Annotated in this window: 51 protein-coding genes, 1 tRNA gene and 1 pseudogene (1 of these 53 only partly in view); 21 read left to right on the plus strand and 32 right to left on the minus strand. The window is 70.5% G+C overall.

The annotated features are described in order from the left end of the window. Positions 1-179 precede the first annotated feature (179 nt). Positions 180-1,037: an ABC transporter ATP-binding protein gene (locus tag AB0I77_RS33055; RefSeq protein WP_363286421.1), complete on the plus strand. Its 858-nt coding sequence runs from the start codon at positions 180-182 to the stop codon at positions 1,035-1,037. After that, positions 1,034-1,750 (plus strand): ABC transporter ATP-binding protein, encoded by a 717-nt coding sequence (locus AB0I77_RS33060; RefSeq protein WP_363286422.1) that lies wholly within the window; start codon positions 1,034-1,036, stop codon positions 1,748-1,750. Before AB0I77_RS33055 ends, AB0I77_RS33060 begins: the two co-directional genes overlap by 4 nt. Positions 1,751-1,827: 77 nt before the next feature. Here the strand turns inward: AB0I77_RS33060 and AB0I77_RS33065 are convergent, their stop codons facing one another. Beyond that, positions 1,828-2,484 carry a response regulator gene (locus AB0I77_RS33065; RefSeq protein WP_363286423.1) on the minus strand — a complete coding sequence of 219 codons (657 nt, stop codon included), beginning with the start codon at positions 2,482-2,484 and terminating at the stop codon, positions 1,828-1,830. 97 nt (positions 2,485-2,581) lie between these two features. Between AB0I77_RS33065 and AB0I77_RS33070 the strand changes: the two genes are divergently transcribed. Continuing rightward, positions 2,582-2,665: transfer RNA gene (locus AB0I77_RS33070), tRNA-Leu, on the plus strand. Between the two features lie 82 nt (positions 2,666-2,747). Next, positions 2,748-3,527, plus strand: a complete 780-nt coding sequence (locus AB0I77_RS33075; RefSeq protein WP_363286424.1) for a helix-turn-helix domain-containing protein — start codon at positions 2,748-2,750, stop codon at positions 3,525-3,527. A 7-nt stretch (positions 3,528-3,534) separates the two neighbouring features. On the opposite strand, the gene pyk is transcribed toward AB0I77_RS33075, so the two are convergent. Both pyk and AB0I77_RS33085 read right to left on the minus strand, forming a co-directional pair. Then, positions 3,535-4,965, minus strand: a complete 1,431-nt coding sequence (gene pyk, locus AB0I77_RS33080; RefSeq protein WP_363286425.1) for a pyruvate kinase — start codon at positions 4,963-4,965, stop codon at positions 3,535-3,537. A 144-nt stretch (positions 4,966-5,109) separates the two neighbouring features. Beyond that, positions 5,110-5,820, minus strand: a complete 711-nt coding sequence (locus tag AB0I77_RS33085) for an SIMPL domain-containing protein (RefSeq protein WP_363286426.1) — start codon at positions 5,818-5,820, stop codon at positions 5,110-5,112. A 138-nt stretch (positions 5,821-5,958) separates the two neighbouring features. Here AB0I77_RS33085 and AB0I77_RS33090 point away from each other — a divergent pair, with 138 nt between their 5' ends. Then, positions 5,959-7,761 carry a 5'-nucleotidase C-terminal domain-containing protein gene (locus tag AB0I77_RS33090; protein WP_363286427.1) on the plus strand — a complete coding sequence of 601 codons (1,803 nt, stop codon included), beginning with the start codon at positions 5,959-5,961 and terminating at the stop codon, positions 7,759-7,761. 56 nt (positions 7,762-7,817) lie between these two features. On the opposite strand, the gene AB0I77_RS33095 is transcribed toward AB0I77_RS33090, so the two are convergent. The 9 genes from AB0I77_RS33095 to AB0I77_RS33135 all read right to left on the minus strand — a co-directional run bounded on the left by AB0I77_RS33095 (position 7,818) and on the right by AB0I77_RS33135 (position 17,674). Further along, complete coding sequence (locus tag AB0I77_RS33095) at positions 7,818-8,198, minus strand: hypothetical protein (protein WP_363286428.1); 381 nt, start codon at positions 8,196-8,198, stop codon at positions 7,818-7,820. Between the two features lie 4 nt (positions 8,199-8,202). Next, positions 8,203-9,735: a hypothetical protein gene (locus AB0I77_RS33100; RefSeq protein ID WP_363286429.1), complete on the minus strand. Its 1,533-nt coding sequence runs from the start codon at positions 9,733-9,735 to the stop codon at positions 8,203-8,205. After that, the gene (locus tag AB0I77_RS33105; RefSeq protein ID WP_363286430.1) at positions 9,732-9,932 is read right to left on the minus strand and encodes a hypothetical protein; all 201 of its coding nucleotides are present in this window, start codon (positions 9,930-9,932) and stop codon (positions 9,732-9,734) included. The genes AB0I77_RS33100 and AB0I77_RS33105 overlap by 4 nt, the downstream gene beginning before the upstream one ends. Positions 9,933-10,028: 96 nt before the next feature. Beyond that, entirely contained in the window at positions 10,029-11,453 is a 1,425-nt protein-coding gene (locus tag AB0I77_RS33110) for a SidA/IucD/PvdA family monooxygenase (protein WP_363286431.1), read from the minus strand. Beyond that, a complete protein-coding gene (locus tag AB0I77_RS33115) occupies positions 11,450-12,835 on the minus strand; it encodes an aminotransferase class V-fold PLP-dependent enzyme (RefSeq protein WP_363286432.1) in 1,386 nt (461 codons plus the stop codon). Before AB0I77_RS33115 ends, AB0I77_RS33110 begins: the two co-directional genes overlap by 4 nt. A gap of 132 nt (positions 12,836-12,967) precedes the next feature. Beyond that, positions 12,968-15,475 (minus strand): aminopeptidase N, encoded by a 2,508-nt coding sequence (gene pepN / locus AB0I77_RS33120; protein WP_363286433.1) that lies wholly within the window; start codon positions 15,473-15,475, stop codon positions 12,968-12,970. A 56-nt stretch (positions 15,476-15,531) separates the two neighbouring features. Further along, positions 15,532-16,191, minus strand: coding sequence for a response regulator (locus AB0I77_RS33125; protein WP_363286434.1), 660 nt, complete (start codon positions 16,189-16,191; stop codon positions 15,532-15,534). A gap of 185 nt (positions 16,192-16,376) precedes the next feature. Further along, positions 16,377-16,727 carry a chorismate mutase gene (locus tag AB0I77_RS33130; protein ID WP_363286435.1) on the minus strand — a complete coding sequence of 117 codons (351 nt, stop codon included), beginning with the start codon at positions 16,725-16,727 and terminating at the stop codon, positions 16,377-16,379. A 62-nt stretch (positions 16,728-16,789) separates the two neighbouring features. After that, entirely contained in the window at positions 16,790-17,674 is an 885-nt protein-coding gene (locus AB0I77_RS33135; RefSeq protein ID WP_363286436.1) for an AraC family transcriptional regulator, read from the minus strand. Positions 17,675-17,772: 98 nt separating this feature from the next. On the opposite strand from AB0I77_RS33135, the gene AB0I77_RS33140 reads away from it, so the two are divergent. From AB0I77_RS33140 to AB0I77_RS33150, 3 genes and pseudogenes are all read left to right on the plus strand, one after another. Continuing rightward, a complete protein-coding gene (locus tag AB0I77_RS33140; protein WP_363286437.1) occupies positions 17,773-19,542 on the plus strand; it encodes a beta-galactosidase family protein in 1,770 nt (589 codons plus the stop codon). Positions 19,543-19,598: 56 nt separating this feature from the next. After that, positions 19,599-20,486, plus strand: a complete 888-nt coding sequence (locus AB0I77_RS33145) for a hypothetical protein (RefSeq protein WP_363286438.1) — start codon at positions 19,599-19,601, stop codon at positions 20,484-20,486. Positions 20,487-20,627: 141 nt separating this feature from the next. Further along, a pseudogene (locus AB0I77_RS33150) lies at positions 20,628-20,732 on the plus strand (DNA-binding response regulator); the annotation flags it as partial. 31 nt (positions 20,733-20,763) lie between these two features. Here the strand turns inward: AB0I77_RS33150 and AB0I77_RS33155 are convergent. Next, a complete protein-coding gene (locus AB0I77_RS33155; RefSeq protein WP_363286439.1) occupies positions 20,764-21,672 on the minus strand; it encodes an SDR family oxidoreductase in 909 nt (302 codons plus the stop codon). Between the two features lies 1 nt (position 21,673). Beyond that, positions 21,674-22,414, minus strand: a complete 741-nt coding sequence (locus tag AB0I77_RS33160) for an SDR family oxidoreductase (protein WP_363286440.1) — start codon at positions 22,412-22,414, stop codon at positions 21,674-21,676. Positions 22,415-22,468: 54 nt separating this feature from the next. Here AB0I77_RS33160 and AB0I77_RS33165 point away from each other — a divergent pair, with 54 nt between their 5' ends. Genes AB0I77_RS33165 through AB0I77_RS33180 form a run of 4 tightly spaced genes read left to right on the plus strand, consistent with a single transcriptional unit; the run spans position 22,469 to position 25,869 of the window. Beyond that, the gene (locus tag AB0I77_RS33165) at positions 22,469-23,260 is read left to right on the plus strand and encodes an enoyl-CoA hydratase family protein (protein ID WP_363286441.1); all 792 of its coding nucleotides are present in this window, start codon (positions 22,469-22,471) and stop codon (positions 23,258-23,260) included. Continuing rightward, complete coding sequence (locus AB0I77_RS33170; protein ID WP_363286442.1) at positions 23,253-24,104, plus strand: CoA-transferase; 852 nt, start codon at positions 23,253-23,255, stop codon at positions 24,102-24,104. Before AB0I77_RS33165 ends, AB0I77_RS33170 begins: the two co-directional genes overlap by 8 nt. Beyond that, the gene (locus tag AB0I77_RS33175) at positions 24,101-24,820 is read left to right on the plus strand and encodes a CoA-transferase (RefSeq protein WP_363286444.1); all 720 of its coding nucleotides are present in this window, start codon (positions 24,101-24,103) and stop codon (positions 24,818-24,820) included. Before AB0I77_RS33170 ends, AB0I77_RS33175 begins: the two co-directional genes overlap by 4 nt. Continuing rightward, complete coding sequence (locus AB0I77_RS33180) at positions 24,820-25,869, plus strand: nitronate monooxygenase (protein WP_363286445.1); 1,050 nt, start codon at positions 24,820-24,822, stop codon at positions 25,867-25,869. The genes AB0I77_RS33175 and AB0I77_RS33180 overlap by 1 nt, the downstream gene beginning before the upstream one ends. A 56-nt stretch (positions 25,870-25,925) precedes the next feature. Here AB0I77_RS33180 and AB0I77_RS33185 read toward each other — a convergent pair whose 3' ends face one another. From AB0I77_RS33185 to AB0I77_RS33195, 3 genes are read right to left on the minus strand one after another with little or no spacing between them, the layout of a single operon-like run. Continuing rightward, a complete protein-coding gene (locus tag AB0I77_RS33185; protein WP_363286446.1) occupies positions 25,926-27,083 on the minus strand; it encodes an acetyl-CoA C-acetyltransferase in 1,158 nt (385 codons plus the stop codon). 23 nt (positions 27,084-27,106) lie between these two features. Next, positions 27,107-27,718 carry a TetR/AcrR family transcriptional regulator gene (locus AB0I77_RS33190; protein WP_363286447.1) on the minus strand — a complete coding sequence of 204 codons (612 nt, stop codon included), beginning with the start codon at positions 27,716-27,718 and terminating at the stop codon, positions 27,107-27,109. Between the two features lie 15 nt (positions 27,719-27,733). Beyond that, positions 27,734-28,516, minus strand: coding sequence for an SDR family oxidoreductase (locus AB0I77_RS33195; protein ID WP_363286448.1), 783 nt, complete (start codon positions 28,514-28,516; stop codon positions 27,734-27,736). A 47-nt stretch (positions 28,517-28,563) separates the two neighbouring features. Between AB0I77_RS33195 and AB0I77_RS33200 the strand changes: the two genes are divergently transcribed. Next, positions 28,564-29,703 (plus strand): acyl-CoA dehydrogenase family protein, encoded by a 1,140-nt coding sequence (locus tag AB0I77_RS33200; RefSeq protein WP_363286449.1) that lies wholly within the window; start codon positions 28,564-28,566, stop codon positions 29,701-29,703. Continuing rightward, positions 29,703-30,659, plus strand: coding sequence for an acyl-CoA dehydrogenase family protein (locus tag AB0I77_RS33205; protein WP_363286450.1), 957 nt, complete (start codon positions 29,703-29,705; stop codon positions 30,657-30,659). Before AB0I77_RS33200 ends, AB0I77_RS33205 begins: the two co-directional genes overlap by 1 nt. On the opposite strand, the gene AB0I77_RS33210 is transcribed toward AB0I77_RS33205, so the two are convergent. Both AB0I77_RS33210 and AB0I77_RS33215 read right to left on the minus strand, forming a co-directional pair. Then, the gene (locus AB0I77_RS33210) at positions 30,637-32,289 is read right to left on the minus strand and encodes a cytochrome bc complex cytochrome b subunit (RefSeq protein WP_363286451.1); all 1,653 of its coding nucleotides are present in this window, start codon (positions 32,287-32,289) and stop codon (positions 30,637-30,639) included. The two genes, AB0I77_RS33205 and AB0I77_RS33210, sit on opposite strands and share 23 nt — an antisense overlap. Before the next feature lie 45 nt (positions 32,290-32,334). After that, on the minus strand, positions 32,335-32,682 hold the full coding sequence (locus tag AB0I77_RS33215; RefSeq protein ID WP_363286452.1) for a MerR family transcriptional regulator: 348 nt from the start codon (positions 32,680-32,682) through the stop codon (positions 32,335-32,337). Between the two features lie 84 nt (positions 32,683-32,766). Here AB0I77_RS33215 and AB0I77_RS33220 point away from each other — a divergent pair, with 84 nt between their 5' ends. Then, positions 32,767-33,633, plus strand: coding sequence for an aldo/keto reductase (locus AB0I77_RS33220; RefSeq protein WP_363286453.1), 867 nt, complete (start codon positions 32,767-32,769; stop codon positions 33,631-33,633). Between the two features lies 1 nt (position 33,634). Here AB0I77_RS33220 and AB0I77_RS33225 read toward each other — a convergent pair whose 3' ends face one another. From AB0I77_RS33225 to AB0I77_RS33240, 4 genes are all read right to left on the minus strand, one after another. After that, the gene (locus tag AB0I77_RS33225; RefSeq protein WP_363286454.1) at positions 33,635-34,357 is read right to left on the minus strand and encodes a VWA domain-containing protein; all 723 of its coding nucleotides are present in this window, start codon (positions 34,355-34,357) and stop codon (positions 33,635-33,637) included. Positions 34,358-34,590: 233 nt separating this feature from the next. Further along, complete coding sequence (locus AB0I77_RS33230; protein WP_363286455.1) at positions 34,591-36,054, minus strand: glutamate synthase subunit beta; 1,464 nt, start codon at positions 36,052-36,054, stop codon at positions 34,591-34,593. Next, positions 36,047-40,642 carry a glutamate synthase large subunit gene (gltB, locus tag AB0I77_RS33235; protein ID WP_363286577.1) on the minus strand — a complete coding sequence of 1,532 codons (4,596 nt, stop codon included), beginning with the start codon at positions 40,640-40,642 and terminating at the stop codon, positions 36,047-36,049. The genes AB0I77_RS33230 and gltB overlap by 8 nt, the downstream gene beginning before the upstream one ends. A gap of 381 nt (positions 40,643-41,023) precedes the next feature. Continuing rightward, entirely contained in the window at positions 41,024-41,755 is a 732-nt protein-coding gene (locus AB0I77_RS33240; protein ID WP_363286456.1) for a VIT1/CCC1 transporter family protein, read from the minus strand. Between the two features lie 293 nt (positions 41,756-42,048). Between AB0I77_RS33240 and AB0I77_RS33245 the strand changes: the two genes are divergently transcribed. Genes AB0I77_RS33245 through AB0I77_RS33270 form a run of 6 tightly spaced genes read left to right on the plus strand, consistent with a single transcriptional unit; the run spans position 42,049 to position 48,979 of the window. Then, entirely contained in the window at positions 42,049-43,098 is a 1,050-nt protein-coding gene (locus tag AB0I77_RS33245) for an ADP-ribosylglycohydrolase family protein (RefSeq protein ID WP_363286457.1), read from the plus strand. Then, entirely contained in the window at positions 43,095-44,393 is a 1,299-nt protein-coding gene (locus AB0I77_RS33250; protein WP_363286458.1) for an ADP-ribosylglycohydrolase family protein, read from the plus strand. The genes AB0I77_RS33245 and AB0I77_RS33250 overlap by 4 nt, the downstream gene beginning before the upstream one ends. Positions 44,394-44,401: 8 nt before the next feature. After that, positions 44,402-45,577, plus strand: coding sequence for an ADP-ribosylglycohydrolase family protein (locus tag AB0I77_RS33255; protein ID WP_363286459.1), 1,176 nt, complete (start codon positions 44,402-44,404; stop codon positions 45,575-45,577). Then, positions 45,565-46,941: an ADP-ribosylglycohydrolase family protein gene (locus AB0I77_RS33260; protein ID WP_363286460.1), complete on the plus strand. Its 1,377-nt coding sequence runs from the start codon at positions 45,565-45,567 to the stop codon at positions 46,939-46,941. The genes AB0I77_RS33255 and AB0I77_RS33260 overlap by 13 nt, the downstream gene beginning before the upstream one ends. 20 nt (positions 46,942-46,961) lie before the next feature. Continuing rightward, positions 46,962-48,152, plus strand: coding sequence for a CoA transferase (locus tag AB0I77_RS33265; RefSeq protein ID WP_363286578.1), 1,191 nt, complete (start codon positions 46,962-46,964; stop codon positions 48,150-48,152). Beyond that, positions 48,149-48,979, plus strand: coding sequence for a CoA ester lyase (locus AB0I77_RS33270; protein WP_363286461.1), 831 nt, complete (start codon positions 48,149-48,151; stop codon positions 48,977-48,979). Before AB0I77_RS33265 ends, AB0I77_RS33270 begins: the two co-directional genes overlap by 4 nt. Before the next feature lie 65 nt (positions 48,980-49,044). Here the strand turns inward: AB0I77_RS33270 and lgt are convergent, their stop codons facing one another. From lgt to AB0I77_RS33315, 9 genes are all read right to left on the minus strand, one after another. Then, the gene (gene lgt, locus AB0I77_RS33275; protein WP_363286462.1) at positions 49,045-49,986 is read right to left on the minus strand and encodes a prolipoprotein diacylglyceryl transferase; all 942 of its coding nucleotides are present in this window, start codon (positions 49,984-49,986) and stop codon (positions 49,045-49,047) included. Between the two features lie 93 nt (positions 49,987-50,079). After that, positions 50,080-50,856, minus strand: coding sequence for a thioredoxin domain-containing protein (locus AB0I77_RS33280; protein ID WP_363286463.1), 777 nt, complete (start codon positions 50,854-50,856; stop codon positions 50,080-50,082). An 86-nt stretch (positions 50,857-50,942) separates the two neighbouring features. Then, positions 50,943-51,761 (minus strand): tryptophan synthase subunit alpha, encoded by an 819-nt coding sequence (gene trpA, locus AB0I77_RS33285; protein ID WP_363286579.1) that lies wholly within the window; start codon positions 51,759-51,761, stop codon positions 50,943-50,945. Positions 51,762-51,775: 14 nt separating this feature from the next. Continuing rightward, positions 51,776-53,062, minus strand: a complete 1,287-nt coding sequence (gene trpB, locus AB0I77_RS33290; RefSeq protein ID WP_363286464.1) for a tryptophan synthase subunit beta — start codon at positions 53,060-53,062, stop codon at positions 51,776-51,778. Positions 53,063-53,365: 303 nt separating this feature from the next. Beyond that, on the minus strand, positions 53,366-54,175 hold the full coding sequence (trpC, locus tag AB0I77_RS33295; protein WP_363286465.1) for an indole-3-glycerol phosphate synthase TrpC: 810 nt from the start codon (positions 54,173-54,175) through the stop codon (positions 53,366-53,368). 165 nt (positions 54,176-54,340) lie between these two features. Beyond that, on the minus strand, positions 54,341-54,817 hold the full coding sequence (locus tag AB0I77_RS33300) for a DUF2752 domain-containing protein (protein WP_363286466.1): 477 nt from the start codon (positions 54,815-54,817) through the stop codon (positions 54,341-54,343). 93 nt (positions 54,818-54,910) lie between these two features. Then, on the minus strand, positions 54,911-55,162 hold the full coding sequence (locus AB0I77_RS33305) for an HGxxPAAW family protein (protein ID WP_363286468.1): 252 nt from the start codon (positions 55,160-55,162) through the stop codon (positions 54,911-54,913). Between the two features lie 157 nt (positions 55,163-55,319). Further along, positions 55,320-55,961 carry a TIGR02234 family membrane protein gene (locus AB0I77_RS33310; RefSeq protein WP_363286469.1) on the minus strand — a complete coding sequence of 214 codons (642 nt, stop codon included), beginning with the start codon at positions 55,959-55,961 and terminating at the stop codon, positions 55,320-55,322. An 84-nt stretch (positions 55,962-56,045) separates the two neighbouring features. Then, positions 56,046-56,685 carry the end of an anthranilate synthase component I gene (locus tag AB0I77_RS33315; RefSeq protein ID WP_363286470.1) on the minus strand. It continues 839 nt past the right edge of the window, so 640 of the gene's 1,479 nt are visible here — the last part of the coding sequence; the start codon falls outside the window, past its right edge; the stop codon is at positions 56,046-56,048.

A 56,685-nucleotide genomic window follows, 5' to 3' on the forward strand; every position in this document is an offset into this window, starting at 1 on the left:
AAGTCACTGCTTGCCTTCGGCATCGCCCTCATCCTCCTGATGCGCTTCCGCCCCGAAGGCATCATCGCCAACCGCCGCAACCAACTCGAATTCCACGAGACCGGCCAACTCGATGTACCAGAACAAACGACGCTCACCGACCAACCCGTGACCGTCACCAAGGCGGGGGCGTGACCATCATGACGACACCTGTACTCGAAGCACGCGCCGTCACCATGCGCTTCGGCGGTCTCACCGCCGTACGATCCGTCGACCTCACCGTCAACTCCGGCGAGATCGTCGGCCTCATCGGCCCCAACGGCGCCGGAAAAACCACCTTCTTCAACTGCCTCACCGGCCTGTACGTCCCCACCGAAGGCACCGTCTCCTACAAAGGCACCGTGCTGCCGGCCAAACCCCACCTCGTCACCCAGGCCGGCATCGCCCGCACCTTCCAGAACATCCGCCTCTTCGCCAACATGACCGTCCTCGAAAACGTCCTCGTAGGCCGCCACACCCGGACCAAGGAAGGCCTGTGGTCGGCGCTGCTCCGCGGCCCCGGCTTCAAAAAAGCGGAAAAGGCCAGCGAAGAACGCGCCATGGAACTCCTCGAGTTCATCGGCCTCGCCGCCAAGCGCGACCACCTCGCCCGCAACCTCCCCTACGGCGAACAACGCAAGCTGGAGATCGCGCGCGCCATGGCCAGCGAACCAGGCCTGCTCCTGCTCGACGAGCCCACCGCCGGCATGAACCCCCAAGAGACGCGAGCCACCGAAGACCTGGTCTTCGCCATCCGCGACCAGGGCATCGCCGTCCTGCTCATCGAGCACGACATGCGCTTCGTCTTCAACCTCTCCGACCGCGTCGCCGTCCTCGTCCAAGGCGAAAAACTCGTCGAAGGCACCTCCGAAGTCGTCCAGGCCGACGAACGCGTCATCGCCGCCTACCTCGGCGAACCCTTCGAGGGCGAACCCGGCGAAGCCGAAGCCGCCGACGTCGCCGCCGCCGAAGCCGCCCTCGGGACACCGAGCACCACCACCCAGGGAGACGTCAAGTGACCGCACTGCTTGAGGTCGAAGACCTCCGCGTCTCCTACGGCAAGATCGAAGCCGTCAAGGGCATCTCCTTCAGCGTCGACGCCGGCCAGGTCGTCACCCTCATCGGCACCAACGGCGCCGGCAAAACGACCACCCTGCGCACCCTCTCCGGCCTGCTCAAGCCGACCAGCGGAAAGATCACCTTCGACGGCAAACCCCTGAGCGGCGTACCCGCCCACAAGATCGTCGCCCTCGGCCTCGCCCACTCCCCCGAAGGCCGCCACATCTTCCCCCGCCTCACCATCGCCGAAAACCTCCAACTCGGCGCCTTCCTGAGAACGGACAAGGCAGGCATCGACAAGGACATCCAACGCGCCTACGACCTCTTCCCCATCCTGGGAGAACGCAGGAAACAGGCCGCGGGAACCCTCTCAGGCGGCGAACAGCAGATGCTCGCGATGGGCCGCGCACTCATGTCCCAGCCGAAACTGCTCATGCTCGACGAGCCCTCCATGGGCCTCTCCCCGATCATGATGCAGAAGATCATGGCCACCATCGCCGAACTCAAGTCCACGGGCACGACGATCCTCCTCGTCGAACAGAACGCCCAGGCAGCCCTGTCGCTCGCCGACCAGGGACACGTCATGGAAGTCGGCAACATCGTCCTCTCAGGCACCGGGAACGACCTGCTGCACGACGAATCCGTACGCAAGGCCTACCTCGGCGAGGACTAGGCCGCGTTTGGGCTGGTCACGCAACGCGGCCCGCGCCCCCTGATTCGGGGGCGCGGGCCGCGTTCGTGCTCCGGGTGTCAGCCCTTGCTGTTCTTCTTCTCGTCGGCGTCCTGGATGACCGCCTCGGCGACCTGCTGCATGGACATCCGACGGTCCATGGAGGTCTTCTGGATCCACCGGAACGCGGCCGGCTCGGTCAGGCCGTACTCGGTCTGGAGGATCGACTTCGCGCGGTCGACGAGCTTGCGGGTCTCCAGACGCTGGGAGAGGTCGGCGACCTCGCGCTCCAGCTCCTTCAGCTCCGTGAACCTCGATACGGCCATCTCGATCGCCGGAACGACGTCACTCTTGCTGAACGGCTTCACCAGGTACGCCATCGCGCCGGCGTCCCTGGCGCGCTCGACGAGGTCGCGCTGCGAGAAGGCGGTCAGCATGAGCACCGGGGCGATCCGCTCCTCGGCGATCTTCTCGGCCGCCGAGATGCCGTCGAGCTTGGGCATCTTCACGTCGAGGATCACGAGGTCCGGCTTGTGCTCACGGGCGAGCTCGACGGCCTGCTCACCGTCACCGGCCTCGCCGACGACGCTGTAGCCCTCTTCCTCCAGCATCTCTTTGAGATCGAGCCGGATCAGGGCCTCGTCCTCGGCGATGACGACACGGGTCGTCAGCGGAGGCACGTGCGACTTGTCGTCGTCGGGCGCGTCTACGGGCTGGGGCGACTCGGGGGCGGTCACGGGGGCTCCTTGTTGCGGGCCGGGCAGGTACTGCTGTCTATGCAGCCTACCTAGAGGCGGGGAGCTACGGTGACCCGGTACACTCTCGACAGTGCCAGCCGGGTTGGCGGAACAGGCTTACGCGGATGTCTCAAACACATCTGTCCGAAAGGACATACGGGTTCGAATCCCGTACCCGGCACTTCCCGAAGCGGATGCTCACGTTCTCGTGAACATCCGCTTTTTGCTGCGCGCGGTCACGATCAGTAACTCACAGTGGTCGCATGGAACAGCACAGCCCTTCGATTCGCGCCCAAGCCGTCGCACTCATGCGCCAAGGTGTCCCCAACCGTGTAGTCGCGGAGCGCCTCAACATCCCACGGGGAACCGTCGGCTGGTGGCGCAGCGAGGACCGCCGAGCACGCGGCGAGACGTACGAGCAGCCAACGGACTGCCCTCGATGTACGGGGCGCGAGTTCGACGTAGTCGCGTACGCGTACCTGCTCGGCCTCTACCTGGGCGATGGCCACATCATCTCGAAGCCCAAGCAACACCATCTGTCCATCTTCTGCAACGCGACCCAGACCGGTCTGATCGCCGCCGCCGAGGAAGCCATGCGCAAGGTGATGCCGCTCCCGAGCGTCACGCAGCGCTACAAGCCCGGCTGCATCGAGGTGAAGTCGTACACGATGCACTGGACCTGTATGTTCCCCCAGCACGGCCCCGGCAAGAAGCACGAGCGCACCATCGCCCTCGCACCCTGGCAGCAAGCCATCGTCGACGCCCACCCCTGGGAGTTCATCCGCGGCCTCATCCATTCCGACGGCTGCCGGATCACCAACTGGACCAGTCGCGTCGTAGCCGGTGAACGCAAGCGGTACGAATACCCTCGGTACTTCTTCACCAACGTCTCCGAGGACATCCGTCGGCTCTACACCGACACCCTCGACAAGCTCGGCATCGAGTGGACCCGCTGCACCCGCAACGGCAACCCGTACAACATCTCCGTCGCCCGCAAAGCCTCCGTAGCCCAAATGGACACCCACATAGGCCCCAAGCACTGAAAGGCCCCTACTTGTCGTCCTCGCCGATGTGGTGCACCCGGACCAGGTTCGTCGAGCCGGAGACCCCGGGAGGAGAGCCGGCCGTGATGACGACGATGTCGCCCTTCTCGCAGCGGCCGTACTTCAGCAGCAGTTCGTCGACCTGGTCCACCATGGCGTCGGTGGAGTTCACTTGGGGACCCAGGAAGGTCTCCACGCCCCACGTCAGGTTCAGCTGCGAGCGCGTCGCCGGTTCCGGGGTGAAGGCGAGCAGCGGGATCGGGGAGCGGTAGCGGGACAGGCGGCGGACTGTGTCGCCGGACTGGGTGAAGGCGACCAGGAATTTCGCTTCCAGGAAGTCGCCCATTTCCGCTGCCGCTCGGGCGACCGCGCCGCCTTGGGTGCGTGGCTTGTTGCGTTCGGTCAGGGGCGGGAGGCCCTTCGCGAGGATGTCTTCCTCGGCCGCTTCGACGATCCGTGCCATCGTCTGGACCGTTTCGATGGGGTACTTGCCGACGCTGGTCTCGCCGGACAGCATCACCGCGTCCGTGCCGTCGATGATCGCGTTGGCCACATCCGACGCCTCCGCCCTCGTCGGACGCGAGTTGTCGATCATCGAGTCGAGCATCTGGGTGGCGACGATGACCGGCTTGGCGTTGCGTTTGGCGAGTTTGATGGCGCGCTTCTGGACGATCGGGACCTGTTCGAGTGGCATCTCCACGCCCAGGTCCCCGCGCGCGACCATGATGCCGTCGAAGGCGGCGACGATGTCGTCGATCGCTTCCACTGCTTGGGGCTTCTCCACTTTCGCGATGACGGGGAGGCGGCGGCCTTCCTCGTCCATGATGCGGTGGACGTCCTCGATGTCGCGGCCGCTGCGGACGAAGGAGAGCGCGATGATGTCGAAGCCGTTGCGCAGGGCCCAGCGGAGGTCGGCCTCGTCCTTGTCGGAGAGGGCGGGGACGGAGACGGCGACGCCGGGGAGGTTGAGACCCTTGTGGTCGGAGATCACGCCTCCTTCGACCACTTTGGTGTGGACGCGGGGGCCGTCGACGGTGGTGACTTCGAGGCAGACCTTGCCGTCGTCGACGAGGATGTGTTCGCCGGGGGTTACGTCGGCGGCGAGGCCGGAGTAGGTGGTTCCGCAGGTCTGTCGGTCGCCTTCGGTGCCTTCTTCGACCGTGATGGTGAAGGTGTCGCCGCGTTCAAGGAGTACGGGTCCTTCGGTGAAGTGGCCGAGGCGGATCTTCGGGCCTTGAAGGTCGGCGAGCATGCCGACGCTGTGGCCGGTCTCGTCGGAGGCTTTGCGTACGCGCTGGTAGCGGTCCTCGTGTTCGCCGTAGGTGCCGTGGCTGAGGTTGAATCGGGCGACGTCCATTCCGGCTTCGACCAGTGCCTTGATCTGGTCGTACGAGTCGGTGGCGGGCCCCAGGGTGCAGACGATTTTTGCTCGGCGCATGTTTCGAGCCTATGACTTACTCACGGGTAGGGAATTGGCCACGCATGACTACTCAACAACCTTTGGGTGAAGTGCTATTGACAAGTGTTGAATTGTGCGCGGGGGTGCTCTGATGAGCATTCAAACGCGCGAATTCCTCTGGGGTCACAGCTGTGGCGGCGCCATGGTGAAGCGGGCGTTGACCTGGGCGTGGACCCGTTGGCGTTGGGGTTCGAGGTCGAGGGGGGCGGCGGCGTCTTCGGTGGCGTAGGCCATGGAGCGCATGCGGCCAGGGTTGGCCGGCGGGTAGGCCTGGGGGGTTTCCGCGCCGATGTCGGCGAGTTCCACGAGTGCCGCGAGTGTGGTGCCGAGTGCGTCGGCGTATTCCCTTGCCCGTTGTACGGCTTCTCGTACTGCCTGTTGCCGGGCTTCCTTGTGGGCGGGTGAGTCGGGGCGCAGGGCCCACCAGGGGCCGTCCACCCGCGTCAGGTCCAGGTCGGCGAGGCGGGTGGTGAGTTCGCCGAGTGCGGTGAAGTCGGTGAGTTCGGCGGTGATGTGGACGCGGCCGTGGTAGGCGTGGATGCGTTCGCCGCGGCCGTGTTCCTTGAGTTGGGGGGTGATGGAGAAGGAGCCGGTTTCCAGCCTCTCCACTGCTTCGCCGTAGGTCTTGATGAGGTCGAGGGCGGTGGTGTTGCGGCGGGTGAGGTCGTCGAGGGCGGCGCGGCGATCTTTGCCGCGGGCGGCGACGGTGATGCCGATGCGGGCGATTTCGGGGTCGACTTCGAGGCGTGCTTCGCCGCGGACGGCGATGCGGGGGGCGTCGGGGGTGCCGTAGGGCAGGGCGGGTTGGGGGTCTTGCGGGGGTGGGGTGGTCATACGTCCCACTCTGTCAGTTCTTACCTGCGGGGGGTGTCTGTCGGTCACCAGATCGAAACGTGCGGGGTCTATTGCGGTTGGGCATGGACGGGTCAGAATCTACGCGCGTTGTTGACCGTTTCCCGAGGAGATCGTGACATGCCGTTGAACCGTCGGAAGTTCCTGAAGAAGTCCGCTGTGACGGGGGCGGGGGTCGCGTTGGCCGGTGCGGCGGCTCCGGCGGCTGGGGCCGCGGAGGCGAAGAAGGGGACGAAGCCGGTGAAGCGGTACTCGCTGACGGTCATGGGCACCACCGATCTGCACGGTCATGTCTTCAACTGGGACTACTTCAAGGACGCGGAGTACGGCGACGCGCAGGGCAACGCGCAGGGTCTGGCGCGGATCTCGACGCTGGTGAACCGGGTGCGGAGTGAGAAGGGCCGCCGGAACACGCTGTTGCTGGACGCGGGCGACACGATTCAGGGCACGCCGCTGACGTACTACTACGCGAAGGTCGATCCGATCACCGCGGAGGGTGGTCCGGTGCATCCGATGGCGGCGGCGATGAATGCCATTGGGTATGACGCGGTGGCGCTTGGCAATCACGAGTTCAATTACGGCATCGAAACGCTGCGTAAGTTCGAGGAACAGTGCGACTTTCCGCTGCTGGGTGCGAACGCGCTGGACGCGAAGACGTTGAAGCCGGCTTTCCCGCCGTTCTTCATGAAGACGTTCCGGGTGCCGGGTGCGCCGCCGGTGAAGGTGGCGGTGCTCGGGTTGACGAATCCGGGTATCGCGATCTGGGACAAGGCGTATGTGCAGGGCAGGTTGACGTTCCCGGGGCTTGAGGAGCAGGCGGCGAAGTGGGTGCCGAGGCTGCGGTCGATGGGTGCGGATGTGGTGGTCGTATCGGCGCATTCGGGGTCGTCGGGGACGTCGTCGTACGGTGATCAGCTGCCGTATGTGGAGAATTCGGCGGCGTTGGTGGCGCGGCAGGTGCCGGGGATCGACGCGATTCTGGTCGGGCACGCGCATGTGGAGATCCCGGAGCTGAAGGTCGCCAACGAGGAGACGGGTCGGACGGTTGTCCTGTCGGAGCCGCTGGCGTATGCGGAGCGGTTGTCTCTTTTCGACATCGAGTTGGTCTTCGCGAAGGGGAGGTGGGGGGTCGAGTCGGTGGCGGCGTCGGTTCTCAATTCCAATGCGGTGGCGGACGATCCGGAGATCACGAAGCTGTTGAAGGATGATCACGATGTCGTCGTGGCGTATGTCAATCAGGTGGTGGGCACGGCGACGGAGACGTTGACGACGGTGGATGCCCGCTATAAGGACGCGCCGATCATCGACCTGATCACGAAGGTGCAGGAGGACGTGGTCAGGGCGGCGCTGGCGGGTACCGAGTACGCGTCGATGCCGGTGATCGCGCAGGCGTCGCCGTTCTCGCGGACGTCGGAGATTCCGGCCGGGGAGGTGACGATCCGGGATTTGTCGAGTCTGTACGTGTACGACAACACGCTGGTCGCGAAGTTGATGACGGGGGCGCAGATCCGGGCGTATCTGGAGTATTCGGCGCAGTATTTCGTGCAGACGGCGGCCGGTGCGGTGGTCGATGTGGAGAAGCTGACGAATGCCGGGGGGCGTCCGGACTACAACTACGACTATGTGTCGGGGTTGGGTTATGAGATCGACATCGCGGAGGCGGCGGGTTCGCGGATCAGGAATCTGACGTACATGGGGGCGGCGCTGGATGATGGTCAGCAGTTTGTGCTGGCGGTGAACAACTACCGTGCGAACGGGGGCGGTGCGTTTCCGCATGTGGCTTCCGCTACCGAGGTGTGGGCGGAGTCGACGGAGATCCGGACGCGGATCGCGGAGTGGGTGACCGCGAAGGGGGTGCTGGATCCGAAGGATTTCGCGTCGGTGGACTGGAGGCTTACGCGGGGCGGTACGCCTGTTTTCTAGGGGCCAGGTGTAGGTGTGTGAAGGCCGGTGGTTGTGCCGCCGGCCTTCACTTCGTGTTACAGCAGGCTGGTGACGCTGTTCTGGATGGCTGCCACGTCGCCGGCGATGGCGGCTGTGGTCTGTACGCCGGGGGCGATGAAGCCCAGCCAGCGCAGGAGGGTGTTGCGGCGTGGTTCCTCTCGGGTGAGTTCGGCTTCGACGTGTTCGGCGGCCTGGACGAGTTCGGCGCCGTCTTCGTAGTGGTGCTGGTCTCGGCGTAAGTGCTCGAGCAACAGGTGGGCGGCGGCGCGGAGTTCGGTGATGGCGGCTTCGCGGTCGGCTTCGGTGGGGGCGCCGGTGGTTGCGGTGGAGTGGTTGAGGGCGACCGCGCTGGCGTCGATGCGGATGTTGCCGCCGGCGTGGATGCCGCTGTTGTTTCCGGTGTCGGTTTCTGACATGCCGTCACTTTCCTCGGTTCGCGGGTGGTGCGGCTGGGGTGCCGGCGGGCGAGCCGGGGGTGACGGGGGCGCCGGAGGGCTGGCCGCGTCGGAAGACGCCGGCGATGCTGCCGCCGACGCCGACGGCGGAGCTGTTGAGCGTCACGTTTCCGCCCGCGTACAGGCCCATGTTGTTGATGGTGGCCTGGCGCTGGATCAGGTCGCCGGAGTCGATGTTGTGGTCCTCCATGAAGTCCACCAGGGCGTCCAGCACGCGGTGTTCGACCGTCTTGGCGTACAGCTCCCGGTCGAGTTGCTGGAAGTAGCGGTAGTAGAGCTGGTCGCTCGCGGCGTCCCGGATGCTGAAGGCCGCTCCGTAGTTGAACGAGCGGTGGCGGATCTCCCGGCTCTGGCGGCGTTGCTTGCGGTGTTCGATGAGGGGGGAGAACAGGCCCGCGATCACCGAGAAGGGGGCTCCGATCAGCAGGGCCGGTGCGCGGAGTCCGGCGCGTCTGACCAGGGTCCACCACTGGCGGGGGGTGGGTGAGCCGAGGAGTTGGTCCGCGATGCGGTACTGCTCGCGGACCGGGGCGAGGAGGGAGCTGCTGCCTTCGATGAAGAGCATCTTGCGGTCGGAGAGCAGGGCGCAGCGCAGGAAGAGGGTGGTGGCCAGTTCGCCGCTCCAGCCGGTGACGCGGATGGCCAGGTAGGGGCGGGCGCGGCCCTTGCCGTCCTCGCGCAGTTCGCGCAGGAGGTTGGGCGAGACCCTTTCCCTGGGTGGTCCGGCGGTGTCGGGCAGTAGTTCGGCGCGGGTGCGGTCGTCCACTCCGTACAGGAGGTCGGCGCCGTTGACGAGGAGGAGGTTCTCGACGCGGACGCCGGGGAGTTTGAGGTCTCCGATTCGGGCGGCGAGGTGGTCGTTGAGTTCGTGGACGGTGAAGGGCACGACCTGCTTGCCCTCTTGGGGCCGGTCTGTGCCGAGGACGAAGGACCAGGTGCTCATCGTCTGTCCGTAGCCGACGAAGGGAGCGTAGAGGGAGAAGACGACGACGTTGCCTCGGTCTCGTCTTTCGATGGCCTCGATGCGTCGTCGGTTTTCGGCGCTGAGTGGCTGGGGGGCCTGGTCGGGGGCGAAGTTCTCTCGTTTGAGTTGTCCGGCGACGACGCCGTAGTGCACGGTGAGCGATTCGATGGCGACGATGATCCAGGCCGCGAGGAAGCCGAAGACGAGGGTTGCGCCGAAGGTGATCGGCAGTGTGATCACGATGATCAGGAGCAGCAGGGCGAGGACGACGTCCCGGCGTACCTGGCGGCGGCGGGCGGCCAGCGCGTGCCGGAGTACGCAGGCGAGGTCGACGCCTGGCGAGGAGGCGACTGCGCGGCGTGGTTCTTCCAGGATCTGTTCGACGGCTTGGCGGGCGAACTTGGTGTCTGTGTGGACGGCGGTGCATAGGTAGCGGGTGACGTCGGGGGCGAAGCGGGAGGGTGAGGTGGCCGGGGGGACGTGGTGGGGTATTTGTGGTCCGGGGGTGATGTTGGGCGGGGTCGGTATGGTCATGGTCTTTTTGTTTTCTGCTCGGTAGCTGATTCGTGTGCCCATGTACGCACCGTCAGCAACAGAATTCCCGTGGCCACCAGGATCGGTAAATCGATCACCAGGCCAAAGAAATGATCGTCCGCCGGGCTATAGATCCCGAGGAAGATTCCCCCGGAAAGAAATTTCGCCCGGACCAGACGCCCCCGTTGCAGCGACATGCCGGGACGGTACAGCGGTCCGAGCGCACAAGGGAGAGGTAGGGCATATTCTGGCGGCCCTTTTTCTTCCGGCCTTTTCGGTCCTCTTACCGCTCGTTACCACCCGTCGACAAGGGGCGTGAGCGCCCTTGCCTGGCGGGCGGCCGGGATCTGCGGCTGTCGTGGTTCGAGTCCGAAGGTGGTGAAGGCCGTTCGTGCGGGCAGCGGGTAAGGCTCCTTGTCCGTCAGGGAGTTGAGGATGGTGGCGCTGCGCCAGGCGGCGAGTCCGAGGTCGGGGGTGCCGACGCCGTGGGTGTGGCGTTCGGCGTTCTGCACATGTACCGCTCCCGTCACGGAGGGGTCCAGGACCAGGCGGAACCGCTCGTCGACGCGGGGGCGTTCGCGGCTGTCGCGGCGCAGGTAGGGGTCGAGGCCGGCGAGGATGCGGTCGAGGGGGCGTTCGCGGTAGCCGGTGGCGAGGACGACGGCGTCGGTGGTGAGGCGGGAGCGGGTGTTCTGCTCGATGTGTTCGAGGTGGAGTTCGATCCTGGTGGTGGCGATGCGGCCCGCGGTGCGGACCCGGACGCCGGGCGTGAGGACGGCGTCGGGCCAGCCGCCGTGCTGGGTACGGCGGTACAGCTCGTCGTGGATGGCGGCGATGGTGTCGGCGTCGATGCCCTTGTGCAGTTGCCACTGCGTGCTGACGAGGCGGTCGCGGGTGCCTTCGGCGAGGGCGTGGAAGTAGCGGGTGTAGTCGGGCGTGAAGTGCTCCAGGCCGAGCTTGGAGTACTCCATGGGGGCGAAGGCCTCGGTGCGGCCGAGCCAGTGGATCTTCTCCTGGCCGGCGGGGCGGCCCCGGAGCAGGTCGAGGAAGACCTCCGCGCCGGACTGTCCGGAGCCGACGACGGTGACGTGTCCGGCGGCGAGGAGGGTGTCGCGGTGGTCGAGGTAGTCGGCGGCGTGCACGACGGGGACGGTGGGTGCCTCGACGAGGGGCTTGAGCGGGTCGGGGACGTAGGGCTCGGTGCCGATGCCGAGGACGATGTTCCTGGTGTAGGTACGGCCGAGGGCTTCGGCTTCCCCGTCGGTGTCGAGTTGGGTGAAGTCGACCTCGAACACGTCGCGTTCGGGGTTCCAGCGCACGGCGTCGACCTGGTGGCCGAAGTGCAGCCCGGGGAGGTTCTCCGACACCCAGCGGCAGTAGGCCTCGTACTCGGCGCGCTGGATGTGGAAGCGCTCGGCGAAGTAGAAGGGGAAGAGCCGCTCGCGGGCCTTGAGGTAGTTGAGGAAGGTCCAGGGGCTGACCGGGTCGGCGAGGGTCACCAGGTCGGCGAGGAACGGGACTTGGACGCGTGCGCCGTCGATGAGCAGGCCGGGGTGCCAGTCGAAGGCGGGGCGCTGGTCGTAGAAGACCGTGTCGAGTTCGGTGAGGGGGTGGGCGAGCGCGGCGAGGGAGAGGTTGGAGGGGCCGATGCCGATGCCGACCAGGTCGCGGGGTGCGTCGGGCTCGTGGTGCGGCGGGTGGGGGGTGCGGGTCGTCATCGGGGGGTGTTTCCTTCCACCAGTTGCAGGAGTGCGGCCAGGTCGTCGGGCCTGGTGTGGGGGTTGAGGAGGGTGGCCTTGAGCCAGAGCCGGCCGTCCGGGCGGGCCCGGCCGAGGACGGCTCGGCCGTCGGTGAGGAGTTTTCGGCGTACGGCGGCGACGGCGTCGTCGGTGGAGGCCGCGGGCCGGAACAGGACGGTGCTGATGGTGGGCCGGTCGTAGAGCTCGAAGCCGGGGTGGTCGTGGACGAGGGCGGCGAACGCGTCGGCGTGGGCGCAGACCTGGTCGACGAGGGCGCCCAGGCCGGTGCGGCCGAGGGTTTTGAGGGTGACGGCGATCTTGAGGACGTCGGGGCGGCGGCTGGTGCGCAGGGAGCGGCCGAGCAGGTCGGGCAGGCCGGCCTCGGTGTCGTCGTCGGCGTTGAGGTAGTCGGCGCGCTGGTCGAGGGCGGTGAGGTCGCCGGGGTGGGTGACGGCGAGGAGGCCGGCGGCGATGGGCTGCCAGCCGAGTTTGTGCAGGTCGAGGGTGACGGTGTCGGCGGCGTCGAGGCCGGCGAGCCGGTGGCGGTACCGGTCGCTGAAGAGGAGGCCTCCGCCGTAGGCGGCGTCGATGTGCAGGCGGGCGCCGTGGGCGGCGCACCGGGCGGCGATGTCGGGGAGGGGGTCGATGAGGCCGGCGTCGGTGGTGCCGGCGGTGGCGGCGACGAGCAGGGGGCCGGGCAGGGTGGTGAGGGCTTCGTCGAGGGCGGCGGGGTCGAGGGTGCCGGCGGGGGCGGGGACGAGGACGGGTTCGGGCAGCCCGAGCAGCCAGGCGGCACGCGGCAGCGAGTGGTGGGCGTTGGTTCCGCAGACGAGCCGGACGCTTCCGCCGTGCGCCTCGCGGGCCAGCAGGAGGGCGAGTTGGTTGGATTCGGTGCCGCCGGTCGTGACGAGGGCGTCGGCGGCTCCGGCTTCCCTGGCGAGCGCCCGGGTCACCAGTCTCTCCAGTGCGGAGGCCGCCGGGGCCTGGTCCCAGGAGTCGAGGGACGGGTTGAGGACGCCGACGGCGAGGTCGGCGGCGGTGGCGACGGCGAGGGGCGGGCAGTGCAGGTGGGCGGCGCACCGCGGGTGGGCCGGATCGGCGGCGCCTTCGGCGAGCGCGCGCACGAGCAGCCGTAGGGCGTCCGGGTCGCCCTTGTCCGGCAGTACGTCGCCCACCGCTGCCCGTACCCGGGCGGCGACCGCGTCCGGCCCGCCCGCGGGCAGCGGTCCCCCGCGGGCCCGCGCGCCCTCCCGCAGCGCGCCGAGCACCGTGTCGAGCAACGGCCGCAGGGCGTCGGGGCCTTCCGGGCCTTCGGGCCCTTCCGGGCCTTCGGGGCCGGAGGCGAGCGGCGGGGTGCTCATCGTTGTCCTTCGGGGCGCTGGTCAGAGGGAGTTCCAGCTTGTACGCGGATGTGGCGCCGCGCCCGAAAAGTTCGACGATGAGACCCGAAAGGGGGTACGTGTCCCTCGGGCCTTTGAGCAGGCCAGGCGGCTCTACACCTCCCTCACTCGCAACGCCCTCCCCAGATCGTCGAGTTGGTCGATCAGCTTGCGGCGCAGGGCCGGGATCGGGTCGGCGTCCCGCAGGCACCGCTCGCCCAGGCGGAGCGTCTCCGCGTCGCCTACGGGGGCGGGGAAGGCCCAGCGGCCGGCGGCGTCCGCGATGGCGGGGCCGCGGCGGGCGGCGACGGAGACCGCGTCCTGGAAGTAGCGGGGCACGTACTGCCGTACGAGGTCGGCCTGTTCGGGCTGCCAGAAGCCCCGGGCCGTGGCGACGAACAGGTAGTTGGAGAGGTCGTCGGTGGCGAACATCGCCTCCCATGCCGTGCGCTTGGCGTCCTCGTCGGGCAGGGCGGCCCGGCAGCGGGCGGCGCCTTCTTGGCCGGTGGCGCTCGGGTCGCGCTCCAGTTCGGCGGCGATGGCCCGCTCGTCGGTGGCGCCGAGGACGGCGAGCCGGCCGAGGACGCGCCAGCGCAGCTCGGGGTCGAGTTCCGGGCCGCCGGGCACGGTGCCGTCGGTGAGCCAGGCGGCGATCGTGTCGGGGTGGGCGGCGACGTCGATGAAGTGGCGTACGGCGATCAGGCGCAGACCGGGGTTGTCGCCGTCCTCGGTGCGGCGGATGAGGTCGCGGCACAGGGCGGAGAGGGTGGCCAGGGCGGCGGGGCGCTCCTCGGGGGTGAGGTAGCGGTCGGCGACCTGGGCGCAGGCGAAGGCGAGGACGCCCTGGACGAGGGCGAGGTCCGTCTCGTGCGGGAGGTGGGCGCGGGCGGCGTCCAGGTAGGCGGCGGCGGGGAGTTGGCCGTCGCGGACGGCGTCCCTGAGGGCGTTCCACACGACCGCGCGGGTGAGTGGTTCGGGCAGCCCGGACAGGGCGGCGCGGACGGTCGCGAAGGACTCGGGGTCGAAGCGGACCTTGGTGTAGGTGAGGTCGCCGTCGTTGAGGAGGAGCAGGGCGGGGCGTTTGCCGATGGGGTGCGGCCCACCGGATTCGGCCTGCGGGATGTCGAGGTCGAGGCGTTCGCGCAGGACGAGGTGGCGGCCCTCGTCGGTGACGTCCTGGTCGTAGAGGCCGACGGCGATGCGGTGCGGGCGGCTGCCGGTGCGGTCGACGGTGAGGGCGCAGGTGCCGTCGTCGCCGCGGGCGACGCGCGGGGTGAGGGTGTCGACGCCGGTGGTGCGCAGCCAGGTGTCGGCCCAGGTGTGGACGTCGCGGTCGGTGCCCGCGGCGAGGGAGTCGATGAAGTCGGCGAGGGTGGCGTTGGCGAACTTGTGGCGGGCGAAGTGGGTGTTGATGCCGGCCAGGAAGTCCTTCTCGCCGAGCCAGGCGACCAGCTGCCTGAGCGCGGAGGCGCCCTTGGCGTAGGAGATCCCGTCGAAGTTGAGCATGGCGGACGCGGTGTCGGGGACGGCGGCCGGGTCGGGGGCGACGGGGTGGGTGGAGGGGCGCTGGTCGGCGTCGTAGCCCCAGGCCTTGCGGGCGACGCCGAAGTCCACCCAGGTGCCGGTGAAACGGGTCGCCTCGGTGAGGGTCTGGTATCCCATGTACTCGGCGAAGGACTCGTTCAGCCAGATGTCGTCCCACCACTGGAGGGTGACGAGGTCGCCGAACCACATGTGGGCCATTTCGTGGGCGATGACCATGGCGCGGGTCTGGCGCTCGGTGTCGGTGACGGCGGAGCGGTAGACGAACTCGTCGCGGAAGGTGACCAGTCCGGGGTTCTCCATGGCGCCGAAGTTGAACTCGGGGACGAACGCCTGGTCGTAGGAGTCGAAGGGGTAGGGCTCTTCGAACTTCTCGTGGTAGCGGTCGAAGCACGCGCGCGTGATGTCGAAGAGCTCGTCGGCGTCCGCGTCCAGGTGGGTGGCCAGGGAGCGGCGGCAGTGGAGGCCGAAGGGCAGGCCGCGGTGTTCGGTGCGTACCGAGTGCCAGGGGCCGGCGGCGACGGCGACGAGGTAGGTGGAGATCAGGGGGGTGGGCGCGGCCTGCCAGACGCCGTCGTCCCCCCGCGAGGTGATCCCGTTGGCGAGGACGGTCCAGCTGTCGGGGGCCTTCACGGACAGTTCGAAGACGGCCTTGAGGTCGGGCTGGTCGAAGGCGGGGAAGACCCGCTTGCAGTCGTCCAGGGCCAGCTGTGTGTAGACGTAGGTTTCGCCGTCGGTGGGGTCGGTGAAGCGGTGCATGCCCTCGCCGGTGCGGGAGTAGCGCATGGCGGCGTCGATGCGCAGCTCGTGCTCGCCCGCGGTCAGGTTCTTGATGCGCAGCCGGTCCTCGTCCACGGAGAGGGAGTCCAGGTCGAGCGGCTGCCCGTCGAGGGCGACGGAGCGCAGTTCGGCGGGCTTGAGCTCGACGAAGGTGTCCCCGTCCGCGCGGGTCGCGAAGGTGATGAGGGTACGGGAGTCGAAGATCTCGTCGCCGCGCGTCAGGTCGAGTTCGATCTGGTAGCGGTGGACGTCGAGGAGCCCCGCTCGGGTCTGCGCTTCGTCGCGCGTCAGTACGGACATGCAGGACATGCTGCCTGATGGCGCTGACAAGACACAGGGGCGGATCGGAACGCGGCCTATGTCCGGTCCTGTTCGAGCTCTGAGGCGTGCGCTCCCTGGGCGCGCTGGTTCGGAACACGGGCGTCCGGGTGGGGCAGGGCGGGGCGTGCGGGGTGTTCCGGGGGCTCGATGTGGTCCTTGACCATGGGGGCCTCGATGTGGTCGTTGACCAAGGTGACCTCAGTGTGGTCCTTGACCAGGGCGGCCTCGATGTGGTCGTTGACCAGGGCAGCCTCGGCACGGTCGTTGACCAGGGCGCGTAATTCCCGGACCTCGCGTTCGAGGGCGAGGTGGCGCTGGTGGGCGTCGAACAGGTAGCGGACCTTGGTGCGCAGCGCCCAGGGGTCGATGGGTTTCATGACCAGGTCGGCGACGCCGAGCCCGAAGGCGGCGGTGGTCAGTTCGTGGTCGGGGCCGAAGCCGGTGAGCAGGACGATGGGGATGTGCTGGGTCTGTTCCACGCGCCCCATGTAGCGCACCACGTCCAGGCCGCTGACGCCGGGCATGCGCACGTCGAGCAGGAGGAGGCCGACCTGGCCGCGCAGTACCTGCTTGAGGGCCTCGTCGCCGCTGGTGGCGCGGCCCAGCTGATAGCCCAGTGGGGCCAGGGCGCTCTCCAGCGCGTACAGCGTGTCCTCGTGGTCGTCGACGATGAGGATCCTGGCATCCGACGGCATGACCCGACGTCCCTCCCTCGTGGACAAACCAGCTTATGTCCGAGGAGCTGACGGGGAGTGCTCGTCAGCTGACAAGGAGTGCACAGCGCAGCATGCCCCTCGGGAGCCCCTGTGTCACGCCCCGGGGACGGTCGCAGGAGGTCGATACGAGGTCGATACGTGGTCGAAACGCGTTCAATACGTGATCAATTCGCCAGAGGAGTTGAGCCGTTCACGGCGTTCTCGGCGATGTGTTCGTGGTGTCTGATCACCTCGCCGATGATGAAGTTCAGGAACTTCTCAGCGAAGGACGGGTCGAGTTTGGCGTTCTCGGCGAGGCTGCGCAGGCGCTCGATCTGCCGGGCCTCGCGGGCCGGATCGGCCGGCGGCAGCCGGTGCTGGGCCTTGAGGAGGCCGACCTGCTGGGTGCACTTGAAGCGTTCGGCGAGCATGTGGACGACGGCCGCGTCGATGTTGTCGATGCTGTCGCGCAGCCGTGCGAGCTCCTCGCGGACCGCGGGGTCGACGTCGCCGGTGCCGGTGTTGCTGGTGGTCATGGGCGTCCACCCTACGTGGGCCTGCTCAGCCCTGCGTGGCCTGCTCAGCCCTATGTGCTTGCTCAGCAGGTCCGTTCGATCACGGGCGGATCGTCGGGGTCGGGGACCTGGTTGCTCCAGCCGCCGGGGACGGTGCGGCCCTGCTGGGCGCGGAAGCGGACGGGGGCCATGCCGACGCGGCGGGTGAACAGGCGTGAGAAATAGGCCGGGTCGTCGTATCCGACGCGGCGGGCGACGGAGGCGACGGGCAGTTCGGTGGCGGCGAGGAGTTCCTTGGCGCGGCCGAGGCGGATGCCGAGCAGGTAGTCCTTGGGGCTGCAACCGGCGCCGCGCCGGACGGCGGTGCGCAGTTCGGCGGCGGTCATGCCGTGCCGGGCCGCGTGGTCGGCGACCGACATCGGCAGACACGCGTCCCGCGCGAGGGCCTTGAGGACCTGGTCGCCGTCGGGTGCGAGGTCGGCGCGGGCGCGGCGCAGGGCGACCAGGAGTTCGTGGACGGCGGCGCCGGTCTCCACCTCCAGGAGGGGGTTGTCGCGGCGGGCGGCGCGCGCGATGCGGGCGATGACGCCGCGCGGGCCCGTGGCGTCCGACAGCGGGACGACGGGGCGGTCCGGTTCGATGTAGCCCAGTGCGGTGTACGTGGCGGTGGCGGGCCCGGCGAAGTCGACGAAGCCCTCGTCCCAGCCGGTTTCCGCGTCGGGTGCGTAGTGGTGCGGGATGCCGGGCGTGAGCCACAGCAGCGCGGGCGCGGTGACGGTCGTACGGCGTCCGTCCGGGCTCAGGTACCAGCCGGTGCCCGCGCTGATCACGACGGCGACGTGGTGGTCGAGGGTGCGCGGGCCGACGGTGGGCAGCGCGCCGTACTGGAGGCCGACGCCGAGGCAGACGAGGCCGAGCCGGTGGTGGGCGGGGCCGGGCGTGAAGAACCGCATCCAGGTGTGGTACATCGGCGCTCCTCGCGGCGTCGGTCATGACGCTGTTTCCGTCCAAGCAGCGCCGATCTTTGTCCATGGACGTGATCACCGCCAGAGGTGAGGCTGGCCGCATGAGCGAGTTCACGGTGGGGGACACCGACTTCCTGCTGGACGGGCGGCCGGTGCGGCTGCTGTCCGGCGCGCTGCACTACTTCCGGGTGCACGAGGCCCAGTGGGGGCACCGGCTGGCGATGCTGCGGGCGATGGGCCTCAACTGCGTGGAGACGTATGTGCCCTGGAACCTGCACGAGCCGCACCCTGGTGACGTCCGGGACGTCGAGGCGCTGGGCCGTTTCCTGGACGCGGCCCAGCGGGCGGGGCTGTGGGCGATCGTGCGGCCGGGGCCGTACATCTGCGCCGAGTGGGAGAACGGCGGGCTGCCGCACTGGCTGACGGGGCACCCGCGCACGAGCGACGAGCGTTTCCTGGCTCCCGTGGAGCGCTGGCTGGGTCGGCTGCTGCCCGAGGTGGTGTCCCGGCAGATCGACCGGGGCGGCCCGGTGGTCCTGGTGCAGGTGGAGAACGAGTACGGCAGCTACGGCTCGGACGCGCGGTACCTGCGTCGCCTCGCCGATCTGCTGCTCGCGCAGGGGGTGACGGTTCCACTTTTCACCTCGGACGGCCCGGAGGACCACATGCTCACCGGCGGCTCGCTCCCCGGGGTGCTCGCCACGGTGAATTTCGGCTCCCACGCGCGCGTGGCGTTCGAGACACTGCGCCGGCACCGGCGCGCGGGCCCGCTGATGTGCATGGAGTTCTGGTGCGGCTGGTTCGACCACTGGGGCACCGAGCACGTCGTAGGGGATCCCGAGGAGGCCGCGGCGACCCTGCGGGAGATCCTGGAGTGCGGCGCCTCGGTCAACCTCTACCTGGCGCACGGCGGCACCAGCTTCGCCGGGTGGGCCGGTGCCAACCGGGGCGGCGGCGAGCTGCACGACGGGCCGCTTCAGCCGGACGTGACCTCCTACGACTACGACGCGCCGGTGGACGAGTACGGGCGGCCCACGGAGAAGTTCTGGCGCCTGCGCGAAGTCCTCGCCGAGTACGCCGACGGGCCGCTCCCCCAGCCGCCTCCCCCGCCCGCGCCGCTGGGCACGCCGGCCGAGGCGCGCCTCACCGGCTGGGCGCCCCTGGACGACGTACTGGAGGCGCGCGGGGGTCCGCGGATCTCCTCTCCCGTGCCGCCCACCTTCGAGGAGCTGGACGTCGACCGGGGAGTCGTGCGCTACGAGGTGACGGTGCCGGGTCCGCGGCGGCCCTACCCGCTGACCGTGCGCGGGCTGCGGGACCTGGCGGTGGTGTACGTCGACGGGGAGCGGGCGGGGGTGCTCACCGAGGACGACGACCGCCTCGAGGAGCCCGTCGCCGGGCACGCGCGCGTGGAGCTGTGGGTGGAGTCCCTGGGGAGGGTCAATTACGGGCCGCGGACAGGCGAGCCCAAGGGGATCACCGGGGGCCTGCTGCACGAGCGGCAGTATCTGCACGGGGTACACGCGCGTGGGCTGCGTCTGGACGCGCTGGACGACGTCGAGGGCGTGCCGCTGCGGGACCTGCCGGGAGTCGGTGTGCCCGGCCTGTACCGGGGCACTGTCACCGTCCGCGGCGCCGGGGACGCGTGTCTGGAGCTGCCCGGCTGGACGCGCGGGTTCGTGTGGATCAACGGCTTCAACCTCGGCCGTTACTGGTCCGCGGGCCCGCAGCGGTCGCTGTACGTTCCCGGGCCGGTGCTGCGCGAGGGGGTCAACGAGGTGTGGGTACTGGAGTTCGAGGGTGCGGCGAAGGCGTGGCCCGCCCTCAGGCCCGTACCGGGGAATCCGACCAGGGAATCCGACCAGGGATAATCCGCCCACATCCCCGTAGAGTGGGAGCGGGGTCACGGCGTCTTGGGGGTACGGGCGTGGCGAACGACGGACCGGTCGAGCACGGATACCCGCACCTGGAGACGGTGCGGGCCGCCATCACAGCGCTGTACAAGCGGTTGTCGTACGACACCATCCAGACGTTCGCGACCAGCGTGATCCCCGCCGACGTGGCGTTCTGCGACACCGACGACCTGTATCTCGGGGCGCAGCGGGTGGCCCGTGAGCTGGTGCACCACTACCGTCTGCCGGACGCCCGCGTGGTCATCGGCTTCCGCGAGATGAAGCACGCGGCGAGCGTGGAGCTCGCCGCGGGACCCGAGTACTTCATCGAGCTGAACGACCGTTTCCGCACCCATCGCCGGGACATCGGGGCGGCCCTCGCACACGAGGTGATGCACGTCTATCTGCACCGCCTGGACCTGTCCTTTCCCGGCACCCGCGACAACGAGATCCTCACCGACACGGCGGCGACGTACCTGGGCGCGGGCTGGCTGCTGCTCGACGCGTACCGGGAGGACGCGGCGTCGTCCCAGAAGCTGGGGTATCTGACGCCGGAGGAGTTCGGCTACGTCCTCGCCAAGCGGGCCCTGGTCTTCGGTGAGGATCCCTCGGTGTGGTTCACCAGCCCGCAGGCCTACACGGCGTATGTGAAGGGCATGGAGCGGGCCCGCCAGGACGAGCAGCAGCCGCCGCTGACGGCGGCCGGCTGGGCGGGCCGCCGCCGCTACGCCCGCGACCGCCGACACGCGCCCGGGCCGAGGCCCCAGTCCGGCGTCCCCTACACCTTCACCCCCGACGGCGGCGGCACCCTCCGCGTGTCCTTTCCCTGCCCGACCTGCCATCAGCGGATCAGGGTGCCGGTGCGGGGGCGGATGAGGGCACGGTGTGCGTTGTGCCGGACGGTGCTGGAGTGTGACACGTAGGGTGCGTGGACCGTTGCCGCACGTTTCGGCCCACCGAGTGGGCCGGATGGTGTGTTCCGCACCCGTGGCGCTGTGCGTCGCGAAGCCGGGCGATGCTCACACGGGCCGGTTCTGCTGTTCGATGGTGAGGCCGGCCAGCCCCAGCAGCACATCGGCCGCATCCTGTCGAAGCTGGACCTCCGCGACCGGGTCCAGGCCGTCGTCCTCGCGTATGAGTCGGGGCTGGTGGCGCCGAGAGAGCCGTAGACCGGCGGGCCGGTATCCCGATGGCCCAGGCCTACCCCGCCCCGTAGACCCCCCGCGGAACCTCCGCATCCGCCAGCAGTTTCAGCGTGACCTCCCCGGCCTCGGCCGGTGTCCACCGTGCCCCCTTGTCGGCGCTCGGCCCCGGCCGCCACCCCTCCATGACGGTGATCCGGCCGCCCTCGGTCTCGAAGACCCGCCCGGTGACGCCCGCGCTCGCGGCCGAACCCAGCCATACCACCAGCGGCGACACGTTCTCGGGGGCCATCGCGTCGAAGCCCGCCGCGGGCGCCGCCATCGTCCGCGCGAAGGTCTCCCGCGTCATCCGGGTCCGGGCGGCCGGGGCGATCGCGTTGACCTGCACGCCGTACCGCCCCAGCTCGGCCGCCGCGACCAGCGTCAGCCCGACGATCCCGGCCTTCGCGGCGCTGTAGTTCCCCTGCCCCACCGAGCCCGACAGCCCCGCCCCGCTGCTGGTGTTGACGACCCGCGCCTCGGGCCGCCGCCCCGCCTTCGCCTGGGCCCGCCAGTGCGCAGCCGCGTGCTTGAGCGGCAGGAAGTGGCCCTTCAGGTGGACGCGTACGACCGCGTCCCAGTCGTCCTCGTCGAGGTTGACGAGCATGCGGTCGCGTAGGAAGCCGGCGTTGTTGACGAGGGTGTCGAGACGGCCGTACGTCTCCACGGCGACCCTCACCAGCGACGCGGCGCCCTCGGTCGTCGCGATGTCGGCGCCGTGGGCCACGGCCTCGCCGCCCGCCGCGCGGATCTCGTCGGCCACCTGACGGGCCGGGCTGTCGGGGCCGGGGGTGCCGTCGAGGCCGACGCCGAGGTCGTTGACGACGACGCGCGCCCCCTCGGCCGCGTACGCGAGGGCGTGCGCGCGGCCGAGTCCACGGCCCGCGCCGGTGACGACGACGACCCGTCCGTCACACAGTCCGCTCATGTCATGCCTCCCTGTTGGCGGTTGCGGAGTCCAGGAACGCGGGCCGCTCCCCGCCCCCGTGGACGAGCAGCGAGGCCCCGGTGATGTAGGCGGCGGCGTCGGAGGCGAGGAAGACGGCCGCCCCGCCGACGTCGGACGGCTCGGCGAGGCGGCCGAGCGGAACCGTGCGGGAGACGGCGGCGATACCGTCGTCGTCGCCGTAGTGGAGGTGGGACAGCTCGGTGCGGACCATGCCGACGACGAGGGTGTTGACGCGGATGTCCGGCGCCCATTCCACGGCCATCGAGCGGGCGAGGTTCTCCAGGCCCGCCTTGGCCGCCCCGTAGGCCGCCGAACCGGGCGAGGGGCGGCTGCCGCTGACGCTGCCGATCATGACGATCGATCCGCCGGCCCGCTTCAGCTGCTCGTAGGCGGCGAGCGAAGCCGTCAGCGGGGTGAGGAGATTGAGCTCCACGACCCTGGCGTGCCGCTCGGCGTCCGCGTCGGCCAGCAGCCGGTAGGGGGCGCCGCCCGCGTTGTTGACGAGGGCGTCGATGCGGGGCAGGGCGGCGAAGAAGTCGCGCACCGCGGCCGGGTCGCGCAGGTCCACGGGGACGAACTCGGTGCCCTTGACCGGGTGTTCGGGCGGTCTGCGCGCGCAGGTCACGACCTCGGCACCGGCCTCGGCGAACGCCTTCGCGATCCCGGCTCCGACGCCTCGGGTGCCGCCCGTGACGACCGCGACCTTCCCGTTCAGCTCCATTGGCCACTACCCTTCACCTAACAAACGTTTGGTGGAAAGGTAGCTGATGCGGCCATGGGTGTCTCCACCTCGTCCCCGGAAACCTCGTCCCGGGAAAAGGGGTCCGAAAAAGGCGGCATCGCCGTCGTCACGGTCGACTTCCCGCCGGTGAACGCGCTGCCGGTGGACGGCTGGTTCGCGCTGGCCGAGGCCGTGCGCGCGGCCGGCCGCGATGCCGCCGTGCGGTGCGTGGTGCTGGCCGCCGAGGGGCGCGGGTTCAACGCGGGCGTGGACATCAAGGAGATACAGGCGCGCGGGCACAGCGCTCTGCTCGGCGCCAACTCCGGCTGCGCGGAGGCCTTTTCGGCGGTCTACGACTGCGAGGTGCCGGTCGTGGCGGCGGTGCAGGGCTTCTGCCTGGGCGGCGGGATCGGCCTGGTGGGGAACGCGGACGCGATCGTGGCGAGCGAGGACGCGGTCTTCGGTCTGCCCGAGCTGGACCGTGGAGCGCTGGGCGCGGCCACCCACCTGGCCCGGCTCGTCCCCCAGCACCTGATGCGCGCGCTGTACTACACCTCGCGCACGGTGAGCGCGGCCGAGCTGCGGGCGCACGGCTCGGTGTGGCGGGTCGTGCCGCGCGGCGAACTGGGCTCGGCCGCCCTGGAGTTGGCCGGCGAGATCGCCGCCAAGGACGGGCGGCTGCTCCGGCTGGCCAAGGCCGCGATCAACGGGATCGACCCGGTCGACGTGCGCCGCAGCTACCGCTTCGAACAGGGCTTCACCTTCGAGGCCGGCCTCAGCGGGGTGGCCGACCGGGTGCGCGACACCTTCGGGAAGGATCTCGGGAAGGAGACCGCGGGTGAGTGACAAGACGATGACCGCAGAGGAGGTCGTCTCCCGTCTCGGCAGCGGCATGACCCTCGGCATCGGCGGCTGGGGCTCGCGCCGCAAGCCGATGGCCCTGGTGAGAGCACTGCTCCGCTCGGAGATCACCGATCTCACCGTCGTCTCGTACGGCGGCCCCGACATCGGCATGCTGGCCGCCGCCGGACGCATCCGGAAGCTGGTCACGGCCTTCGTCACGCTCGACTCGGTCCCGCTCGAACCTCACTACCGCGCGGCCCGCGAGCGCGGGGCCTTCGAGCTGACGGAGGTGGACGAAGCGATGTTCATGTGGGGACTGCACGCCGCCGCCAACCGGCTGCCCTTCCTGCCGGTCCGGGCCGGGATCGGCTCGGACGTCATGCGGGTCAACCCCGGCCTGCGGACGGTGACTTCCCCGTACGACGACACAGAGACGTTCGTCGCCATGCCCGCCCTGCGGCTGGACGCGGCCCTGGTGCACATGAGCCGCGCGGACCGGCGGGGCAACGGCCAGTATCTGGGCCCGGACCCCTACTTCGACGACCTGTTCTGCGAGGCGGCCGAGGCGGCGTACGTCTCCTGCGAAAGGATCGTGGAACCGGCCGAACTGACCAAGGAGGCCGCCCCGCAGACCCTGCTGATCAATCGCCACACGGTCACGGGCGTCGTCGAGGCCCCCAGCGGCGCCCACTTCACCTCCTGCGCGCCCGACTACGGCCGCGACGAGGCCTTCCAGAAGCAGTACGCGACCACGCCCTGGGAGGAGTTCGCCGCGCGGTTCCTCGACGGGGGCGAGCAGGCGTACCGGTCGGCCGTGCAGACCTGGCACAGGGAGGAGCGGGCATGAGCGCCGTCACCCGCGCCGAGTACTGCGTGATCGCCTGCGCGGAGGCCTGGCGGGACGCGGGAGAGATCCTGGCGAGCCCCATGGGCCTGATCCCGTCCGTCGGTGCCCGCCTGGCCCGGCACACCTTCTCGCCCGACCTGCTGCTGACCGACGGCGAGGCGATGCTGATCGGCCCGGACGGCACCGTCGAGGGCTGGCTGCCGTACCGCCGGCACCTCACCCTGGTCACCGGCGGGCGGCGGCACGTGATGATGGGCGCGAGCCAGATCGACCGGTACGGCAACCAGAACATCTCCTGCATCGGCGACTGGGCGAGGCCGAGACGGCAGCTGCTCGGGGTGCGCGGGGCACCGGTCAACACGCTCAACAATCCGACGAGTTACTGGGTACCGAGGCACTCCCGGCGGGTGTTCGTCGAGAAGGTCGACATGATCTGCGGAGTCGGCTACGACCATGCGACCGGCGCCCGCTATCACGGCATCCCGCGTGTCGTCACCGACCTGGGCGTCTTCGACTTCGCCACCCCGGACCGCTCGATGCGGCTGGCGTCGCTGCACCCGGGGGTCACGGTGGGGCAGGTCAGGGAGGCCACCGGCTTCGACCTGGCCGTCCCGGACGAGGTGCCCTGCACCCGGGAACCGACGGCGGAGGAGCTGAGGTTGATCCGCGAGGTGCTCGATCCGAGGAACACCCGCACCCGTGAGGTCGGGACCTGATGGAGACCGCGCTCACCCGGCTGGCCGGGGTCCGCCATCCGATCGTGCAGACCGGGATGGGCTGGGTGGCGGGCCCGCGCCTGGTCTCCGCGACGGCGAACGCGGGCGCGCTGGGCATCCTGGCCTCCGCGACGATGACGCCCGACCGGTTGCGGGACGCGATACGTGAGGTCAGGTCCCGTACACCCGCGCCGTTCGGCGTGAACCTGCGGGCGGACGCGGCGGACGCCGGCGACCGGGTGCGGATCATGATCGAGGAGGGGGTGCGGGTCGCGTCCTTCGCCCTCGCGCCCTCGCCCGAGCTGATCACGGAGCTCAAGGAGGCGGGCATCGTCGTCATCCCGTCCGTCGGCGCCCGGCGGCACGCCGAGAAGGTCGCGGCGTGGGGCGCGGACGCGGTGATCGTGCAGGGCGGTGAGGGCGGAGGGCACACGGGCGAGGTGGCGACGACGGTGCTGCTGCCGCAGGTGGTCGACGCGGTGAACATACCGGTCGTGGCGGCCGGCGGGTTCTTCGACGGGCGGGGGCTGGTCGCGGCGCTGGCTTACGGGGCGGCGGGCGTCGCGATGGGGACGCGGTTCCTGCTCACCTCCGACTCGACGGTCCCGGACGCGGTGAAGGCGAGGTACCTGGCGGCAACCGTCAAGGACGTCACGGTCACCACGGCCGTGGACGGCCTGCCGCACCGCATGCTGCGTACGGACCTGGTCGACGCCCTGGAGCACTCCGGCCGCGCGCGAGCCCTGACGCACGCGGTTCGCCGGGCGGCCGGCTTCCGCAAGCTGTCCGGGCTCACCTGGCGGCAGCTGGTCCGCGACGGGCTCGCCATGAAGCACGGCAAGGACCTGACCTGGAGCCAGGTCCTGCTCGCCGCGAACACGCCGATGCTGCTCAAGTCGGCGATGGTGGACGGCCGTACGGATCTCGGGGTGATGGCCTCCGGGCAGGTCGCCGGGGTGATCGACGACCTGCCGTCGTGCGCCGAGCTGGTGGAACAGATCATGAAAGAGGCGGACGAGATACGAGCGAGGCTCACAGCCTCTCGGTGATCGTCACGTTGGCCTGCCCGCCGCCCTCGTGGGTGGCCGGCCTTTCGCCACTCTCCTCACAATCGCTCAATGATCGTGACATTCGCCTGACCGCCGCCCTCGCACATGGTCTGGAGCCCGAACCGCCCGCCCGTGCGCTCCAGTTCGTGCAGCAGCGTCGTCATCAGTTTCACGCCCGTCGCGCCCAGCGGATGCCCGAGCGCGATCGCACCCCCGTTGACGTTGACCTTCTCCGGATCGGCTCCCGTCTCCTTCAGCCAGGCCAGGACGACCGGCGCGAAGGCCTCGTTGATCTCGACGAGGTCGATGTCGTCGATCGCCAGGCCGGTCTTCTTCAGGGCGTGGGCGGTGGCCGGTATCGGCGCGGTCAGCATGCGGATGGGGTCCTCGCCGCGCACCGACAGATGGTGCACGCGCGCGCGGGGACGCAGCCCGTGCTCGCGCACCGCGTGCTCGGAGGCGAGCAGCATGGCCGCCGCCCCGTCCGAGACCTGCGAGGAACAGGCGGCGGTGATCGTGCCGCCGTCGATGACCGGCTTCAGTCCGGCCATCTTCTCCAGCGAGGTGTCCCGGCGCGGGCCCTCGTCGACGGCGACCTGGCCGTACGGCACGATCTCCCGCTCGAAGCGCCCCTCGTCGATCGCCCACAGCGCCCGCCGGTGCGACCGCAGCGCGAACTCCTCCTGGTCCTCCCGGCTGATGCCCCACTTGGCGGCGATCATCTCGGCGCCGGCGAACTGGTTCACCGGCCGGTCCCCGTACCGTGCCTGCCAGCCCTCGCTGCCCGCGAAGGGGCCCTCGGTGAAGCCCAGGGGCTCGGCGGCCTGCCGGGTCGCGAAGGCGATCGGGATCTGCGACATGTTCTGCACGCCACCGGCGACCACCAGGTCCTGCGTCCCGGACAGCACGCCCTGCGCGGCGAAGTGCACGGCCTGCTGGGAGGAGCCGCACTGCCGGTCCACCGTCACGCCCGGCACCTCCTCGGGCAGCCCGGCGGCCAGCCAGCAGGTCCGCGCGATGTCCCCGGCCTGCGGCCCCACGGTGTCCAGGCAGCCGAAGACGACGTCCTCGACGGCGGCCGGATCCATGCCGGCGCGCGAGAGAAGCTCCTTGAGCACATGCGCGCCCAGATCGGCCGGGTGGACCGCGCTGAGCCCTCCCCGGCGCCGCCCGACGGGCGTCCGGACCGCTTCGACGATGTAGGCCTCGGCCATGGCAACTCCCTCACGTAAAAGGGCTATTCGCGTACGGCGATCCCGTCCAGCACCATCGACAGGTACTGCCGGGCGATCTCTTCCGGGCTGTGCTGTCCGCCGGGCCGGTACCAGGACGCGGCGACCCACACCGTGTCGCGCACGAACCGGTAGGTGAGCCGGACGTCGAGGTCGGCCCGGAACACCTCGGCGGCGACCCCGCGCTCCAGCGTGGACAGCCACGCCTTCTCGAACCTGCGCTGCGATTCGGCGAGGAACGTGAACCGTTCCTGCGCCACCAGCTGCTTGCTCTCCTTCTGGTAGATCGCGACGGCGGCGCGGTGCCGGTCGATCTCCCTAAACGACTCGGTGACCAGGCTTTCGAGGGTCTCCCGCGGTCCGAACTCGCCGCCCAGGACGGCGTCGTAGCCGTCCCACAGCTCGTCGAGGAAGGTCCGCAGGATCTCCTCCAGCATCGATTCCTTGGAGTCGAAGTGGTAGTAGAGGCTGCCCGCGAGCATGCCCGCGTGGTCCGCGATCTTGCGGACGGTGGTGGCGTTGTAGCCCTGTTCGGCGAAGACCTCGGCGGCGGTGTCGAGGAGTTCGCGACGACGGGCAGGGGCTGCGGTCACCTGGGGCTTCTTCTTGGTCGGCACGGTCCCATTGTCGTCCTAGGGGTGCTGGCTGCTGACCGGGACGACCTCGCCGGTCATGTACGAGGAGTAGCCCGACGCCAGGAACACGATCACGTTGGCCACCTCCCAGGGCTCGGCGTACCTGCCGAAGGCCTCGCGCGCGGTCAGCTCCTCGAGCACCTCGGCCGAGGTCACCTTCACCAGGTGCGGATGCATCGCGAGGCTCGGCGACACCGCGTTGACCCGCACCCCGAACTCGGCCGCCTCGATCGCCGCGCACCGGGTCAGCGCCATCACGCCGGCCTTCGCGGCGGCGTAGTGCGCCTGCCCGGCCTGGGCGCGCCAGCCGACGACGGAGGCGTTGTTGACGATCACACCGCCGGTCTCTCTCATCCGGCGCAGTGCGGCCCGGGTGCACCGGAACGTGCCGTTCAACGTCACGTCCAGCACCCGCGACCACTGCTCGTCACTCATGTCGACCAGCGTCGAAGTCCCGCCGAGACCGGCGTTGTTGACGACCACGTCGAGCCGCCCGTGCTCCCCTACGGCCGCCTCGAACAGCGCCCGCACCTGGGTTTCGTCGGTGACGTCACAGGTGAGAGCCGACACCGCACCCGGAAAGTCCCGGCCCAGCTCGGCCTCGTACTCCTTCAGCCGCCGCGCGTGCGCGTCGCTGATCAGCACGCGCGCGCCCTCCTCCAGGAACCGGCGCGCGGTGGCGCCGCCGATGCCGGCGCCCGCGGCCGCGGTGATGACGGCGCTGCGCCCCACCAGCAACCCATGCCCGGGCACGTACGACGGACTCTCGACGTCTGTCATAGGCTCACGCTAACCTACCAAACACTTGTTAGAGAAGGATGGCGACCGTGGACCTCACCCACTCCCCCGCCGACGAGGCGTTCCGCGCCGAGGCCCGCGCCTGGCTCGACGCGCATGTGCCGTCCGCTCCCCTGCCGTCCCTGGAGACCGAGGAGGGCTTCGCGGCACACCGCGCGTGGGAGGCCGAACTCGCCGCCGACCGCTGGTCGGTGGTGAACTGGCCGGCCGCGTACGGCGGGCGGGACGCGGGGCTTGTGCGGTGGCTGGTCTTCGAGGAGGAGTACTACGCGGCGGGCGCACCGGGCCGGGTCGGGCAGAACGGCGTCAGCCTGCTCGCGCCGACCCTCTTCGAGCACGGCACCGAGGAACAGCGGGCGCGCGTGCTGCCGCCCATGGCCCGCGGCGAGGTGGTCTGGGCGCAGGCCTGGTCGGAGCCGGAGGCGGGCTCGGACCTGGCGTCCCTGCGGTCGAAGGCCGCGCGGGTGGCCGGCGGCTGGCTGCTGAGCGGGCAGAAGACCTGGTCGTCGCGGGCCGCCTTCGCCGACCGTGCCTTCGGCCTGTTCCGCGGCGACCCGGACACCCCGAAGCCCCACCAGGGCCTGACCTACCTGATGTTCGACCTGCGCGCGCCCGGTGTCACGGTCCGCCCCATCCGCCGTCTCGACGGGAAACCGGCCTTCGCCGAGCTGTTCCTGGACGAGGTGTTCGTGCCCGACGAGGACGTGATCGGCGCACCCGGCCAGGGCTGGCGGATCGCGATGTCGACGGCGGCCAACGAGCGCGGGCTCACGCTCCGCTCCCCCGGCCGCTTCCTGGCGAGCGCCGACCGTTTGTTCGACCTCTGGCGGGCGCGGGGCTGCCCGGAGAACACCCGGGGCCGCGTGGCCGACGCCCTGATCGGCGCCCGGGCCTACCAGCTCTTCACCTACGCCGCCGCCTCCCGCTTCCTGGACGGCGAGGCCCTGGGCCCCGAGGCCAGCCTGAACAAGGTCTTCTGGTCCGAGTACGACATCGCGCTGCACGAAACGGCTCTCGATCTCCTGGGCCCGGAGGGCGAGTTGGCGGACACGGAGTGGTCCGAGCGCTATGTGTTCTCCCTGGCCGGCCCGCTCTACGCCGGCACGAACGAGATCCAGCGCGACATCGTCGCCGAACGCCTGCTCGACCTGCCGAAGGGACGCCGCTAATGCGCTTCCTGCTCAACACCGAGCAGCGCGCGTTCGCCGACTCGCTGGACGCGATGCTGACGGCCGCCGACACACCGGTGGTGGTACGGGACTGGAGCCGGGGCGAGCATACGAGCGGCCGTGCGCTGTGGCGCCGTATCGCCGAGGCGGGTGTCTTCGCGCTGGCGGTGCCGGAGGCCTACGAAGGGCTGGGCCCACGCCCCGTCGAACTCGCGGTGGCCTTCGTGGAGTTGGGGCGGCATGCCGTGCCGGGCCCGCTGGTGGAGACGGTCACGGCGGCGGCGCTGCTCACCGACGCGGGCCCCGCCAAGCGGCTGCTGCCCTCGCTGGCCTCGGGCGGGACGATGGCGACGGTCGCGCTCGACGACGCCTACGCCCTGGACGGCGACGTGGCGCGGGCCCGGCTGACCGTGGCCGCCGACGGACTGCGGCTCGCCCCCGGTCACGGTCCGGTACGCCCCTCGCTGGACCCGGCGCGCCGCCTCACCCTCCTCGCCCCGGGCGGCGAGCTCCTCACGCCGGCCCCGCCCCTCGGCCACGCCCTCACCTGGGCCCGCCTGGCCACCGCGGCCCAGGCCCTCGGCGTAGGTCTCGCGCTGCTCGACAAGACCGTCGCGTATGTGAAGCAGCGCGCCCAGTTCGGCGTCCCCATAGGCTCGTTCCAGGCCGTCAAGCACCGGCTGGCGGACGCGAAGATCGCCCTGGAGTTCGCCCGCCCCCTGGTCTTCGGCGCCGCCCTGACGATGACCGGGGAAGAGGTCGCCGCCGCGAAGGTCACGGCGTGCGAGGCGGCGTACGCCACCGCCCGTACCGCCCTCCAGCTGCACGGCGCGATCGGCTACACGGCGGAGTACGACCTGTCCCTCTGGCTCACCAAGGCCCGCGCCCTGCGCACCGCCTGGGGCGACCCGGACGAGTGCCGGGCCGCCGTCCTCAGTGGTGATCGCCGCTGGTGAGCTCCCGGTACTCCTCCGGCGTCGGCTTCTCGATCCGCGCCCGGGGCCCGAACATGGCCCGGGACAGCCGGGCCCGCAGCCGCTGGGAGTGCTTCACCCGGCGGCGGACCCCGCCCTTGTCGACGAGTTGCCCGATCTCATACGGCTCGGTCTGCTCGTGCTGGGTCAGCGTGAACAGCTGCGCCTGCGAGACGGGTTCGTGGACCTCGACGTACTCGCCGTTGGGCAGCCGTTTGACGGTGCCCGACTCCCTGCCGTGCAGCACCTTGTCCCGGTCTCGGCGCTGGAGGCCGAGGCAGGTCCGCTTGGTGACGACGAACGCGAGGACCGGCACCACGAAGACGGCGATCCGCACGAACCAGGTGATGTCGTTGATCGACAGGTGCAGGTGCGTGGCCACGATGTCGTTGCCGCCGCCGATCAGCAGCACCGCGTACAGGCTGAGCCAGGCCACGCCGAGGCCGGTGCGCACGGGTGCGTTGCGCGGCCGGTCCAGGATGTGGTGCTCGCGCTTGTCGCCGGTGATCCACGCCTCGATGAAGGGGTACACGCCGATGGCGAGCATGACCAGCGGGAACAGCGCGAAGGGAATGAACACGCCCAGCGCCAGCGTGTGGCCCCAGAAATTGATCTCCCATCCCGGCATCACCCGGATCAGCCCCTCGGAGAAGCCGAGGTACCAGTCGGGCTGGGCGCCCGTGGTGACCAGGTCCGGGCGGTAGGGGCCGAAGGCCCACACGGGGTTGATCTGGGCGATGCCGCCCATGAGCGTCAGCACGCCGAAGACGAGGAAGAAGAAGCCGCCCGCCTTCGCCATGTAGACCGGCAGGAAGGGCATGCCGACCACCGACCGGTTGTCGCGGCCGGGCCCCGGATACTGCGTGTGCTTGTGGTAGAAGACCAGCAGCAGGTGGACGGCCACCAGGCCCAGCATGATCCCGGGCAGCAGCAGGACATGGATCGGGAAGAGCCTCGGGATGATGTCGTGCCCGGGGAACTCGCCGCCGAAGAGGAAGAAGGACAGATACGTCCCCACGATCGGGACGGACAGGATGGCGCCCTGGGCGAAGCGGACGCCGGTGCCGGACAGCAGGTCGTCGGGGAGCGAGTAGCCGGTCAGGCCGGTGATGATGCCGAGCATCAACAGGGTCCAGCCGAACACCCAGTTGACCTCGCGCGGCTTGCGGAACGCGCCGGTGAAGAAGATCCGCATCATGTGCACGAGCATGGCGGTGACGAAGACCAGCGCGGCCCAGTGGTGGATCTGCCGCATCAGCAGCCCGCCGCGCACGTCGAAGCTGATGTCGAGCGTGGACTCGAACGCCCTGGTCATGATCACGCCGTTGAGGGGCTCGTACGAGCCGTGGTAGACGACCTCGACGCCGCTCGGCTCGAAGAACAGGGTGAGGTAGATGCCGGTGATGATCAGGACGACGAAGCTGTAGAGGGCGATCTCGCCCAGCATGAAAGACGGGTGGTCCGGGAAGACCTTGCGCATGTTGGCCTTGGCCAGCGCGTAGAGCCCGAGCCGTCCGTCGGCCCAGTCGGCGAGCTTCTCGCCCTTGCCGGGAGGCTCCCTGCGGGAGCGGGTGGAGCCCACTGTCTCGTCCACCGATCGTGCGCCGTCCATGCGTCGTCGCCTCCCCGTCGCATCTCACTCAGGGTGGCACGGCCGTCACGACTCAGCCAGCGGTGCGAGCAGGCGGGTGAGCGACTGACGCGAACCCTCCAGGCCGGCGATCCGCTCCTCGATGCCCTGGAGCTGCTCCAGCAACATCGGCGTCAGGCAGGGCTCCACCTCGGTCTCACTCCCGCACACACAGTCCAGCACCTCGCGGATCACCCGGGTGGGCAGGCCCGCGTCGAGGAGGGTGCGGATACGGCGTACGGTCACGGGCGCGCCGGCGTCGTACACGCGCTGGCCGCCCGGGGTGCGCCCGGCATCGAGGAGGCCCTGCTCCTCGTAGTAGCGCAGCAGCCGGACACTGACGCCGGTCTCGCGGGCAAGCTCCCCGATCTTCACAATCCCCCTCCCATGATCCCCTCCTATGAAGCCCGTCACATCGCCTTGAAGCTCACATCCATGTGAGCTCCTAGCGTCACAGCCATGACAAATACAACGGTATTCCGAATCGGCGGCGACCTCGAAGTACGGCGCATCGGCTACGGCGCGATGCGGCTCGCGAACGCCCCGCACGAGCGCTCCGGCATGACCGCCCCCATCTGGACGGCGCCCACCGACCGCGCCGAGTCCATCGCCCTGCTGCGCGGCGCGGCCGAGCTCGGCGTGAACCTCTTCGACACCGCCGATGCCTACGCCCTGGGCGCGGGCGAGGAACTGCTCGCCGAGGCTCTGCACCCGTACCGCGACGGCATCGTCGTCGCGACGAAGGCGGGCGTCCTGCGGCCGAGCCCCACCGAGTGGATCACGCACGGTCACCCCGCCTATCTGCGCCAGCAGGCGGAACTGAGCCTGCGCCGGCTGCGCACCGACCGCATCGACCTCTTCCAGCTGCACCGCATCGACCCCGACTATCCGTTGGCCGACCAGATCGGCGCGCTGAAGCGGCTCCAGGAAGAGGGCAAGATCCGGCACATCGGCCTGTCCGAGGTGACCGTCGAGGACCTGACGGCTGCCTCGGCGATAGCGCCGATCGCGAGCGTGCAGAACATGTACAACCTGGCCGAGCGCGGGCACGACCCGATGATCGATCACACCGCCGAGCGGGGGATCGCGTTCCTGCCGTACTTCCCGATCGCCATGGGCGAGCATTCGCGTGCGGACAGTCCCGTGTCGGTGGTCGCGGGCGAGCTGGGCGCAGCACCGTCCCAGACGGCCCTGGCCTGGCTGCTGCACCGCGCCCCGAACGTGATCCCCATCCCCGGCACCTCCTCCCCCGCCCACTTGGCGCAGAACTTCGCCGCCCTCGAACTCCCCCTCACCGAGGACCAGTTCAAGCGCCTGGCCGGGTAAGTCAGCACGGCCGTACGACCCGCTGCGCCCGCGCCGCCACCAGCCACTTCGGGAACTCGCCCAGCAGCCGGTCGTACAACTCGGCGTCGGACACCGCCCGCGGATCCACACCGGCGTGGAAGAACCCGGCGTTGTCCACGAGCCGCCGGTCCGGCACCGCCAGTTCGTCCAGCTTCCGCAGGAAGTCGAACTGGCGGCTGTCCGGATCGCCGAAGCCGATGAACTGCCAGAACAGGGGAAGCTTCGCGGCCTTGCACACGTATCGTTCCGCGGCGGGCTTGCTGCTGGGCCCGCCATCGGTCTGGAAGACGACCAGGGCAGGATCCGTCGAGCCGCTGTCGAGGTAGTGGTCGATGACGGCGTCCATCGCCACGTGGTAGTTCGTCCTGCCCATGTGTCCGAGGCCGGTTGCGTACTGCTCAAGGCCCTGGTGGTCCGTGAGCGAGATCTCGGCCACGGCGTCCACGTCCGTCGAGAAGAACACCACCGGCACGGTCCCGTCGTCGTCGAGGTGCGCGGACAGTCCGAGCACCCGGTCGGCGAGCTCCTGCACGCTGCCGTCCTTGTAGTACGGCCGCATGGACCCGGAGTAGTCGACGACGAGGTAGACCGCGGCGCGCAGCCCCTCCAGCCCGTGCTTGCGCAGCGACACACCGGCGCTCTTGTACAGGCTGACCAGCGCGGGCGCGGTGTCCTCGACCTTGCTGAGACTGATCGCGGCCATCGGCACTCCCCCTCGCGCGCAGGACTGACTGCCCGAGGCTACGGCACCCTCTGCCCTGCTGCTGCGGTACGAGAACCGTCATCGTCACCTGGCCGGCCCCCGCCAAGTAGCGAACATGCGGCGGCGCCTGCCCGTTCGTCCGGTCGGGGACAAGGGGCAGGCGCCGTCTGGTGTTCCGTACGCCTTTGTACGGGACAGTATGTGAACCCAGGACCTAAGGCCCCGGGGACCCGTCAGACCATCAGCGAACGGTCCGTCGGGCGGATCGGCGCCGGCAGGTCGCTGACACCGGTGAGGAAGCGGTCGACGCCCTTCGCGGCCGAGCGGCCCTCCGCGATCGCCCACACGATGAGGGACTGGCCGCGGCCGGCGTCACCGGCGACGAACACGCCCGGCACGTTGGTCTGGAACTCGGCGTCGCGGGCGATGTTGCCGCGCTCGTCGAGGTCCAGGCCGAACTGGTCGACCAGGCCGTTGTCCCGGTCGGTGCCGGTGAAGCCCATGGCGAGGGTGATCAGCTGGGCGGGGATCTTGCGCTCCGTGCCCGGCTTCGAGGTCAGCTTGCCCTCGACGAACTCCACCTCGGTGAGGTGCAGCCACTGGACGTTGCCGTCCTCGTCGCCCTCGAAGTGGGTGGTGGAGACGGAGTAGATCCGCTCGCCGCCCTCCTCGTGCGCGGAGGTGACCTTGTAGAGCATCGGGAAGGTCGGCCAGGGCTGGGCGACCGGGTTCCGCTCCTCGTCCGGGCGGGGCATGATCTCCAGCTGGGTGACGGAGGCCGCGCCCTGGCGGTGGGCGGTGCCCACGCAGTCGGCGCCGGTGTCGCCACCGCCGATGACCACGACGTGCTTGCCCTCGGCCGTGATGGGGGGCGCCACGTAGTCGCCCTCCTGGACCTTGTTGGCCAGCGGCAGGTACTCCATGGCCTGGTAGATGCCCTTCAACTCCCGCCCGGGGACGGGAAGATCACGGGCGGTAGTTGATCCGGCGGCGATGACCACGGCGTCGTACCGCTTGCGCAGGTCCGTCGCCTTCATGTCGCGGCCGATCTCGATGCCCGTACGGAAGCGGGTGCCCTCCGCGCGCATCTGCTCGATACGGCGGTTGATGTGCCGCTTCTCCATCTTGAACTCGGGGATGCCGTACCGGAGGAGGCCTCCGACGCGGTCCGCGCGCTCGTAGACGGCGACCGTGTGGCCGGCCCGGGTCAGCTGCTGCGCGGCGGCGAGGCCCGCCGGGCCTGAACCGATGACCGCGACCGTCTTGCCGGACAGGCGCTCGGGGATCTGCGGGGCGACATCCCCGGTCTCCCACGCCTTGTCGATGATCGAGACCTCGACGTTCTTGATGGTGACCGGCGGCTGGTTGATGCCGAGCACACACGCCGACTCGCACGGAGCGGGGCACAGCCGGCCCGTGAACTCCGGGAAGTTGTTCGTGGCGTGCAGGCGCTCGGAGGCGTTCGCCCAGTCCTCGCGGTAGGCGTAGTCGTTCCACTCGGGGATCAGGTTCCCCAGCGGACAGCCGTTGTGGCAGAACGGGATGCCGCAGTCCATGCACCGGCTGGCCTGCTTGCTGATGATCGGCAGCAGGGAGCCGGGGACGTAGACCTCGTTCCAGTCCTTGACGCGCTCACCGACGGGGCGGGTCCTGGCGACCTCGCGACCGTGGTTGAGAAAGCCCTTGGGATCAGCCATTGGTCGCCGCCTCCATCATCTTCTCGGTGATCTCGGTCTCGGAGAGACCGGCTCGCTCGGCGGCGTCCTTGGCGGCGAGCACTGCCTTGTACGTGCTGGGGATGATCTTGCTGAAGCGCTCCACCGCGGTGTCCCACTCGGCGAGCAGCTTCCCGGCGACGGTCGAGGCCGTCTCCTCCTGGTGGCGGCGCACCACATCGTGCAGCCACTTCTTGTCGGTGTCGTCCAGCGCCTCGACGGCGTCGACATTGCCGACGTTGACGTTGTCGCGGTCGAGGTCGATGACGTACGCGACTCCGCCGGACATGCCGGCCGCGAAGTTGCGGCCCGTCTCGCCGAGGACCACCGCGTGACCGCCGGTCATGTACTCGCAGCCGTGGTCGCCCACGCCCTCGGAGACGACCGTCGCGCCGGAGTTGCGCACGCAGAACCGCTCGCCCGTACGACCGCGCAGGAACAGCTCCCCGCCGGTCGCGCCGTAGGCGATGGTGTTGCCCGCGATGGTGGAGAACTCGGCGAGGTGGTCGGCGCCCCGGTCGGGACGGACGATCACCCGGCCGCCGGAGAGGCCCTTGCCGACGTAGTCGTTGGCGTCGCCCTCCAGGCGCAGCGTGACACCGCGCGGCAGGAAGGCGCCGAAGGACTGGCCCGCCGAGCCGGTGAAGGTGATGTCGATGGTGTCCTCGGGCAGGCCCGCACCGCCGAACTTCTTCGTCACCTCGTGGCCGAGCATGGTGCCGACCGTGCGGTTGATGTTGCGGATGGCGACCTGGGCGCGCACCGGCTGGGCGTCGGTGGCGCTGTCCGCGGCCAGGGCGTCGGCGGCGAGCTTGATCAGCTCGTTGTCGAGCGCCTTCTCCAGGCCGTGGTCCTGCTGGATGACCTGGTGCAGCGGGGCGCCCGCGGGCAGCTCAGGCACGTGGAAGAGCGGGGACAGGTCCAGGCCCTGCGCCTTCCAGTGGTCGACGGCGCGCGTGACGTCGAGCCTCTCGGCGTGGCCGACGGCCTCCTCGATCGTGCGGAAGCCCAGCTCGGCGAGGATCTCGCGGACCTCTTCGGCGATGAACTGGAAGAAGTTCACGATGTACTCGGCCTTGCCGTTGAACCGTTCCCGCAGGGTCGGGTTCTGGGTGGCGATGCCGACCGGGCAGGTGTCCAGGTGGCAGACGCGCATCATGACGCAGCCGGAGACGACGAGCGGCGCGGTCGCGAAACCGAACTCCTCGGCGCCGAGCAGCGCGGCGATGACGACGTCCCGGCCGGTCTTGAGCTGGCCGTCGGTCTGGACGACGATGCGGTCGCGCAGGCCGTTGAGCAGCAGGGTCTGCTGGGTCTCGGCGAGACCGAGCTCCCAGGGACCGCCGGCGTGCTTGAGGGAGGTGAGGGGCGAGGCACCCGTACCGCCGTCGTGGCCGGAGATCAGGACGACGTCCGCGTGCGCCTTGGACACACCCGCGGCGACCGTGCCGACGCCGACCTCGGAGACCAGCTTCACGTGAATCCGCGCCTGCGGGTTCGCGTTCTTCAGGTCGTGGATCAGCTGGGCCAGGTCCTCGATGGAGTAGATGTCGTGGTGCGGCGGCGGCGAGATGAGGCCGACACCGGGCGTCGAGTGACGCGTCTTGGCCACCCACGGGTACACCTTGTGGCCGGGCAGCTGACCGCCCTCGCCGGGCTTGGCGCCCTGGGCCATCTTGATCTGGATGTCGTCCGCGTTGACCAGGTACTCGGAGGTCACACCGAAGCGGCCGGAGGCGACCTGCTTGATCGACGAACGGCGCGCCGGGTCGTAGAGCCGGTCCGCGTCCTCGCCGCCCTCACCGGTGTTGGACTTGCCGCCCAGCTGGTTCATGGCGATGGCGAGCGTCTCGTGGGCTTCCTTGGAGATGGAGCCGTAGGACATGGCGCCGGTGGAGAAGCGCTTGACGATCTCGCTGACCGGCTCGACCTCGTCGATCGGGATCGGCTGCCGGTCGGACGTGAAGCCGAACAGACCGCGCAGCGTCATCAGCCGCTCGGACTGCTCGTTCACGCGCTCGGTGTACTTCTTGAAGATGTCGTAGCGGCCGGAGCGCGCGGAGTGCTGGAGGCGGAAGACCGTCTCCGGGTCGAACAGGTGCGGCTCGCCCTCACGGCGCCACTGGTACTCGCCGCCTATGTCCAGGGCCCGGTGGGCGGGCGCGATGCCGCTGGCCGGGTACGCCTTGGCGTGGCGGGCGGCGACCTCCTTGGCGATGACGTCGATGCCGACGCCGCCGATCTTGGTGGCCGTACCGCTGAAGTACTTCTCGACGAACTGCTCGTCCAGACCGACCGCTTCGAAGACCTGGGCGCCACGGTAGGAGGCGACGGTCGAGATGCCCATCTTGGACATGACCTTCAGGACGCCCTTGCCGAGGGCGTAGATCAGGTTGCGGATGGCCTGCTCGGGCTCGATACCCGGCAGGAAGGTGCCCGCGCGGACCAGGTCCTCGACGGACTCCATCGCCAGGTACGGGTTGACGGCGGCGGCGCCGAAGCCGATCAGCAGGGCGACGTGGTGGACCTCGCGGACGTCGCCGGCCTCGACCAGCAGGCCCACCTGGGTGCGCTGCTTGGTGCGGATGAGGTGGTGGTGGACGGCCGCGGTGAGCAGCAGCGACGGGATCGGCGCGTGCTCGGCGTCGGAGTGGCGGTCCGACAGGACGATGAGCCGGGCGCCGTTGGCTATGGCGGCATCGGCCTCGGCGCAGATCTCCTCGATGCGCGCGGCGAGGGCGTCACCGCCACCGCTGACCCGGTACAGGCCGGAGAGGGTCGCGGCCTTCATGCCGGGCATGTCGCCGTCGGCGTTGATGTGGATGAGCTTGGCCAGCTCGTCGTTGTCGATGACCGGGAAGGGCAGGAGCACACCGCGGCAGGAGGCGGCCGACGGCTCCAGCAGGTTGCCCTGCGGGCCGAGCGAGGAGCGCAGCGAGGTGACCAGCTCTTCGCGGATCGCGTCCAGCGGCGGGTTGGTGACCTGCGCGAACAGCTGGGTGAAGTAGTCGAAGAGCAGCCGCGGGCGGTCGGACAGCGCGGCGATCGGGGAGTCCGTGCCCATCGAACCGATCGGCTCGGCACCGGCCTTGGCCATCGGCGCGAGAAGGACGCGCAGCTCCTCCTCGGTGTAACCGAAGGTCTGCTGGCGGCGGGTGACCGAGGCGTGCGTGTGCACGATGTGCTCACGCTCGGGCAGGTCGGACAGCTCGATCTCGCCGGCCTCCAGCCACTCCGCGTAGGGCTTCTCGGCGGCGAGGCCGGCCTTGATCTCGTCGTCCTCGATGATGCGGTGCTCGACGGTGTCGACGAGGAACATCCGGCCGGGCTGAAGACGGCCCTTGCGGACGACCTTGGCCGGGTCGATGTCGAGGACGCCGACCTCGGAGCCGAGGACGACGAGGCCGTCGTCGGTGACCCAGTAGCGGCCGGGACGCAGTCCGTTGCGGTCGAGGACCGCGCCGACCTGCTTGCCGTCGGTGAAGGTGACGCAGGCCGGGCCGTCCCAGGGCTCCATCATCGTGGCGTGGAACTGGTAGAAGGCGCGGCGGGCCGGGTCCATGGAGGCGTGGTTCTCCCAGGCCTCCGGGATCATCATCAGCACGGAGTGCGGGAGGGACCGGCCGCCGAGGTGCAGCAGCTCCAGGACCTCGTCGAAGGACGCGGAGTCGGAGGCCTCGGGCGTACAGATCGGGAAGACCCGCTCGATCTTCTCCTGGTCTCCGAAGAGGTCGGAGACCAGCTGGGACTCGCGGGCGGCCATCCAGTTGCGGTTGCCCTTGACCGTGTTGATCTCGCCGTTGTGCGCGACGAAGCGGTACGGGTGGGCGAGCGGCCAGCTCGGGAAGGTGTTCGTGGAGAACCGGGAGTGCACGAGCGCGATCGCGGAGGCGAAGCGGCGGTCGGACAGGTCCGGGAAGAAGGGCTCCAGCTGGCCGGTGGTCAGCATGCCCTTGTAGACGATGGTCCGCGCGGACAGCGACGGGAAATAGACGCCGGCCTCGCGCTCGGCGCGCTTGCGCAGCACGAACGCCTTGCGGTCCAGGGCGATCTCCGTCGACTCGCCGTCGGTCACGAAGATCTGCCGGAAGGCGGGCATCGTCGAGCGGGCGGTGGCGCCGAGGAGTTCCGGGGCGACCGGCACATCGCGCCAGCCGAGGACGGTCAGGCTCTCTTCCGCGGCGATCGTCTCGATCCGTGAGACGGCGTCCTCGATGCCGTCCTCCCGCAGGAAGGCGGTACCGACGGCATACGCACCGGCCGCGGGCAGCTCGAATCCGGCCACCTCGCGGAAGAAGGCGTCCGGCACCTGGGACAGGATGCCCGCGCCGTCGCCCGAGTCGGGCTCGGAGCCGGTGGCACCGCGGTGTTCGAGGTTGCGCAGAACGGTGAGCGCCTGCTCGACCAGCGCGTGGCTCGCCTCACCGGTGAGGGTGGCCACGAAGCCGACGCCACAGGCGTCGTGCTCGTTGCGGGGGTCGTACATACCCTGCGCAGCAGGGCGAGCATCCATGAAGGACCAGTTCTGGCCATTCGCGGAGTGCTGGGACGGCTGGCGCGGCGTACGCATCGGCTCTCCCGTCGTCGTCATGTGGCATATGCAGATTGCCGAGGGACGACGCTGGCCCTCTGCGTGAGTGCAAAATTTCGTGCAGGTTACATGATGGAGCGGTTCTCGGGAACCGGGATAATCCGTTCCAACATGCGGACGCCGCGGGGTCGCGGCGGGTACCGCGCTCGGCGGCGCAAAGTATGTGGGGACCAAAGCTGATCAATCGGTCAGATTGATGCCGTCGGCCCGAAGTGGCGGGCGGGAGCGTCGTCGCCCACCCCGCGGGTGCGCCGCGGGCCTCATTGCCCACAGCGCTTACGGCTCATGCCCGGTGGTTAAGCATTCGAAACCAGCGAGTAACGGCTACTTATACGGCCCAACGCATAAGTCCCGGCCGAACTATCCTACGGCGATTCCGAACAGACTGCCCAGGGCGTACGTCACACCGGCCGCGGCCCCGCCCAGCGCGAGTTGCCGCAGCCCGCTGAACCACCAGGTCCGCGCCGTCACCCTGGCCACGACGGCACCGCACGCGAAGAGCCCGACAAGCGCCAGCAGCACCGCGGGCCACAGGGCCGTGGCGCCGAGCAGATACGGCAGTACGGGGAGCAGGGCGCCCAGCGCGAACGCCCCGAAGGAGGACCCGGCGGCGACCAGCGGCGAGGGCAGATCGCCGGGGTCGATGCCCAACTCCTCGCGGGCGTGGATCTCCAGGGCCTGCTCGGGGTCCTTCGACAGCTGCCGGGCCACCTCGCGGGCCAGCTTCGGCTCGACGCCCCGGCCTTCGTACAGCGCCGCGAGCTCGGCCTCCTCGTCCTTGGGGTGCTTCCTCAGCTCCCGCCGCTCCACGTCCAGCTCGGCCTCGACCAGCTCACGCTGGGAGGCGACGGAGGTGTACTCGCCGGCAGCCATGGAGAAGGCACCGGCGGCGAGACCCGCGAGCCCGGTCAGCACGATGCCCTGCCGGCCGACCGCACTGCCCGCGACACCGGTCATCAGGGCGAGGTTGGAGACCAGACCGTCCATCGCACCGAAGACGGCGGGGCGCAGCCAGCCGCCGGTCACATCGCGGTGCGTGTGATTGTCGCGGTGCGCCTCGTGCAGCGCCGCCTCGGTCTCGATGATGGCCACTCGGGTCCCCCAGGAGCTTCATTGGACTGATTCCACTTTTTGACAACACCCAATGTACGCCGCCCATTCCGGCCCCGCCAGCAAGGAAAGGCTGGACTAACCAGGGACTTTGACCCCCTCCGCTCATCTGCACGAGTGCCTGCACAGATGTCGACCGGGTGACACAGGGGCGCGTGAGGCTGCGCGGAACACCGCACCGGGGACAGTTCCGCAAAGGGTTCCGCGTCCCGGAAACGCCTCCGACATCTGCGGAGACTCCTGATCCGGAAACGCCCCCGAGAGGAGAGCCGCGTATGGCATCGATCGCCTGTATTCCCTCCGTCCCGGCGCCCGGGAACGCCGCCGAACTCCGCGAGCGGGCTCGCGGCGCCCTGCTCGGCCTGGCCGTCGGCGATGCCCTCGGGGCACCGGCGGAGAACCTGAAGCCCTCCGAGATCCGCGCCCGCTGGGGCCGTATCACCGGCTACGTCGCCGACACCCCGTCCGGCACGGACGACACCGAGTACGCGATCTTCTCCGGCCTCCTCCTCGCGCGCCACGGCTCGGCCCTCACCCCGGCGCACGTGGAGGCCGCCTGGCACGAGTGGATCGCGGACCGCGACGAGGGCCCCTTCCGGGGCGCGGGCTTCAGCGAACGCGGCACGCTGGAGAACCTCCGCCGGGGCCTCGCGGCCCCCATCTCCGCGCAGCACCGGCACGCCTGGAGCGACGGGCTGGCCATGCGCGCGGCCCCCTTCGGCATCTTCGCGGCGGGCCGCCCCGCCGAGGCCGCCCGCCTGGTGGCGATCGACGGCTCGGTGAGCCACGACGGCGAGGGCATCTACGGCGGCCAGGCGGTGGCGGCCGGCGTCGCCGCGGCGATGGCGGGCGCACCTACCATCGCGGTGGTCGCCTCGGCCCTGGCGGTCGTCCCCGACGACTCCTGGACGGCCCGCTCCCTGCGCCGCGCGGTGGCGGTGGCCCACCGCGGCGAACGCGCGGTCCGCTCCGCCGTCGTCATCGGCGGCTACCCCTGGACCGACCTGGCCCCCGAGGCGGTCGCCCTCGCCTTCGGCGCGTACGCGGCGGCCGACGGCGACTTCGTCCCGGCGGTACTGACAGCCGTCAACATGGGCCGCGACGCCGACACCACGGCGGCGGTGGCGGGCGCTCTGGCGGGCGCGACCCGGGGCGCGTCCGCGATCCCGCCCGACTGGGCGACGGCCATCGGCCCGGCCCGCGGCAGCTGCCTGCCGTCGATGGCCGGGCACCACGTCCTGGACGTGGCGGAGTTGCTGACACCGGGCGAGGCCGGAAGATGGAGAACGGCCGGATTCGCACCCGCGGCGGAGACGGCCTCATGACGCCCCCCGCTCCCTGGGACGAGACGACGGCGGTCACGGCGGACCTGATCGAACCCGCGGCCGCCGACGGCGAGGAACCCCCACAGGGGCCACCCGCACCCGACAACGAAAGTTGTACGGGTGGTGCGGGTGGGAACAAAAAGGCCGAAGGCGCAGCCGAGGCCGCTTACACCGGCACCCACCCTCACCGCATCGAAGGCCTACTCCTCGGCCTAGCCGCAGGCGACGCCGCCGGCTGGCCCGCCGCCCGCCACCGAGCCGCCCGCATGCCCGACTGGACCCGCCGCCTCACCCGCGAACTGGACACCTTCGCCGAACAGAACGCGACAACCACCCTCCCCGTCCCCATCGCCCTGAACCAACCCCCCGAACCCCTCCGCCTCGGCCCCTCCGACGACGCCGAATGGGCGGTGTTCGCGGCGGAGGCCGTCCTGCGGGCCGGCGACGACACCGTCCTGGGCGACCTGAGCCGACAACGCCGTACCCGCGCCGCCATCGACCTGACCTGGAACGCCCTCGCCGGCGAGGTGGCCGCCGCGGCGGACCGTGCCCCCGAGGTCGAGTCCGCTGTCCTCCCCCTGCGCGCCCGCATCTCCGTCCGGGCCGGCCTCGGCAACCTCGCCGCCGGCCTGCGCCCGCCCGCCACCGGCCACGACAACCCGCACTACTTCGACGACGCCGCCTGCGTACGCGCCTGTGTGCTGGCCGTGGCCCACCCGGGCGACCCCCGACTCGCCGCCGATCTGGCCGAGTTCGACGCCCGCTACACCCAGGACGGCGACGGAGTGCACGGCGCCCGCGCGATGGCCGCGGCACTCGCACTCGCCCTGGCCGGAGCCGGCCTACAGGCCTGCGTCACGGCCGCCCTCGCCGAACTCCCCGAGTCCACCGAGATCGGCCGCAACGCCCGCCACGCCCTCAAGCTCGCCCAGGACGCCGAGAGCGCCTTCGCCCTGATCCCGTTGCTCGAACACCAGATCGTCGACCACGTCTACAGCTACGGCATCGCCGCCGCCGAGACGGTCCCGGTCGCCCTCGCCCTGGCCCTGGCCGCGCACGGCCGGATCGCGGAGGCGGTGCCGGCGGCGGCCTGTCTGTCCCGGGTCGCGGACTCGGCCCCCGCCCTCGCGGGCGCCCTGACCGGCGCGCTGGGCGGCGGCGCGTCGATCCCGGCCTCCTGGCGCGACACCTGCCGCACCCTCTCCGGCTGCGTACTCCCCCGGCTCACCGGCACGGACCTCGTGGAACTCGCCGAACTCCTGGAAGCCACGCAACCGGCCCCACCAGAGGGATGATTCGGGACATGAAGCCCACAACACCAGAAATCCAAAAAGCGAGCCTGGACGAACGGATCACCGGCGCCCTGGTCGGCGCGGCCGTCGGCGACGCGCTGGGCGGCCCCGTCGAGGGTTACGCCCCCGAGCAGATCCTCGAGCGCCACGCCGGCCGCGTCCACGGCATCGTCGGCCCCTGGAACGGCGACGCCTGGCGCACCGCCCGCCCCATCGCCCCGTACCACAAGGGCGACGGCCACGTCACCGACGACACCTTGATGACGCACGCGCTGGTACGGGTCTACGCACAGGTCCGCGACCACCTCGACGCCTACTCGATCGCGGACCACCTGGTCCCGGACCTGATGAAGAACCCCCGCTGGATCCCGGAACTGGAGTCGGAGGCGCTCCCCCTGCACCGCGTCTTCCTGGCGGAGAAATGGCTGGTGGCAAGGCTCCACTACGGCCATGTGGACCCCCGCGAGGCCGGCGTCGGCAACATCGTGAACTGCGGTGCCGCGATGTACATGGCGCCGGTCGGCCTGGTCAACGCGGCCAACCCGGCAGGCGCGTACGCCGAGGCGCTCGACATCGCGGGCGCCCACCAGTCGTCGTACGGCCGCGAGGCGGCGGGCGTCTTCGCGGCGGCGGTCGCGGCGGCGAGCACACCGGGCGCGACCCCGGACTCGGTCGTCTCGGCCTGTCTGTCCCTGGCGAAGGACGGCACCCGGGCGGCGATCGAGCGAGTCTGCGCGGCGGCGTCCCGCTGCGCGGACTTCGAGTCGGCGCTGGGCCCGCTGCGGGAGGCGGTGGCTCCGTACGACACGGTGGGCCCCGACTACCGCTCCCCCTCCCTGGGCGCCCGCCGCCCCTCCCGCCTGCACGCGATCGAGGAACTCCCCGTCGCCCTGGGGATGTTGGTGGTCGCGCACGGCGACTTTCGCCACGCGGTCCTGGGCGCGGTGAACTACGGCCGCGACTGCGACTCCATCGCCACGATGGCGGGAGCGATCGCCGGCGCGCTGGGCTCGCCGGTGCCGGAGGACTGGGCGAAGCAGGTGTCGGAGGCAAGCCGCCTCGACCTGTGGGAACCGGCGACCACGCTCACGGCCGTGACCCGGGAGGTCTTCGAACGGGACGTGGACCGCCGCCGCGCACACGAGACGGCGTTCACCGCGCTCGGGACCCCCGCATGCTCCGACTGACCTGGGTCCAGCCGGAGGACCTGATCGGCCATGAGTTGCGCCAGGCGGCCCAGGACGGCCGGGAGCCGTCGGCCGTCGCGGCGAGGTGGCGAGCGGCGGGCGGCTCGCAGGCCCCACTGCGGGCGGGCGCCTCACCGCGACCGGCGTCGAGATACCTGAGGACGCTCGCCAAGGACCTGCTGGACGAACTGGCCGACCTGCCCAGCAGGTTGCGGGAGGAGGAACCGACCGACCTCACGAGGATCAAGGCCCTGTGCCCCGACTGGCCGGGCAGCGCATCCCACCCCCGCCCAGCCCCCGCCCAGGCCCACCTGGAAGCCGCCTGGCTCGGCCGAGCCGTCGGCTGCCTCCTGGGCAAACCCGTCGAAAAGCTCCCCTTGACCGCCATCCGCCAACTCGCCGAATCCACCGGCAACTGGCCCCTGAACACCTACTTCACAGCCCGAGGAGTCCCCCCGGAACTCCTCACGCGGCACCCCTGGAACCGCCGCTCGGCGAACACCTCCCTCGCCGAGAACATCGACGGCATGCCCGAGGACGACGACCTCAACTACCCCCTGCTCAACCTCCTCCTGCTCCAACGCCACGGCAGACACTTCACCACCACGGACGTGGCAGCCCTCTGGCTCGACGAACTCCCGGCCGGCCGCACGTTCACGGCCGAACGCATCGCCTACCGCAACCTCCTCACCGGCCTGGAGCCCCCGCGCACGGCCCGCCATCGCAACCCGTTCCGCGAATGGATCGGCGCGCTGATCCGCGCCGACGTCCACGGCTGGACCAACCCCGGCGACCCGGCAGCCGCCGCCGAACAGGCCCACCGGGACGCCACCCTCACCCACACCGCCAACGGCGTCTACGCGGCGATGTTCATCGCGGCCACCATCGCCACCGCGACCACCGCGACCACCGGCGCAGCCGACATCCACACCGCACTCCGCACCGGCCTCACCGTGGTCCCGCCGGGCTCCCGCCTGGCCCGAGCCGTCCGTCACGCCCTCCAACTCGCGCAAGAACACGAGGACTTCGAGACGGTCGTCGACGAACTCCACGCCACCCACGCCGAAACCCACCACTGGGTGCACGCCGTCCCCAACACCGCCCTGATCGCCGCCGCCCTCACCCACGCGAACGGCGACTTCACCGGCTCCATCTGCCGTGCCGTGTCCGGCGGGTGGGACACCGACTCCAACGGCGCCACGGCCGGCAGCGTCGCCGCCCTCCTCGCGGGCACCCCCTCCGCGCTCCCCGACCGCTGGACGGCCCCGCTCAAGAACCGACTCGCCACAACGATCGGCGACTTCAACGGCACCGGCTTCGACACCTTGGCCCACCTCACCTGCCTGGAGGCTTCCCGCCCATGACCCACAGCCCGGCCGGCCGCATGACCACGGCCCCGCTCACCGGCCTCCGCGTCCTCGACCTCGCCACCCTCTTCGCCGGCCCGCTCGCCGCCACGATGCTCGGCGACTTCGGCGCGGAAGTCATCAAGATCGAGCACCCCAGGAAACCGGACCCGTCCCGCGGCCACGGCCCGTCGAAGGACGGCGTGGGCCTGTGGTGGAAGCTGCTGGGCCGCAACAAGCGCACGATCACCCTGGACCTCTCCAAACCCGGCGGCCGCACCACCCTCCTGCGCCTCGCCGCCACCGCCGACGTCGTCATCGAGAACTTCCGCCCCGGCACCCTGGAGAAATGGGACCTCGGCTGGGAGGAACTGTCCGCCGCCAACCCCCGCCTGGTCCTCACCCGCGTCACCGGCTTCGGCCAGTTCGGCCCCTACGCCCACCGCCCCGGCTTCGGCACCCTCGCCGAGGCGGTGAGCGGCTTCGCCGCGATCACCGGAGAACCGGACGCGCCGCCGACCCTCCCGCCCTTCGGCCTCGCCGACTCGATCGCGGGCCTGACCACGGCGTACGCCGTCATGACCGCGCTCGCCGCCCGCGACCGCACCGGCGAGGGCCAGGTCGTCGACATGGCGATCATCGAGCCGATCCTGACGGTCCTCGGCCCGCAGCCGACCTGGTACGACCAGCTCGGCCACGTCCAGCCGCGCACCGGCAACCGCTCCCAGAACAACGCTCCGCGCAACACCTACCGCACGGCGGACGGCACCTGGGTCGCCGTGTCGACCTCGGCCCAGTCGATCGCCGAGCGCGTGATGCGCCTGGTCGGCCGTCCGGAGCTGATCGACGAACCGTGGTTCGCGTCGGGCGCCGACCGGGCCGCCCACTCCGACGTCCTCGACAAGGCGGTGGGCACCTGGATCGCCGAGCGCACCCGCACCGAAGTCCTCGCGGCCTTCGAGAAGGCGGAGGCCGCGGTGGCGCCGATCCAGGACGTACGGGACGTGATGACCGACCCGCAGTACCAGGCCCTCGACACCGTCACCACGGTCGACGACCCCGAACTGGGCCCCCTCCGGATGCAGAACGTGCTCTTCCGCCTCTCCTCCACCCCCGGCGCGATCCGCTGGGCGGGCCGCCCGCACGGCGCGGACACGGCGGACGTCCTGGCCGAACTGGGCCTGACCCGGGCGGACCTGGCCACCCTGCGCGAGGAGGGCGCCGTATGACAGCGACCCCCCTCACCTTGCTGTACGCCCCCGGCGACCGCCCGCACATCGTCGCGAAGGCCCTGGCCGCAGGCGCCGACGTCGTGGTGATCGACCTGGAGGACGCGGTCGCCCCCGACCGCAAGGAGTACGCCCGCACAGCCACCGCCGAACTCCTCACCGAGCCGCAACCGGTACCCGTACACGTCCGCGTGAACGCCCTGGAGAGCCCCTGGGCGCCGGCGGACCTGACGGCGATGACCGCGCTCCCGGGCCTGTCCGGCCTGCGCCTGCCCAAGGTGACCTCCCCGGAGCAGATCGTCGGCCTCGCCGAACGCACGGCCCCCGCCGACGGCGGCGCACCTCCGCTGTACGCCCTCCTGGAAACGGCCCTGGGCATCGAGCGGGCCTACGCCATCGCCTCCGCCCACGCGTCCCTGCGCGGCATCGGCCTCGGCGAGGCGGATCTCCGTGCCGAGCTGGGCGTCCGTGACGACGCGGGCCTGGACTGGTCCCGCTCCCGGGTGATCGTGGCCGCGCGGGCGGCGGGCCTGGCCCCGCCGCCCCAGTCCGTCCACCCCGACATCCGCGACCTGGAGGGCCTCGCCGCCTCCTGCGCCCACGGCCGCGCCTTGGGCTTCCTCGGCCGCGCGGCCGTCCACCCCCGCCAACTCCCGGTCATCGAGCGGGCCTACGCGCCCACGGCCCAGGAGATCGAACAGGCGGAGACGATCGTCAAGGCGGCGACGGCGGAACCGGGCGCCCTGGCGCTGCCGGACGGCCGGTTCATCGACGCGGCGGTGGTGGCAGCGGCGCAGAGAACGCTGACACTGGCCCGCCGGAACTGACCCCACACGCAACGAAGAGGGCGCCCGGAAATCCCAGGGCGCCCTCATCCACGTACGACCGACCGTCAGGTCTTCTTCCCCGACCCGGCCCCGTCCTTCTCCTCGGCCTTCTCTCCGTCCTCCGCGTCGGCGACCTCGGTCTCGTCGTCGTCGCTGTCAGCGTCGGCCTCGCCGTCGGCCTCGTCATCGGAGGCACCCGGTTCCACGACGGCCTCCCGCCCCGGCCGCTTCTTCGCCGACAGCACGAAGTACAGCACCGCGAGCAGGAACACGATCATCGCGGTCCAGTCGTTCAGCCGCAGGCCCAGGATGTGGTGGGCGTCGTCGACGCGCAGGTACTCGATCCAGAAGCGGCCCACGCAGTACGCGGCGACGTACAGCGCGAACGCCCGTCCGTGCCCGAGCTTGAAGCGCCGGTCGGCCCAGATCACCAGCACCGCGACACCGATGCACCACAGCGACTCGTACAGGAACGTCGGGTGGTAGGTGCCCGGCACCCGCCCGTCCGTCGAGGACGTGATCTTCAGCGCCCAGGGCAGGTCGGTGGGCTTCCCGTACAGCTCCTGGTTGAACCAGTTCCCCCAGCGCCCGATCGCCTGGGCGAGGGCGATGCCGGGGGCGAGGGCGTCGGCCCAGGCGGGCAGCGGGATGCCCCGGCGCCGGCAGCCGATCCACGCGCCCACCGCACCGAGCGCGATCGCGCCCCAGATGCCGAGACCGCCTTCCCAGATCTTGAAGGCGTCCACCCAGTCACGGCCCTCGCTGAAGTACAGCTCGTAATCCGTGATCACGTGGTAGAGCCGACCGCCGACCAGACCGAACGGCACGGCCCAGACCGCGATGTCGGCCACCGTGCCGGCCCGCCCGCCCCGGGCGATCCAGCGCTTGTTGCCGAGCCAGACGGCAACGAAGACGCCGATGATGATGCAGAACGCATAGCCGCGCAGCGGAATGGGACCGAGGTGGATCACCCCGCGCGAAGGGCTGGGAATGTAGGCAATATCCATGGCAGGGTCGACGCTACCTTGCCGGGCCGGACCCACGGCAGGCAGCCCGGCTACGGGTCCATAACGGGCGGGTATGAAAGCGGGCGGCCACGTTTACTTCTTGGCGGCCTCCTGCACCAGCTGCTTGAGCTTCGCCGGGGTCATCGTCTGGTCCTGGTAGATGTTCGTGCCGTTGAGGAGCACGGTCGGTGTGCCGCTGAAGCCGCCGTTGCGGAAGGCCGCGGCGGACTTCTCGACCCAGCTGTTGTGCGTGCCGTCCTCGACACAGGTGCGGAACGCGGGCGTGTCGAGTCCGTCGACCTTGTCCGCCAGCTCGATGAGCTTGCTGTTCTCGGCGAAGGCGTCGTCGGTCTCGGCCGGCTGGTTGTCGTAGAGCACGTCGTGGTACGGGGTGAACTTGCCGACGTCCTGGGCGCAGGCCGCGGCGTTGGCCGAGGTGCGGGAGCCGGTGCCGCCCAGGTTGCCGTCGATGATCGTCGCCAGGTGGTACTCCACTTTCAGCTGACCCGCGTTCGTCAGCTCGTGGATCACCGGGCGGTACGCCGTCTCGAAGCCCTTGCAGGCCGGGCAGCGGAAGTCCTCCCAGATCGTGAGCGTCGACTTGGCGCTCTCCTTGCCGACCGGGATGGCCAGGCTGTCCTTGCCCTGCGCCCCGGAGGGTGCCACGACCGGGCCCGACGAGTCGCTGCCGTCGTCCTTGCCCGCGTTCGCCGCGACGACGCCGATCACCGCCGCGAGCCCCAGGACGCAGACCACGCTCGCGCCCACGATCAGCGTACGGCGCCGCTTCTCGGCGGCCTTCTGCTTCGCACGCTCGTCCGCCAGCCGCTCGCGGGCCGTGCGCTTTCCGTCTCGGTTCTTCTCGCTCACACCCCGCAGAACGAACCGGGGAGGCGCACCGCGCCTCCCCGGCCCCAGGTCCACCCGTTCGAGTGAGCCGTATGAATACCCGGTTGTTACGCCTTTCCGCGCACGCCCTGCGCGAGCTCACCGGCGAGCGCGCGGACGGCCTCGACGCCGGCCGCGTCGTCCGGGGCGTCCAGCATCCGCTTGACGAAGGCCGAGCCGACGATCACGCCGTCGGCGAAGCCGGCGACCTCGGCTGCCTGCCGGGCGTCGGAAACACCGAGGCCGACGCAGACCGGCAGGTCCGTGCCGGTGGCCCGGGTGCGCTCGACCAGGTCCTGGGCCTGCGCGCCGACCGACTCACGGGTGCCGGTGACACCCATCAGCGAGGCGGCGTAGACGAAACCGCTGCCCGCCGCGGTGATCTTGGCGAGCCGCTCGTCCTTGCTGCTGGGCGCCACGACGAAGACGGTCGCGAGCCCGTGCTTGTCCGCGTGCTCCCTCCACAGCGCCGATTCCTGCACCGGCAGGTCGGGCAGGATGCAGCCCGCCCCGCCCGCCTCGGCGAGCTCGGCGGTGAAGCGCTCGACGCCGTAGCGGTCGATCGGGTTCCAGTACGTCATCACGAGCACCGGCTTTCCGGTGGCCTCGTACGCCTCCTTGACCGTCCGCATGACGTCGGCGATCTTGACGCCGCCACGCAGGGCGATGTCGTCGGCGGTCTGGATGACCGGGCCGTCCAGGACGGGGTCGCTGTGCGGCAGACCGACCTCGACGATGTCCGCGCCGCCGTCGAAAACGGCCTTGATCGCCTCGATGCCGCCGTCCACGGTCGGGAACCCGGCCGGGAGGTAGGCGATGAGGGCGGCGCGGCCCTCGGCCTTGGTGGCGGCGAGGGTGTCGGTCAGCAGCTGACCCTTTCCGCCGATGAATTCAGCCCCGCTCACTTGGCGTCCCCCTCGATCTCGGCGGTGTCGGTGTCCGCGTCGGCGGTGACCTCGGCGTCGGCGTCGTACAGGTCGAAGTAGCGGGCGGCGGTGTCCATGTCCTTGTCACCGCGCCCGGACAGGTTGATCACGATCAGCCCGTCCTTGCCCAGCTCCCGGCCGACCTCCAGGGCGCCGGCCAGCGCGTGGGCGCTCTCGATCGCCGGGATGATGCCCTCGGTCCGCGACAGCAGGCGCAGGGCCTGCATGGCGGCGTCGTCGGTGACCGCGCGGTACTCGCCGCGGCCGGTGTCCTTGAGGTAGGAGTGCTCGGGCCCGATGCCCGGGTAGTCCAGACCGGCCGAGATCGAGTACGGCTCGGTGATCTGGCCCTCCTCGTCCTGGAGGACGTAGGACCGCGAGCCGTGCAGGATGCCGGGCTCGCCGGCGGTCAGGGTCGCCGCGTGCTCGCCGGTCTCGACGCCGTGCCCGGCGGGCTCGCAGCCGATGAGGCGGACGTCCGCGTCCGGGATGAAGGCGTGGAAGAGGCCGATGGCGTTGGAGCCGCCGCCGACACAGGCGATGGCGGCGTCGGGGAGGCGTCCCGCGCGCTCCAGGATCTGGCGGCGGGCCTCGACGCCGATGACGCGGTGGAAGTCGCGCACCATGGCCGGGAACGGGTGCGGTCCGGCGACGGTCCCGAAGAGGTAGTGGGTGTGCTCGACGTTGGCGACCCAGTCGCGGAAGGCCTCGTTGATCGCGTCCTTCAGCGTGCGGCTGCCGGACTTCACGGCGATGACCTCGGCGCCGAGCATGCGCATCCGGGCCACGTTCAGGGCCTGGCGCTGGGTGTCGATCTCGCCCATGTAGATGGTGCACTCGAGCCCGAACAGCGCGCAGGCGGTGGCGGTGGCGACCCCGTGCTGGCCGGCCCCGGTCTCCGCGATGACGCGGGTCTTGCCCATGCGCTTGGTGAGCAGCGCCTGGCCGAGCACGTTGTTGATCTTGTGGGAGCCGGTGTGGTTGAGATCCTCGCGCTTGAGGAACACCCGCGCGCCACCGGCGTGTTCGGCGAACCGGGGTACCTCGGTGAGCGCCGACGGTCGGCCTGTGTAGTTGACGAGCAGGTCGTCGAGCTCACGGGCGAACTCGGGGTCGTGTTTGGCCTTGTCGTACTCGACGGCGACCTCGTCCACGGCGGCGACGAGGGCCTCCGGGATGAACTTGCCGCCGAAGGTGCCGAAGTAGCCTTCGGGGGTGGGGATTTGACCCTCGGGGTCGGGGATGAAGAACTCGCTGGGCATGCTTGAACCTCACGGTGAGTGTTTGGAAGGACACTGATCGCCGTGGGGGCGAGGATGGTTGGTTGACTGCGGGACCGTTGTGGCTGGTCGCGCCGTTCCCCGCGCCCCTAAAAGGGGCGCTGCCATCGCCGGCCGTTCACCTGGCCCGGCTCGTCACCGATGACGTATCTCACCCGGCGGCCGTGTACCCGCCTCGCGGGCGCGCGGCAGCCGCGGGGACGGCAGCCGCGCGCGAGGCGGGCGTGCCGGTCCGTGGTCGCCAGGGTGATTGTCACAGTCATCGCCGCTCAGCCTACCGGGAGATCAGCCCCGGCCGTGCCGCAGTGCGGGGTGCTCCCCCGCGGCCACCAGGTCGGAGACCGCCGTCTTGGGGTCCTTGCCGGTCACCAGGGATTCGCCGACGAGAACCGCGTCGGCGCCGGCGTTGGCGTACGCGATGAGGTCGTGCGGGCCGCGGACACCGGACTCGGCGATCTTGACGATGTGGGCGGGGATCTCGGGGGCGATCCGCTCGAACGTCGAGCGGTCGACCTCCAGCGTCTTGAGGTTGCGCGCGTTGACGCCGATCACCTTGGCGCCCGCGTCCACCGCGCGGTCGACCTCGTCCTCGTCGTGCACCTCGACCAGCGGCGTGAGCCCGATGGACTCGGCACGCTCGATCAGGGACTCCAGGGCCGACTGCTCCAGGGCCGCGACGATGAGCAGCGCGAGGTCGGCGCCGTAGGCCCGGGCCTCCCACAGTTGGTACGAGGTGACGATGAAGTCCTTGCGCAGCACGGGGATGTCCACGCGCGCGCGGACCGCCTCCAGGTCGGCCAGCGAGCCGCCGAAGCGGCGCTGTTCGGTGAGGACGGAGATGACGGCGGCGCCGCCCGCCTCGTAGTCCGCGGCGAGTCCGGCCGGGTCGGCGATCGCGGCCAGCGCGCCCTTGGAGGGGCTGGAGCGCTTGACCTCGCAGATCACCTTGACGCCTTCGCCGCGCAGCGCGGCGATCCCGTCCTTGGCCGCGGGTGCCTTCGCCGCGCGCTCCTTGAGCTCGTCGAGGCTGACGCGCGCCTGCCGCTCCGCGAGGTCGGCACGGACTCCGTCGATGATCTCGTCGAGCACACTCACGCGAGCGGCCCCCTTCCAGCGGTTGACTGTTCAAGCGGTTCGGCTTCCGCCACCGGCCTGTCCCATCAGGAGAAAACCGGTGGTCACTGCGATGGTATCCGGAGGAAGGCGTAGGCCTCGCATCCGGTTGACGCCGACCCCTCTACCTGGACCTTCGCCAGTTGATCAAGGGTGTAGCCAGCCACCGAACGGCAGGTTCCGGACAACCGTGAAGACCAGCAGCGACGCGCCGAGCGTCCACATCAGCACCGGCCCCGGATCGATCCGCATGGGGCGCCCGCGCACCGCGTGGACCACCCAGACGGTCCACAGCACCGCGAAGGCCAGATAGCCCAGGACGGCCGGCGCGTTGTCCTGGAGCGCCGCCGCGAAGTCCCCGTGGACGAAGGCGTGCGCGCTGCGCAGTCCGCCGCAGCCGGGGCAGTAGATGCCGGTGTAGCGCAGCAGCGGGCAGACGGGGTAGTGGCCGGGCTCGTTGGGGTCCACGGTCCCGACGTAGGCGAAGGCCCCGGCGACCGCCGCGAGCACTCCGGCGGGCACCGCCAGCCGCCCCAGCACGGCCCCGGCGCCGGACGGCGTCACCTTCGGGCCGGGCGGTGTCAGTCGCTGGCTCTGGTGGCTGTCGGCGTTCACGTCTCGCATTGTGCCCTGCGCGGACCGAACACGCGTGAGGGACGGCCGCCCGGGCCGCCCCTCAATAACCTCGATAAGTCGTGCGCCACCGCCGTACGGAAATCAGCTCTCGACGCTCGCCGGTTCGCGCTTCTGTGCCGTCTGGTGCACCGGGTGGTTGCTCTTCGGCTGGCCCAGGCCCATCGCCCGCATGATCCAGCCGACCACGCCGCCGAGGACCACGATCACCAGACCGCCCCAGAAGCCCGCCGGGACGGCCATCACCATGAAGGCGCCCGAGACGGTGAAACCGATGAAGGCGATGATGACACCGGTCCAGGCGGCCGGGGTGTGACCGTGGCTGCTGCCCGCCATGACTTGCTCCTCGTTGCTGTGTACGTGTGTGTACGTGTGTGAGCCGGACGCTCGTGGTTCATTGTCCCGCACGCGCGCGTGCGGGCGGCCCGGGGGTCACTCCTCGCGCGTACGTGAGGCCTGTTGGGCTTCGGATCGGGGGCCTATGGATCGGGGCTTATGCCCCGGTGGGGTCCTCGCCCCGGTCGAGGGCCTTCCACAGGTCCTCGGGCCGGTCGGGGTCGATGGTGGCCGGCTTGCGGCGCGGGCGGGGCGCGCCGTCCCGCTCGTAGCGGCCGGACATCGCGGGCCAGTGCCGGCCGTAGCGCAGGGCGAGCAGGCCGGCGAGGAGGATCAGGGCGCCGCCCGCGGCCGCGAGGTAGGGCCAGGCGGTGTGGGTGAGCGCTTCCACGGTGGCCGAGGTGTCGCCGGAGGCCTGTGCGGCCTTCTCGTCGAGCGCGGAGCTGTCGGAGATGCCGAGGAGGGCCGCGGCGATCGTGCCGGCGCCGGAGAGGGCGAGGAGGGTGGCGACCAGGAAGCGGCCGGCCTTGCGGACGGCGAAGACGGCGACGAGCGCGGCGAGGCCCACTATGGCGAGGGCGGCGGGAACGCCGGTGACGTCGCTGCCCGTCGCGGTCAGGGGGAAGTTGCCGCCGGCCACCGTCGTGGTGCCCTCCGACCATCGCTGCCGGGTGGCCAGCAGCGCCACGGCCGCGCCGAGCGCACCCGACAGCAGGGCGACGGCGAGGCTCCGGCGGCCGGTACGGGCGGGTCCGGCCGCTTCGGAGTGAGGGTGAGGTACGGCAGTCATGTACCCCACTATCGCCCTAACATCGGGCGAACCGTTACCCGGGGTTGCGTGAGAAGCGCCCCACTTGCCTGGGAAGCGCCACTGAGAAGCGCCTTACTGCCCCAGCCGGTTGGCCGTGTGGACCGCCCGCAGGACCGCCGCCGCCTTGTTGCGGCACTCGGTGTCCTCGGCGACCGGGTCGGAGTCGGCGACGATGCCGGCGCCCGCCTGGACGTACGCGGTGCCGTCGCGCAGCAGGGCCGTACGGATGGCGATGGCGGTGTCGGAGTCGCCGGCGAAGTCGAGATAGCCCACACAGCCGCCGTACAGGCCGCGCCGGGACGGCTCGAGTTCGTCGATGATCTGCATCGCGCGGGGCTTCGGGGCGCCGGAGAGGGTACCGGCCGGGAAGCAGGCGGTCAGCACGTCGAAGGCCGTGCGGCCCGCCGTGATCCTGCCGGTGACCGTCGAGACGATGTGCATGACGTGCGAGTACCGCTCGACGGACATGAAGTCGACGACCTCGACCGAGCCCGGCTCGCAGACCCGTCCGAGGTCGTTGCGTCCGAGGTCGACGAGCATCAGGTGTTCCGCGCGCTCCTTCGGGTCGGCGAGCAGCTCGTCGGCGAGGGCCTGGTCCTCCTGCGGGGTGGCCCCGCGGTGCCGGGTGCCGGCGATGGGGTGGACCATGGCCTGTCCGTCCTCGACCTTGACCAGGGCCTCCGGGGACGAGCCGACGACGTCGAACTCGTCG

The sequence above is a fragment of the Streptomyces sp. NPDC050619 genome (assembly GCF_040654815.1).
GTDB lineage: Bacteria > Actinomycetota > Actinomycetes > Streptomycetales > Streptomycetaceae > Streptomyces.

Coding starts and splice junctions, on each gene's coding strand:
- AB0I77_RS33230 (WP_363286455.1), bottom strand. CDS start 36,054: ATGGCTGATCCCAAGGGCTTTCTCAACCACGGTCGCGAGGTCGCCAGG.
- AB0I77_RS33165 (WP_363286441.1), top strand. CDS start 22,469: ATGGGTGTCTCCACCTCGTCCCCGGAAACCTCGTCCCGGGAAAAGGGG.
- pepN (WP_363286433.1), bottom strand. CDS start 15,475: ATGTCCGTACTGACGCGCGACGAAGCGCAGACCCGAGCGGGGCTCCTC.
- AB0I77_RS33270 (WP_363286461.1), top strand. CDS start 48,149: ATGACAGCGACCCCCCTCACCTTGCTGTACGCCCCCGGCGACCGCCCG.
- AB0I77_RS33130 (WP_363286435.1), bottom strand. CDS start 16,727: ATGACCACCAGCAACACCGGCACCGGCGACGTCGACCCCGCGGTCCGC.
- AB0I77_RS33115 (WP_363286432.1), bottom strand. CDS start 12,835: ATGAGCACCCCGCCGCTCGCCTCCGGCCCCGAAGGCCCGGAAGGGCCC.
- lgt (WP_363286462.1), bottom strand. CDS start 49,986: ATGGATATTGCCTACATTCCCAGCCCTTCGCGCGGGGTGATCCACCTC.
- AB0I77_RS33055 (WP_363286421.1), top strand. CDS start 180: ATGACGACACCTGTACTCGAAGCACGCGCCGTCACCATGCGCTTCGGC.
- AB0I77_RS33095 (WP_363286428.1), bottom strand. CDS start 8,198: ATGTCAGAAACCGACACCGGAAACAACAGCGGCATCCACGCCGGCGGC.
- AB0I77_RS33100 (WP_363286429.1), bottom strand. CDS start 9,735: ATGACCATACCGACCCCGCCCAACATCACCCCCGGACCACAAATACCC.
- AB0I77_RS33085 (WP_363286426.1), bottom strand. CDS start 5,820: ATGACCACCCCACCCCCGCAAGACCCCCAACCCGCCCTGCCCTACGGC.
- AB0I77_RS33160 (WP_363286440.1), bottom strand. CDS start 22,414: ATGGAGCTGAACGGGAAGGTCGCGGTCGTCACGGGCGGCACCCGAGGC.
- AB0I77_RS33090 (WP_363286427.1), top strand. CDS start 5,959: ATGCCGTTGAACCGTCGGAAGTTCCTGAAGAAGTCCGCTGTGACGGGG.
- AB0I77_RS33265 (WP_363286578.1), top strand. CDS start 46,962: ATGACCACGGCCCCGCTCACCGGCCTCCGCGTCCTCGACCTCGCCACC.
- gltB (WP_363286577.1), bottom strand. CDS start 40,642: ATGCGTACGCCGCGCCAGCCGTCCCAGCACTCCGCGAATGGCCAGAAC.
- AB0I77_RS33125 (WP_363286434.1), bottom strand. CDS start 16,191: ATGCCGTCGGATGCCAGGATCCTCATCGTCGACGACCACGAGGACACG.
- AB0I77_RS33220 (WP_363286453.1), top strand. CDS start 32,767: ATGACAAATACAACGGTATTCCGAATCGGCGGCGACCTCGAAGTACGG.
- AB0I77_RS33225 (WP_363286454.1), bottom strand. CDS start 34,357: ATGGCCGCGATCAGTCTCAGCAAGGTCGAGGACACCGCGCCCGCGCTG.
- AB0I77_RS33255 (WP_363286459.1), top strand. CDS start 44,402: ATGAAGCCCACAACACCAGAAATCCAAAAAGCGAGCCTGGACGAACGG.
- AB0I77_RS33195 (WP_363286448.1), bottom strand. CDS start 28,516: ATGACAGACGTCGAGAGTCCGTCGTACGTGCCCGGGCATGGGTTGCTG.
- AB0I77_RS33105 (WP_363286430.1), bottom strand. CDS start 9,932: ATGTCGCTGCAACGGGGGCGTCTGGTCCGGGCGAAATTTCTTTCCGGG.
- AB0I77_RS33250 (WP_363286458.1), top strand. CDS start 43,095: ATGACGCCCCCCGCTCCCTGGGACGAGACGACGGCGGTCACGGCGGAC.
- pyk (WP_363286425.1), bottom strand. CDS start 4,965: ATGCGCCGAGCAAAAATCGTCTGCACCCTGGGGCCCGCCACCGACTCG.
- AB0I77_RS33245 (WP_363286457.1), top strand. CDS start 42,049: ATGGCATCGATCGCCTGTATTCCCTCCGTCCCGGCGCCCGGGAACGCC.
- AB0I77_RS33205 (WP_363286450.1), top strand. CDS start 29,703: ATGCGCTTCCTGCTCAACACCGAGCAGCGCGCGTTCGCCGACTCGCTG.
- trpB (WP_363286464.1), bottom strand. CDS start 53,062: ATGCCCAGCGAGTTCTTCATCCCCGACCCCGAGGGTCAAATCCCCACC.
- AB0I77_RS33210 (WP_363286451.1), bottom strand. CDS start 32,289: ATGGACGGCGCACGATCGGTGGACGAGACAGTGGGCTCCACCCGCTCC.
- AB0I77_RS33305 (WP_363286468.1), bottom strand. CDS start 55,162: ATGGCGGGCAGCAGCCACGGTCACACCCCGGCCGCCTGGACCGGTGTC.
- AB0I77_RS33135 (WP_363286436.1), bottom strand. CDS start 17,674: ATGTACCACACCTGGATGCGGTTCTTCACGCCCGGCCCCGCCCACCAC.
- AB0I77_RS33155 (WP_363286439.1), bottom strand. CDS start 21,672: ATGAGCGGACTGTGTGACGGACGGGTCGTCGTCGTCACCGGCGCGGGC.
- AB0I77_RS33180 (WP_363286445.1), top strand. CDS start 24,820: ATGGAGACCGCGCTCACCCGGCTGGCCGGGGTCCGCCATCCGATCGTG.
- AB0I77_RS33175 (WP_363286444.1), top strand. CDS start 24,101: ATGAGCGCCGTCACCCGCGCCGAGTACTGCGTGATCGCCTGCGCGGAG.
- AB0I77_RS33300 (WP_363286466.1), bottom strand. CDS start 54,817: ATGCGAGACGTGAACGCCGACAGCCACCAGAGCCAGCGACTGACACCG.
- AB0I77_RS33075 (WP_363286424.1), top strand. CDS start 2,748: ATGGAACAGCACAGCCCTTCGATTCGCGCCCAAGCCGTCGCACTCATG.
- AB0I77_RS33140 (WP_363286437.1), top strand. CDS start 17,773: ATGAGCGAGTTCACGGTGGGGGACACCGACTTCCTGCTGGACGGGCGG.
- AB0I77_RS33110 (WP_363286431.1), bottom strand. CDS start 11,453: ATGACGACCCGCACCCCCCACCCGCCGCACCACGAGCCCGACGCACCC.
- AB0I77_RS33260 (WP_363286460.1), top strand. CDS start 45,565: ATGCTCCGACTGACCTGGGTCCAGCCGGAGGACCTGATCGGCCATGAG.
- AB0I77_RS33185 (WP_363286446.1), bottom strand. CDS start 27,083: ATGGCCGAGGCCTACATCGTCGAAGCGGTCCGGACGCCCGTCGGGCGG.